The sequence below is a fragment of the Flavivirga eckloniae genome, assembly GCF_002886045.1.
Classification (GTDB): domain Bacteria; phylum Bacteroidota; class Bacteroidia; order Flavobacteriales; family Flavobacteriaceae; genus Flavivirga; species Flavivirga eckloniae.
In genome coordinates this window covers 3,662,817-3,720,487 of sequence record NZ_CP025791.1, presented here as the reverse complement: position 1 = coordinate 3,720,487, position 57,671 = coordinate 3,662,817, and the positions used below count along the sequence as shown (strand labels likewise).

The window sequence follows — 57,671 nt, the reverse complement described above, 5'->3', positions numbered from 1 at the left end:
TAACCGTAGCTGCTTTATTAGCAAACCCAACAAGATCAACACCTTGTTTAAGAAGCACAAAATTATGCCCCATGACATTAATATCCAATTTTCCTTTATGTCTTAATGTAATCTTTACTTTTTCGCCAGCCTTTACCCTAATCTCTGTTTTGTCAAACTTCATCAAATCATCACTAGAAATAACAATTTCGTTGGCGTTTTTTGTCTCTGTGTTTTTAGGCGTGTCTTTTTTATTTTCATAACTAAAACCTTCCTTCTTTTTTTCTTCTTTTCCTCCGCAAGCGATCAGGATTGAAACCGAAAAAAAGAATAAAACTAAATACTTAAATGTTCTCATACCTATTAATATATTGTTAATGAACTCATCTTGACTTTTTCTATTTCCAAAAAAATAGTTGAAACCCTACTAAATGAGTTCAGATATAAAAGTAGTAAAAATACCCCTTACAAGATATAATCGGTACTTATAAAGTTTGAGGTCTTTTTATCCAACAGCTCATTTAAAATAGCTTTGTTATAGTCGTTATCTTTTGATGCCACAAAAGTTCTTATCGAGAATGAACGTAATGCATCATGCACACTTAAAGTACTAAATGCAGAATCCTTTCTTCCTGTAAATGGATATACATCCGGTCCTCTTTGGCAAGAACTGTTTAAATTAACTCTACAAACCAGGTTTACCAAAGTATCAATTAAGGGAGCAAGTGTATTTACATCTTTACCAAATAAGCTTACCTGTTGCCCATAATTAGATTCTGCCATATCATTTAACGGCTCTTCAATATCTTTAAATGGTACAATAGGAACTAGTGGTCCGAATTGCTCTTCCTTAAATACTCGCATCGTTTTATCCACAGGATATAACGCTGCTGGAAATATAAAATTCTCGCTAATTTCTCCGCCTTTTGCATTTAATATTTCTGCTCCTTTTTCTACAGCATCATCAATTAACTCTTTAATATAAGCTGGCTTTTCTACTTCTGGAAGCGGGGTTAATTTAACTCCGGAATCCCACGGATTTCCAAACTTAAGTGCATCTACTTTTTCCGAATAGCGCTTATTGAATTCATCAACTATCGATTCGTGTACATACAATATTTTTAAAGCTGTACAACGTTGTCCGTTAAAAGACAATGTACCTGTAATACATTCGTTTACTGCTAAGTCTAAATCGGCATCTGGTAAAACTATAGCTGGATTTTTTGCCTCTAAGCCTAATACCAAACGTAATCTATTCTTTTTAGGGTGATTGTTTTGAATAGCATTTGCCGATTTACTATTTCCTATCAATGCCAATACATCTATTTTACCGGATTGCATAATTGGAGTTGCTAATACACGACCTCGACCATAAATAACGTTTACGACGCCTTTTGGAAAACTATTTTGAAAAGCTTCCAGTAGTGGTGAAATTAACAGAACCCCTAGTTTAGCAGGTTTAAAAATCACCGGATTCCCCATAATCAATGCCGGAATTAGTAATGTAAATGTTTCATTTAACGGGTAATTATATGGCCCTAAACATAAAACCACTCCTAGAGGACCTCTACGTATATGCGCATACACTCCTTCGTTCTTTTCAAACTTTGCCGAATCTCTATCAATTTGCTTGTAAGCCTCAATAGTATCGTATATATAATCTACTGTTCTATCGAATTCTTTTTCCGAATCTGGCAGATTTTTTCCTATTTCCCACATTAAAAGCTTTACGATAGTTTCGCGCTTGGTCTTCATTTGCTCTACAAACTTTTCCATACAAGCAATTCTGTCTCTCACCTTCATGGTTGGCCATAAGCCTTGCCCTTTAGCATATGCATTTGATGCCGAGTCCAATGCTTCTAAAGCCTCCTTCTCTCCTAATTGAGGGATTGTACCTAATAATGTTCGCTTATAGTCTTTAGTTGAAGAAATTGTAGAATACACTTCTGCCGTTTCTCCTTCCCATTGTTTTAGCTCACCTGAAACCAAATAGGTTGTTTGATGTAGCTGCGATTGTATTTTATAAGCCTCTGGAATTTCTAAAAAAGTATTACTCATTTACCTGGTTTTTTAATTTTTTGACAATAGCTAAGATATCTTTAAAATTTATAGGAGGGTACTAAATTGCTAGGATTGTCGAAATAAATATGATATCCTTAACAAATTAACGATATGATAATAAAACGATTACAACTAAATCGTTTTCGGTTATCAATCATTTTGGCATCGTTAATTTGCTAACTCATTATAAATCCTTACTTTTAGTGTACGTACACGAAACTAAAAACAAGCATGATACGATCTTTAAACCTTCTCTTTTCATCCCTTTTTCTTTTGTTAAGCTTTACGACTTTAAATTCGCAGAGCTCCAAAGACGGCTGGATAGACCTTTTTAACGGAACAGACTTAACCGGCTGGGAAATATTAAATGGAGATGCTCCATACAAAGTAAAAGACGGACAAATTATTGGAATTTCAAAAACAGAAACTCCAAATAGTTTTCTATGTACCAAAAAAAAATACGGTGATTTTATTTTAGAGTTTGAGGTTCTATTAGATCCTGCTCTTAATTCTGGAGTTCAGTTTAGATCTAACAGTATTAAAAGCTATAGGGAAGGTACGGTTCATGGTTATCAGTTTGAATTAGACCCATCAGCCCGCGCCTTTAGTGGTGGCATTTATGATGAAGGAAGAAGAGGCTGGCTGTACCCCATATCTTTAAATCCTAAAGCTCATAGTGCTTTTAAAAATGGGGTCTGGAACACATGCAGAGTCGAAGCTATTGGCTCTAGTATTAAAACCTGGATAAATGGTATACAGTGTTCTAATTTGGTTGATGATTTAACAGCATCTGGGTTTATAGGATTACAAGTGCATCATATTTATGGTTCTGAAAGTAAAGCTGGTAAACAAATAAAATGGAAAAATATTAGAATTAAAACTGATAATCTGGAAGAAGAACGCTGGGCTTCCAATCCTGAGGTAAAGGAGATGAGTTATTTAATCAATACCCTTTCGAAAAATGAAAAGGACAAGGGATGGCGCTTACTGTGGGATGGAGAGAGCTCCGAAGGATGGCGTGGTGCTAAACTGAATCATTTTCCTAAATCTGGCTGGGAAATTAAAGATGGTGTTTTAACTATTTTATCGACTGATGGTGCCGAATCGACTGGCCCTGGTGATATTATTACCGAAAAATTATTCAGCAGCTTTGAATTAGAGTTAGAATTTAAAATCACAAAAGGCGCAAATAGTGGTATTAAATATTTTGTAGATGCCGAACTTAATAAAGGCTCTGGATCTGCTATTGGATGTGAATTTCAAATTTTAGATGATGCCAACCATCCAGACGCAAAAAAAGGTGTTAATGGCAATAGAACTGTTGGCTCTCTTTACGATTTAATTACGGCAGAAAACTTGTCGATTCCCGGTCGCAGTAAACAATTTAAAGGAATAGGTTCTTGGAACAAAGCGCGAATTGTTGTTAAAGGCGCACATGTTGAACATTGGCTAAACAACGAAAAAGTCATTGAATACGATCGGTCTTCGCAAATGTTCAGAGCGCTTGTAGCTTATAGCAAATATAAAAACTGGCCGAAATTCGGACAATGGCCAGAGGGTCATATCCTACTTCAAGACCATGGTGACACTGTACATTACAGAAGTATAAAAATTAGAGAATTTAATTAAAACCAAAAGATGGGTTCAAATAGAAGAGATTTTATAAAAAAAGCTTCGGCAGGCGCTCTGGGTGTAACGCTTACTGGAGGTATTACAAGTGCCTCAGCAAAAAGTTATTCGCGAATAATTGGTGCCAATGATAGAATTCATGTCGCTATTCAAGGTTTAGGAAGACGATTAGGTGGGTTTGTTGAAGCCGTTTCCAATAAAAAGAATAATGTTGAACTCATGTATCTATGCGATGTTATGAAAAGTCAACGGGAAAAAGCTGCTAACAAGTTTTCTAAATTGATGGATCATTCTGCTAAATTAGAAAATGATATTAGAGTTATTTTGGACGACAAAAAAGTGGACGCTGTTTTCATGGCAACACCAGACCACTGGCATGCTCCAGGTGCCTGTATGGCTGTTCAAGCTGGTAAGCATGTATATTTGGAAAAACCCTGTAGCCATAACCCCAGAGAAGGAGAATTGCTTGTTGCTTACCAAAAAAGGTATAATAAACATATCCAAATGGGGAACCAACAACGATCTTCCTTAGAATCTACAGAAATCATTAAAAACATTCATAACGGTATTATTGGCGTAGCTTATAAAGCCATCGCGTTTTACACAAATTCTAGAGGTGAAGTCCCTATTCCTGTAAAAGCAGCTCCTCCCGAAGGATTAGATTGGGAGCTTTTTCAAGGCCCAGCTCCAAGGAAAGCGTATATGCACGACATTTGGGATTATAATTGGCATTGGTACGGATGGGATTATGGCACTGCGGAAACTGGCAACAATGCCACTCATGAACTGGATATTGCGCGTTGGGCTCTAGATGTTAAATATCCTGAATATGTAGATGTATACTCTGGAAAATTCCAATATAAAGATGATGGTTGGGAGATGTATGACACCATGTTAGCTACATTTAAATTTCCTAATAATAAAACCATTCAATGGGACGGACAGAGCAGAAACGGATATGACAAATATGGTGCAGGTAGAGGCACTTTAATTTATGGTTCTAAAGGTGTTGTATTTATAGATAGAGCAGGTTATAAACTATACGATCTTAAAGGCAAAGTCATTAAAGATCGAACTCTGAAAGGGGACGAAGATGGTGTAGCGCTTGGGGGCGGTGGAAGTCTTTCTACCAGACATTCCGAAAACTTTTTTGAAGCCATAAGAGGGAAAAAATCATTAAACTCACCAATAGAACAGGGTGTGGTAAGTCAAATGCTAACGCACTATGCAAACATTAGCTCAAGAATTAATAAACCTTTTGAAGTAGACGAAAACACAGGTAGAATATTCGACCGCGATGCCATGAAATTATGGTCTAGGGAATACGAACCGGGTTGGGAAATAAAACCAGTATAAACAGCTATCTGTTCATAAAAAAGTCAATCAATTACCATTTTGAACACAATACAAAACCTTAGTTTCCTTATCTTTATCTCTAAGGGGTTCCTAGCCAGCCAGCAGGCAAGTTTGCTTGCTTCGACTTTAGTTTATCTTGAGCGAAGCGAAGCCGAAAGGCTCAACACAAGTCGCTCTGAATGAACATTTAAAATCTCTATTAGAAATTACAATTCATGAAAAGAAGAGAATTTATTACAAAAAGCGGCATGACAACTGCTGGAATCATTGCTGGTACAGCTACTTTAGGAGCTATTACAAAAACTTTTGGTTCTAACAATACAATTAATATTGGAGTAATTGGTACAGGAGATAGGGGTGGTGGTATGATTCCCGCATTAAATGAAATTGAAGGTTTTCATGTTTCTGCTGTTTGTGACATTTTACCTTTTCGATTGGAGCAAGGTATTTCCAAAGCATCCAATAATGCAAAAGCCTATAAAAATTATAAAGAATTATTAGATAATAAAGATGTTGACGCCATACTCATAGCCACACCGTTTAGTACCCATGCACCTATAGCACTTGATGCGTTAGATGCCGGTAAACATATCTATTGCGAAAAAACTATGGCCAAAGGATTTGCCGGTATTAATAGCCTTGTAGAGAAAGTTTCCAATTCGAAATCTATTTTTCAAACAGGCCATCAATATCATAGTTCCAAACTATATAAACATGTGGTCGACTTGATAAAAAGTGGTGAAATAGGTAAAATAACTTCTTTTGAATGCCAATGGAATAGAAATGGAAACTGGAGAAGACCTGTTCCAGAACCTTCGCTAGAACGTGCTGTAAATTGGCGTATGTACCGTGAATATTCCGGAGGATTGGTTGCAGAACTTAGCTCGCATCAAATTGATTTTATACATTGGGTTTTAGGTGAAAACCCAAAAAAGATTATGGGAACTGGTGGTATAGATTTTTGGAAAGATGGCAGAGAAACCTTTGATAATATTCATTTATTATTTGAATATCCTAGTGGTGTAAAAGCACAATTTACCTGTTTAACCAATAACGCACTTGGCGATTACCAAATAAAAGTACACGGTAGTAAAGGCACTATTCTTTTAGATTACGACAAAGCCTGGATATATCATGAAAAGAGCTATAAAAAAGAATTGGCTAATGTTGACGGTGTTTCGGGTGCTACTGTTAATAGTCATTTACAAGGCAAAGCCTATCCCATTGAAGTGTCTCATTTAAATCCCAGCAGACAGGCTTTGGTTGATTTTAGGGACGCTATTTTAGATAACAAACAGCCTATTTCGAATGTGTATACTGGTGCCGATACTGCCAGAGCAGTACAACTGTCTTTAGACGCTATGTATAATGAGGATATTCGGTATTGGAAAGTATAATTGAATCTTGTCATTCTTACTTTACTGAAACAAGTTCAGCATAGTTCGTTGAAATGGCAAAAGTTATCAAACCAAAAACTGAAATAAATCAGGCTTATCATTAAGATAATCACCGTAGAAATTGTGCTCCTTCATTTTAGATATTAAAGGCTCCAGGTCGTCTGCTGTTTTTAATTGAATGCCCACTACGGCTGATCCGTTTTCTCGGTTAGTTTTTTTAGCATACTGAAAATAGGTGATGTCGTCATTCTCGCCTAAAATATCAACAACAAACTCTTTTAGCGCACCGGCACGTTGCGGAAACTTCACTATAAAATAGTGCTTTAAATTGGCGTACAGTAAAGCGCGCTCCTTTATTTCGGATGTTCTGGTAATATCGTTATTACTTCCGCTAACAACGCATACTACATTTTTGCCTTTTATTTCTTCTGTATAAAGGTCCAAAGCAGAAATGCTTAAAGCTCCGGCAGGTTCTACCACAATAGCATCCTTATTATAAAGTTCTAAAATGGTTTGACACGCTTTCCCTTCTGGAACTGTTATCATATCATGCAAATTCTCTTTGCATATTGAGAACGTTAAGTCCCCTACGCGTTTAACAGCTGCGCCGTCAACAAACTTTTCAATTTGATCTAATTCCGTGTTTCTATTGTTTTTAATGGAAACTGACATGGAAGGCGCCCCTTCCGGTTCTACGCCTATAATTTTAGTGTTAGGTGACAATTGCTTGAAGACTGTAGATAATCCAGCTGCTAAACCTCCTCCTCCAACGGCTATAAAAACATAATCGATGGGCTCTGTAGATTGTTCCAGAATTTCTAAGCCTATAGTGGCTTGTCCTTCTATAACCTTTTCATCATTAAAAGGATGAATAAAGGTTTTGTGTAATTGATCGCATTCTTGCATCGCTGCATGATTAGCATCATCAAACGTATCGCCAACAAGCTTAATTTCAATAAAATCGCCACCAAACATTTTAACTTGCTCTACCTTTTGGTTGGGTGTTGGTGCAGGCATATAAATAGTGCCTTCAATCTCTAATAGTTTACAAGATAGCGCCACGCCCTGAGCATGGTTCCCTGCGCTGGCACAAACCACTCCCTTTTTTGATTGTTCAGGAGTTAGTGAACTTATTTTATTATAGGCCCCTCTAATTTTATAGGAACGCACTTGTTGCAAGTCTTCGCGTTTTAAAAGCACATTAGCATTAAAATGGTTAGAGTATCTTAAGCTAGGGCTTAAAGGCGTAACTGCCGATACTTTTTTAATAGTATCGGCAGCTACCTTAATATTATCAATACTAGGAAAATATGTGACGTTTTCCTTGTTCATAATTTATTCATTTAATTTCCCATTTTACCTCGATCATGTTCGGCAACCATATGGGAATGAGATTTAACGAGACCTGACAGGTTTTAGCTTCCTGTTTACATAGGAATTTTATTTTCAAAGTGTAAGATGTTTATCGAGTGGATTCCTGCTTTCGCAGGAATGACAAAACTGTTTGCTTCATCGACCATACTCGGTAATGTTGTTTCCAGACACTAGTTAATCTATATTTTAAATAGGCCTCGAACAGACACTTTATTTAATTTCTTGTACATTTCAAACACATCCAACAAACACCTGAAAATGAATGATATGTTAACGAGACCTGTCAGGTTTTAAAAACCTGACAGGTCTGGAAATATAAGGAAGAAAGCTTCTTAAGATATCTTTTCTTTAAAAAGTTCTCGACTTTATCCTGCCGTGAGTGCAGTCGAAAAGCTCAAATGTACATTAGGTACTTTCAAAGCCTTATCCCTTACAATTAAACTATAGGCTTCATAGCCGTCATAGATGCTCTTAAGAAGGTTCCTATTTTTTCAACAGGGTGATTTCTTAAAGCAGCGTTAATCTCTATTAATTTAGCATTATCAACACCTGCACCGTTATCTTTAGCATAAGTCTTTCCTATAACATCTGTATCGATCGTTTTCATGAAATCTGCTAATAATGGCTTACATGCATGATCGAATAAATAACATCCGTACTCTGCAGTGTCAGAAATAACACGGTTCATTTCGAACAATTTCTTTCTCGCAATGGTATTTGCAATAAGTGGTGTTTCGTGTAATGATTCGTAGTAAGCAGATTCATCAATAATTCCAGAATCAGTCATAGCTTCAAAAGCCAACTCAACACCAGCTCTTACAAATGCTACCATTAATACACCATTATCGTAAAACTCTTGCTCAGAGATTTCTACATCTCCTGCTGGTGTTTTTTCAAAAGCTGTTTCGCCTGTAGCAGCTCTCCATCCTAATAAATTTTTATCATCATTTGCCCAATCTTCCATCATGCCTTTAGAAAAATTCCCTTCCATAATGTCATCCATATGCTTTTGGAATAATGGACGCATGATATCTTTTAATTCTTCCGATAATTCGAAAGCTTTAATTTTTGCTGGGTTCGATAAACGATCCATCATATTGGTGATTCCACCATATTTAAGACCTTCTGTAATGGTTTCCCAACCGTATTGAATAAGTTTAGATGCATATCCGGCATCGATACCTTTTTCAACCATTTTATCAAAACAAAGGATAGAACCAGTTTGTAACAATCCACAAAGAATGGTTTGCTCTCCCATTAAATCACTTTTTACTTCGGCTACGAAAGATGATGCTAAAACACCTGCTCTGTCTCCTCCTGTTCCTGCTGCATATGCTTTTGCCTGTGCCCAACCTTTTCCTTCTGGATCGTTCTCTGGGTGCACAGCAATAAGTGTTGGCACACCAAAACCACGCTTGTATTCTTCTCTTACTTCAGATCCCGGACATTTTGGAGCTACCATAATTACCGTAAGATCTTCACGTATTTGCATCCCTTCTTCAACAATATTAAAACCGTGAGAATAAGATAATGTAGCACCTTGCTTCATTAACGGCATTACAGCATTTACAACACTAGTATGCTGCTTGTCCGGAGTTAGATTCAACACAACATCTGCAGATGGAATTAACTCCTGGTAGGTACCAACTGTAAATCCATTATCTGTTGCATTAACATAAGAAGCACGCTTTTCAGCAATAGCAGCATCACGTAAAGTATAAGAAATATCTAAACCAGAATCTCTCATATTTAAACCTTGATTAAGCCCTTGCGCTCCACATCCTACGATAACTATTTTTTTGCCTTTTAAAGCGTTTACTCCATCTGAGAATTCTGAAGAATCCATAAATCTACACTTCGATAATTGATCTAATTTATCTCTTAATGAAAGTGTGTTAAAATAATTTCCCATTTTAAGTTTTATTGTAATTATTGATTATTGAATGCCGAAAGCATTTCTGTTATTTTCATCTCTTCTTTTGTTACTGATATACGTCCGGAACGCACAAATTGCATGATACCGAAAACATTTAAATCTCTACGTAGCGATTCAATTTCGTTTCTTCTACCAGATTTTTCCAGAACAAAAAATTCTTTGTTTACAGTAACTATTCTTGTTCCGCTATCTTTGATTATATTCTGAATTTGAGGCTCTTCAAATAACAAACTCGATTTTATTTTAAACATACAAGACTCTGTATATATGGTCTCTTCATCTGTATGATAATATGCTCGAATAACTTCGATTTGCTTTTCAAATTGTCCCATTATTTTTTTAGCCTGATCTTCTGTAATGTTTACAACAATAACAAACCTGTTTACGCCTTCAATTTCAGATTGCGAGGTAGTTAAACTTTCTATATTGATGTGTCTACGCTGAAAAATTGCAGATATGCGGTTTAACAAACCGATATTATTTTCGGTATATATGGATATAGTCAATGTTTTTATTTCTTGGTTCATTTTTTCTGAAATTTAGCTTAAACGTATATCTGAAACCGATGCACCTGCTGGCACCATAGGGAATACATTATCTTCCTTCTCTACACAAACTTCTAAAAAATAAGAGTTTTTCGATGCTATCATTTCTTTAACGGCATCTGCTAATTCTTCTCTTTTAGTTACTTTTTTTGCTTCAATATAATAGCCTTTTGCTATGGTTACAAAATCTGGATTTGTCATTTCGGTAGATGCATAACGCTTATCGAAAAACAACTGTTGCCATTGACGAACCATTCCTAAAAACTCATTATTTAATACCACAATCTTTACAGGTACTTTTTGCTGAAAAATAGTTCCCAACTCTTGAATATTCATTTGGTAACCACCATCTCCAATAATAGCAACTACTTCTCTATCTGGTGCAGCCATTTTAGCTCCAATAGCAGCTGGAAGGGCAAATCCCATAGTACCTAAGCCTCCAGAGGTAATATTACTTTTCGTTTTGTTAAACTCAGAATAACGACAAGCTATCATTTGATGTTGCCCTACATCCGATACGATAGCTGCATTACCTTTTGTTTCAATATTTATTTGTTTTAATACCTCTCCCATGGTTAAACCTTCTTTGGTTGGAGACAGGTCATTTTTTATAACTTTTTCGAACTCAATAGCATACAGCTCCTTAAATTCTTGTAACCATTCCGTATGCGTGTTTTCGTTTAGTTCCTCTAATAATAAACCTAAGCTTTCTTTTGAATTCCCTAAAACGGCAACATCTGTTTTTACATTTTTATCAATTTCTGCCGGATCTATATCAAAGTGAATCACTTTTGCTTGCTTGGCATAGGTTTTTAAATCACCCGTAACACGATCGTCGAAACGCATCCCGATAGCTATAAGAACATCACATTCGTTTGTTAATTTATTAGGCGCATAATTCCCGTGCATACCTACCATACCAACGTTTAACGGATGGGATGTTGGAATTGCGGATGCTCCTAAAATAGTCCACGCCGAAGGAATACCTGCCTTTTCAATAACCGCTTTTAATTCTTCCTCTGCTTTTCCTAAAATAACACCTTGCCCCCAAACGATCATTGGTTTTTTAGCTGCATTTATTAGTTCGGCAGCAGCCTTAACTGCATCTATATTTATTTTTGGTATTGGAATGTAACTTCTAACACCTGTACATTTTTCATATTTAAAATCGAGTTCTGCAACCTGAGCATCTTTGGTAATATCGATTAATACCGGCCCTGGTCTACCACTCTTGGCAATATAAAATGCTTTGGCTAAAACTTCTGGAATCTCAGAAGCTTTAGTTACTTGGTGGTTCCATTTGGTAACTGGTGTAGAAATACCAACAATGTCGGTTTCCTGAAATGCATCACTACCTAATAAATGTGAAAACACCTGACCTGTAATACACACCATTGGTGTAGAATCGATTTGTGCATCGGCTATTCCTGTAATTAAATTTGTTGCTCCGGGACCTGATGTTGCCATGGCAACACCAACTCTCCCTGAAATTCTTGCAAATCCTTGAGCTGCGTGGGCTGCACCTTGTTCATGACGTGTTAATACATGATGGATTCTATCCTTATATTTATATAACTCGTCGTAAACCGGCATAATGGCTCCTCCCGGATATCCATAAAGAATATCAACCCCTTCAGCTATTAAACACCTGATGATAGCTTCACTACCACTTATACGTTCTGTTTTTTGAGTTTCCTCTTGTGCTTTTTTTGTTGTTTCTGTATTATTCATACTCATAGTATTGAGACTTCCGCTAAAGCGAAAATGAAAAAATTGTCTATTTAAAACTCATCAGTAACACATCCTTTTGATGCCGATGATACTGATCTGGCATATTTATACAATACCCCTCGATCGAATTTTAATTTGGGGGCTACCCAATTTTGTCTTCTTTCTTGAAATTCCTCTTCTGAGACATCCACAGAAATTGTGTTAGTTTCTGCATCAATAGTAATCGTATCACCATCTTGTACAAGGGCTATATTACCACCTTCCTGAGCCTCTGGAGTAATATGTCCTACAACAAAACCATGTGTTCCTCCAGAAAAACGGCCATCGGTAATTAAGGCAACATCTTTCCCTAATCCAGCGCCCATAATGGCTGCTGTTGGTTTTAACATTTCTGGCATTCCCGGTCCTCCTTTTGGCCCTTCGTAACGAATGACGACCACATCGCCTTTTTCTACCTTTCCGTCACGTATACCATCATTAGCATCATATTCACTATCGAATACTTTTGCCCTTCCTACAAATTTCAACCCTTCTTTTCCAGTAATTTTAGCCACACTTCCATCATTGGCTAAGTTTCCATACAACATACGTAAATGGCCTGTAGCTTTAATAGGAGCTTCTAAAGGTTTTATAACATCTTGTCCTTCTGCCAAATCTTCAACATCCAACAAGTTTTCAGCTAATGTTTTTCCTGTTACGGTTAAACAATCGCCATGCAATAATCCTTTTTTCAGTAAATATTTTAACACGCCTGGCACACCTCCTACAGCATGTAAATCTTCCATTAAATATTTACCACTAGGTTTTAAATCGGCAATGTATGGCGTGCTGTCACTAATATCTTGAAAGTCCTTAAGGGTAAAATCAATTTGAGCTGCTCTGGCTATAGCCAAAAAGTGCAATACTGCATTGGTAGAACCGCCTAAGATGGTTACTACTCGTATGGCATTTTCTAACGATTTTCTGGTTATAATATCCGAAGGTTTAATATCTTTTTCCAATAGGTTACGCATAGCTTCCCCGGCTTTAACAGCTTCTAGGTTTTTAGCTTCGCTACTGGCAGGGTTAGAAGAATTATAAGGTAATGCCATACCTAAAGTCTCAATAGCCGAAGCCATTGTATTTGCTGTGTACATACCGCCACAGGCACCTTTACCCGGAATAGACTTTTTAATCACTTCTTTATATTCGCTTTCCTCCATAGTACCTGCTACTTTACTTCCCCAGGCTTCAAATGAAGACACGATATCTAATTTCTTTCCATCATGACAACCAGAATCGGTAGTACCTCCAAAAATTAGTATTGAAGGACGGTTTAAACGAATCATCGCCATTAAAGCTCCTGGCATATTTTTGTCGCAACCTACTACAGTAATTAAACCGTCGTAACTCATTCCCTGTACTACAGTTTCCATAGAATCTGCAATAATATCTCTTGAAGGTAACGAGTAACGCATCCCCGGTGTTCCCATAGAAATACCATCACTCACACCAATTGTATTAAAAATCAATCCGACCAGGTCTTCTTTTTTTGTTCCTTCTTTAGCTAATTTTGCTAAATCGTTTAAATGCATGTTACAAGGATTCCCCTCATAACCTGTACTAGCAATACCTATCAAGGGTTTAAAAAAGTCTTCATCGGAAAAACCAATAGCATACAACATGGCTTGCGCTGCTGGCTGTGTTGAGTCTTGAGTTACTGTTTTACTGTATTTATTAAGTTCCTTCATCTTTATTACAGATAATTTTATGTTTTATCGTTTTTTAACATTAATATTTCAAATATTTTAGGATTCCTTTAAAAAATCCCCAACAACATCGGAATATGATTCGAAATTAATTTATTAGGTTTTTATTTATAGTATTCTTTAGTTTTTCTGGTTAAATCCACGATCACTCAAAATAATATAAAAACCTGTATATCAATCAATTAAACTCTCATTTTTATGATGTTCAAAATTTAAAAATTTTACAATAAAAAAGCCTTCCGATTAAGGAAGGCTTTAAAATTTGTATTATTTATATATAGCGCTTCCTATCGTTGTGAAATAATCACAATGACGATAATAGAAACGATATTTAATATTTGTTTTTTCATTTTGCTTCTACAAAGATTTATAATAAAAATGTATTATCCTATTTTTTTCTAAAAAAAGGTAGAATAAACACTCATTTCCTTTTATTTTTTTACTTTTGCCAACACAAATAATCAGAGGAAAGATTTGACTGATTGCAACCTCTTTATGCTGACTAGTTTCAGCATTTTTTTGAAACGCTTTTGGAATTGAAAGATTCTGAAATAAATTCAAAATTAAAAAATGCTAAAGGCAGTGTAAACTTCCTTTGACGCTATCGTCGAATCTCGAATAAAATACAACTTATGGCTTATTTATTTACTTCGGAAAGTGTTTCTGAAGGACACCCCGACAAAGTAGCAGACCAAATTAGTGATGCTTTAATTGATAACTTTTTAGCTTTTGATACCGATTCGAAAGTTGCTTGCGAGACCCTAGTTACTACAGGACAAGTTGTACTTGCTGGAGAGGTAAAATCTAATACGTATTTAGATGTTCAGCAAATTGCCAGAGACACTATAAACAAAATTGGTTATACCAAAGGTGAATATATGTTTGATGGTAATTCTTGTGGTGTTTTTTCTGCTATTCACGAACAATCTGATGATATTAACAGAGGGGTAGACAGAGCCAGCAAAGAACAACAAGGAGCTGGCGATCAAGGTATGATGTTTGGCTATGCAACTAACGAAACCGAAAACTACATGCCTTTGGCTTTAGATTTGTCGCATAGAATTTTAATTGAACTTGCCGAACTAAGAAGAGAAAATAAAGATATTACTTATTTACGTCCAGATTCTAAGAGTCAAGTAACTATTGAATATAGCGATGATAACGTTCCACAACGCATTGATGCTATTGTAGTATCTACACAGCACGATGATTTTGGAGATGACGATACGATGCTTGCAAAAATTAGAAAGGATATTGTTGAGATTTTAATTCCACGTGTTGTCGCTAAACTACCTAAGCAAATTCAGGTATTATTTAACGACGATATTAAATACCACATAAACCCAACCGGGAAATTTGTTATTGGTGGCCCTCATGGAGATACCGGATTAACCGGAAGAAAGATTATTGTGGACACTTATGGTGGAAAAGGTGCTCACGGTGGTGGTGCATTTTCTGGAAAAGATCCTAGTAAAGTGGATAGAAGTGCCGCTTATGCTACACGTCATATTGCAAAAAATCTGGTTGCTGCCGGTGTTGCCGACGAAGTACTCGTACAGGTAAGTTACGCTATTGGTGTGGTAGAACCTATGGGTATTTTTATTGATACGCATGGTACCTGTTCTTTTAATATGACTGATGGGGAAATTGCTGAAAAAGTGTCTCAAATTTTCGATATGCGTCCGTTTGCTATTGAAGAACGTTTAAAATTACGTTCGCCAATGTATAGCGAAACTGCTGCTTATGGCCATATGGGACGAAATAATGAAACTGTTACCAAAACATTTACGCAACCTAATGGAGAAACTGCAACTGTAGATGTAGAATTGTTCACTTGGGAGAAGTTGGATTATGTTGATAAGGTGAAAGAGGCTTTTGGGTTGTAAACCAAAGACTTTATAAATATTATTAAGACCGCTTGTTATGAGCGGTCTTTTTTATTTTATACTATTTGGAATTGTATCTAAATCATTAAAAAACAGAGGGGATTGGATGCTTTTACTTAATAAATTATGGTATCCAAGAAAAAATTTTCTCAAAGATTCTGGGATCTTATAACATTCCATTGGATTTCTTGGCATCGAATGAACGTTAAAAAAAAGTTAAGTATTTTTATATAATTGATATGTCAATTATATTCGTATCAAATAAATTGAAACATGACTATAGCCCTTCCGTCGGAAACAATATTTCACGTGATTGAAAGCACTATTAAGGAATATCGAAGATTTGCTCAAAAAAACATTTCGGCAAAAATAAAGGGCATCACCATTGACCAAGGTATGGTTCTTATTTTTCTAAAAGAACATCCTGAGTTTACGCAAAAAGAAATAGCCAAATTGGTGTTTAAAGATAACGCATCAATGACACGGATAATTAATACAATGGTTCAGAAAAACTATCTGAAACGGTCTATGAATGACGAAGACCGGAGACGCTCTAAAATAGAAATCACAACTAAAGGGGAAGAAATACTAAAAACCCTACCACCAATAATTCATCATAACAGAAGCTCATCACTTCAAGGAATCACAAAAAACGAACTGAAACAATTAGAAACCATTTTAAACAAAATTAAAAACAATTGTCTAAAAACATGACCCCATGAAAATCACATTGCCCCTCACCCTCATTGCATTTATGGTATTAATTTCAACTCAAATAAATGCACAAGTAAAAGCACCTCAACTGACCTCACAAGAACAACAAATTGTTGTAGATTCTATTAGTAGTAAACTAACTGCCAACTATATTTTTCCAGACGTTGCTGAAAAAATGGCTTCAAGCATTAAATCTAAGCTCCAGAAAGGCGATTATAAATCTATTCTCGATCCTGGCCAATTTGCAAGCACTTTAACAGCAGATTTACAAGCTATTAGTAAAGACAAACATCTTCATTTATCCTTCAGCCCGGAACATAAAACTCAACGTTTGAGTACTACGGCTGAAGATAGCATTGCTCATTTGAATTGGCGAATTAAGAACATGAAGCGAAATAATTGCGGCTTTAAAGAAGTGAAAATCCTAGATGGCAATGTTGGTTATTTGAATCTTAACAGATTTTATAATGTAGAACACGCGGGAAAAACGGCAGTTTCGGCGATGAACTTTTTAAGCAATTCAGACGCTATTATTATTGACCTACGGTTTAATGGTGGAGGACATCCAGCCATGATTCAGCTTATAACCAGCTATCTATACGGAAGCAAATCGGTACATTTAAATAACTTCTATTGGCGTCCAACTGATTCAAATACTCAAACCTGGACCTTGCCCCATGTACCTGGCACAAGAAGCCCAGATACTCCTGTATATATATTAACCAGTTCCCATACATTTTCGGCTGCCGAAGAATTCTGCTATAATTTAAAAAATCTGGAACGCGCCACAATAATTGGTGAAACTACTGGTGGTGGCGCACACCCTGGACGCGACTTTATAGCAACAGACGGCTATATGATTTGGATTCCTACGGGTAGAGCCATAAATCCTATCACCAAAACAAACTGGGAAGGCACCGGTGTGAGCCCTCATATTGAAACTCCTTCTAAAAAGGCATTCGATGTTTCCTACCTCAAAGCATTAGAAACACTTAAAGAGAATAATAAGGAGGAAAGTTCAAAAGCGTTATACGAATGGGCAATCGCCAAATTGAAAGTAAAAACCAATCCGATAACCTTAGATTCAAAAACGTTAAAATCTTTTGTTGGAAGTTATGGGGCACGTAAAATTACATTTAAAGATGGCACGCTATTCTATCAATCGGATAGAGATAAAGGAACTATATATGAGTTATACCCTTACAGTGATCATGAATTTATGCTAAAAGATCTTGAGGGATTTCGAATACGCTTTTTATACGAAGGCAAAAAAGTAACCGCGCTACAAGGATTATATGGTGGTGGCGGGATGGACAAAAGTTTAAAAAACAAGTAAATCTAAATGCTCTAAAAGGATTTGTTTAGCTTCTAAATAATCTTCTTCCTGTAGGTTTCATGATTGAATATCCAATCTAAATTAAAAATCTAACGAAGATTATATTCTAATTTTCAAAAAAAGCAAGTGAAATATTCCACTTGCTTTTTGCTAATTCAATAGGATACAATAACATAAAAAACTGCCATGCTAAATGTGGTATTACAACTTGATTTTGCCAGAAAAATTGCATAAATTCGTTACACATATTCATATGTTTAAACTAATATACTTATATGCCCGAAAATTAAGCCCCTAGATAACCTTAACCCCCTATATAATGAAACCCTTTCTTAACCTATTTAGTAGTTTTACCTATGTAAAAAAAAATCAATTTATTTTATTCTTTATCTTAACTATTTTTAGTTGCATTTTGTCTTTTTCTCAAGTTGGTATTGGCACCACAGTACCTACCGAAGATCTGGATGTAAACGGTACAGTGCGTATACGTTCTCTTTCGAATGCTACTGGAGATCATCTGCAAGTCGTAGCCAAAGATGATGGCACCTTGGTAACAGCTATTTCAGACCCTAGTGCTCCTGGCAGCAGGTTTATTGGTGTTTTAAGTGCCGATTTAGCCCTAAATTCAAACGGATTCCGTAACATTATTCTTGGTTCTGAGATTTTTGACTATTTAAATGAGCACAACACAGCCAATGGAAGGTATACCCCAGCGAGTAGTGGGATTTATTCAATTTCTATGCAATTCGACCTTGCCGACTATACTAGTACCAAACACGATGTAGATGTACTTATTGGTTTATGGGATGTCACCAACGATCGATGGATAAGTAGAAGAACATATGCTCACAGATCGAGCAGTCATTTTAGTGGTCGTAATGAAGGCTATAGTAATATTAATTATGTGACTTTAACAGCAGGTAATACATATTCTTTCCGAATCTTTCCTACTTACAATAATAGTGTTTCAAAATCACTTGTATTAAAACGCACCAATGGTGGTGGCACAGGTACAAGTGTTTCAACAACATTTGCCATTTCAAAAGTAAATTAAGGTTGGTGAGTGAGTGAAAGACTATGTAAAAAATCGATACGTTAGCTACTATCTACTTGTTAGCAAATACCTAAAGCCATTAAAAATACTAAGCGATATTACACTAAAAATACTAGCTTTTTTCTCAATCTTGACCCTAATTGCTAATTAACGTGAGTCTTGGATAAGAAAATTTATGTCAGTGAGACATCCAATAAAAATTTTATCCAGTGTAAAATATTGACGTAATGTCTCCTCGAGTACTTCGGCTGTGCTCAGCATAAACTGAAGTCGAGAAGCCTTAAGGAGGTCTCGACTGCGCTCGACCGGACATATATTAATTGCTTGAATAAAAGAGACTTACAAGTGAAATCAATGGTAGTGATCCCGATTTTCTTCGGGATCGTATCGAAAACCAATAAATTTTCGTCAAAAAAAGCTTCTCGATAGCTCATTCTTCCAGAATTTCACTCGAAGTGACATCTTGAACTCTTAAACAAGATTCATGTTAATTAGTATATTTTTTCTAGATAATAATTTCACCATTCCTTAATATTTCTAATTCCATAGAGCTTTCAGATTTAAGAATTTTTGCTAATTCATTAAGTTGCGTCAAAGCATTATCTGTAAAATCGTATACAACGCCATTAAAAGAAAGAATAATATGATAGATGTTTAAATTTTAAAATGGATTCGTAGCCAGCTATAGCGCTATTTGCCTAGTTTTTTGTATCTGGAATAAGTACGGTGTCAAGTATATGTACAACACCATTTCCAGCTTGTATATCAACCGCAGTAATGCCTATACCGCCATTACCAGAACCATCGGTTATATCGCCAATATTTGTATCTGTGCCAGGCAGAGTGATGGTGATATCATCTCCTTCAAGTGTCGTAACGATGGTGTTTCCACCAGGAGTTAAGTCTCCCGAAGTCATATTAGACTCATCAATAATATGATGAAGTATGGTTTGTATCAAAACGGTTTCTTCTGGGATTTCAGATAGGTCACTAAATGCGTCATTATCTGGAGCAAAAACGGTGAATTCAGGATCAATACCATCGGCATTTGAACCTTCTATTCTGGAAAGAATGGCAGCAAAATCTATTCCAGGAGTTAAGGTCGTTAAAGCCTCTTCTAAGGTTGCGAAATTTGGATCTGCAGTCACAAATGTGGTAACGGTAGGAATTCCAATTACAGCGTTAACGGCATGGATAACTCCATTAGTTCCTACAATATCTGCAGTTGTAACTGTTGAAATACCGTTAAAGGAAATGTTAGCAGATGTATTGTAATATAAACTTAAAGCTTTCATACCCGGACCAGTAGCGCTTGTGTTCGTATAACCAGAACCGTTAGTCATCAGGTTGGCAGACGTTGTTACATTTCCAAGTACATGGTTTAAAAGTACTTTAGCCAGATGCGCTGTATTAATATCTCCTATTGGAGTACCATCTAAAAACGTTGTGAATGCAGCATTGTCTGGAGCCATAATCGTAAAGGGACCATCGCTACCTAAAAGGGTTGTTAAATCGCCATCTGCAAGATCCAAAGCAACTAACAAGCTATTAAAATTATTGTTGTTTGCCAGATGGTTCAGTATACTAGGCAAAGTAATAACCTTGTCTACAATGTGAATCGTTCCATTTGAAGCATTGATGTCTGCGCCTCCGTTAATGACTTTTGAAGTATTGTTGAATTCAATATCACCAGAAGTATTGAAATAAATGCTAATTTTGTTATCACTAACTCCACTGGCATTTGTGCTCTTATACCCGGATCCTGAAATAGAAAAATCACTTGAGGTTAAATCCTCCGAAATCACGTGATTCAATAGAAGTTCTGATAAAACATCTGAAGGAACATCATCTATAGAAGCATAGTTATTTGAGCTTAGAAAAGCCGTAAACGCTGCATTGTTAGGGGCTAATACTGTAAAAGGGCCATTGCTCGTTAATATATCTATCAAGTTACCGTCGGCTTTTTTTAAAGCATCTACAAAAAAAGTTAGTTCAGGTGTCTTGATCGCTATTTCAATAATATTATTCGTTACTATTGGAGGATTATCGTCATCATTGTTACATGATTGCATAATTAATACAGCTATTAATAATAAGGACGGTAAGATGTTGTTTACTGTTTTCATAGGTGCTCTTTTGTTTTTAATTAGACGATGTTCTCGTTATTATATGCTATCTGGTATTAAAAAATTACAATAGCGATTCAAATGTAGTTATGAAGAAATCCCTGCCGATTATCAATTAAGATCAAACACAAATTATTTAGACTTTAATGACAGAGAAATCGTAAATGGGGATAGAGAAGCTTTTTAGCCATAACCCGTATTATTTTTGTAATTGAAAAGGGTAGACGACTTTCCAATCGTTTTTCATATCGATGACTGTCCAGCCTTTTTCTCGGGCTTCATCTAAGCCTTTATCCAATCTTCCCACATGAGACTCCCTGTCGTATGCCCATTCACGTTCTGCATCGGTGTGATGTAGGTAAATCATAAAACTGGGTTTGTCATTAGAAGCTGCATATTGAAGCATTTGAAGATCACCATCGGAATTACCGGAAGCGAAAATGGGCTTTTTACTTATATGTTTATGAATTCCCACTGGCTTTCCGGCTTTGTCATTAATAAAATCAATTTCTGATAACTTTTTAATTACTGCCTTGCCATTGTTGTACTCAAAAATTGTTTTTAGACTACTCCCCACAATCTGATACTCAGGTATCCCATAGGCCTCTTCAGCCCAAACTCTCAAAAAGTCAATACCACCTCCGGAAACGATAAAGGTTTTGAAATCGTTGGTCTGGAGATAGTCTAATAGCTCCAGCATGGGTTGATAGATTAACGTGTGATAGGGACGATTAAATCGGGGATGTTTACTAGTAGCTAGCCATTCTGTTACAATATTATTAAATTCATCTGTGGTCATTCCGGTATGACTTGCCATGACCAGTTTAAGAAGACCATGCTTTCCATATGTTAGTACCTCTTTTATATTACCTTCAATAGCAGCTTTATATGGTTGTGTCGTTTTCCATTCAGGATGATCACTTGCTGTGGCATGTATTCGATCTAAAGCAAATGCCAATTGAAAATAGAATGGTTTTTCCGACCATAGGTTACCATCATTGTCAAAGGTGGCAATACGATCCTCTACCCGTACAAAATTTGGATTATCTGGATCTGTTACTTTTGTAACAAAATCAAGTATAGCTTTTTTAGTTTTTCCTTCATTCCAGGAAGGGAGAGGGTCTGTTTTATAGTTTATAGTTTTTAAAGATGTATCTGTAGATTTTTTGCAAGAGACAATAATCAATAATAAGATAACTAACAACATGATACGTTTAACTATGCTCATACTTTTTCTTTGATTTTTCTTCTTCATCTGGTTCTTGTTTTTACTATAGCTTTTTAATCTGTTCAAAGCATTCATGATAAATATATTTTGTGATGTTTATTGATTATACCATCGAGGTTAACTGGTTTATCGTTTTGATGATTAAGACTATTATTTCCAAAGGATCTTTATGCCGATGTACAACATACCATAGCCATTATAAAAATCGTATTGAGGCTCAAATAGTAAATTAATTAAAGACCAGTTAGCATCAAATATCTTACCTATACCAGCACCAAAAGGGACTTCGTATTTATCTGTTTCAAAATCGAATAGCATCCTTGGGTGGCTTCTTAAATACCAGCCATTATTATAGTTTTTGTAAATTCCCGGTTGGAACTCTATAGCAAAAATATTGCTACCACTTTGAAGTGTCGTTAAGGTTATTACCTTCCATTTATTTTTTAATTTGCTTACAGAAACAAAGTTGATACCTCCAGCCCACGCTTTCGAATCGATATAGCTTATAATGGCTCCAAAACCATATTTGTTTTTTTCATTCTTAGATGTAAATAGCCGAGATACTAAAAGGTTAGTTGCTTTAAATTCATTATCTCCATTATAATTAAATTGTTCCTCTGCAGAAAATCTCACAAACCATTTGCTAAAGGTTACATTGGCAATTAATTGTGTTTTGGAAAAGTCATTGTCGTAAAACCTATTAAATACTCCTAAAGTTGGACTGGGGTCTATAGGGTTGTTTGCATCTTGAGCATGCAAAATGCCTAAAAATATATTTAATAGTAATATAATTACGGTTTTTTTCATTTCATGTGAAATAATAAATATATCTGCCTGGCAGCATTAATATAACCAGACAGATACATTAACTTATTGTGTTATTTGGAACCGCTTCCTTCTTTTAGTTTTGCAAGTACTATTTCAAGTGAAAAACTAGCCGCTTTCTGTCTTGGCGGGTATTCTTTGAATGTTTTCAGGAAATTACCAACATAAACCTGAGCCGGCACTAAAAGGAATACACGGTCGATTAACCAATCGTAATATGTATTAGATGTAAGTTGGGCTCTTTCGTAAGGGTCTCGTCTAAGATTAAATATCAATGGAACTCGTAATGGTGTAAAAGGGTTTGCCCAGGCTTCAAGTGTTTCAGCACGACGTTGTTCCATAAAAACCAATTTCCAGTCACCATAGCGTAAGGCGGTTAGATCACCATCATCGGAAAAATAGAAAACTTCTTTTCGAGGACTTTCTACATTTTGTGGGTTTTTAAGATGTTCAATAAGGTTGTAACCATCCAGGTGAACTTTATAAGATCTACCTAAAGCTTTTGAGTTATACCCATCCAGCAAATCTTTTTTGATATCTTTTTTACCAGCTGCGGCCAAAAAGGTTGGTAGCCAGTCCATATGGTGAATAATACCGTTACTCACTGTGCCTGGTTTTACAACGCCTGGCCAACGAACAAGTGCGGGGACTCTCCAACCACCTTCCCAATTGGTGTTTTTTTCGCCTCGAAAAGGTGTTGCTGCTGCATCTGGCCAGGTATTGTAATGAGGACCGTTATCTGTTGAATAATGAACAATCGTATTGTCTGCAATACCAAGTTCATCCAACAAATCCAGAAATTGCCCAATATGCATATCGTGTTCAACCATACCATCGGAATATTCGTCTTGCCCGGAAATACCTCGATGTGCTTTTTTAACATGAGTTCTAAAATGCATACGTGTTCCATTCCACCATACAAACCATGGTTTTCCTGATGCTGTTGTGTTTCGGATAAATTGGAGTGCCGCTGTAACGGTTTCATCGTCCACAGTTTCCATTCTTTTTTTGGTTAAAGGACCAGTATCTTCAATGCTACCGTTTGCACTGGATTTGATTACACCTCTTGGTCCAAAAGTTTCTTTAAAAGAGCGCCCATCAGGCATCATGTAGTCTCCGGGATAGTCTTCATTTTCAGGTTCTTCTTCTGCATTAAGATGATATAGGTTTCCGAAGAATTGATCGAATCCATTATTGGTAGGAAGCATTTCGTCACGATCTCCCAAATGATTTTTACCAAACTGTCCAGTAGCGTAGCCTTGATCCTTGAGAAGTGCTGCTATAGTAGGATCTTCAATCCGCATGCCTTCTTTTGCGCCGGGTAACCCCACTTTAGAAAGTCCGGTTCTAAATACGTTTTGTCCCATAATAAAAGAAGATCTTCCTGCGGTACAGGACTGCTCTCCATAATAATCGGTGAAGATGATACCTTCATTGGCTACTCGATCAATATTTGGAGTTTGATATCCTATCATGCCCTTGGTGTATGCACTAATATTTGATACCCCAATATCGTCTCCCCATATAACAAGAATATTGGGTTTTTTCTGGGCATAGGTATTCATACAAATTGCTATAGAAGCTACTATTGCTAAAACTGTTTTTTTCATATTTAAATGTTATAAGTTAGACTATTCAATACATTATAAAAGTACTTGGACAATCAGGTATTTGAATTATCAATTGAGATCAGTCTTAAAGACTTTATTCTTTATTCAATTGTGTGTTTTGTATTGATATTGAGGTGTGGTGATGGTACGTTATGTTAATTAATCTGTATGGACTCTTGTAATAAGACTATTACTAAATCTTTTGCGTATTTATCGGATGTTCTATCTAAATCGGCAGGATCGGTAATTTTAAAACGTCCTACCCAAACGAGGTTTTCTTCATTATGATGTGTGAGGTTATAAAAATTACTTTCAAATGAAAAGCGTGTACCCGTTTTTATCTCATCTTGTTTCCCCCAGTAGTATGGATCGTAATAGCCGTAATATGATTCAAAACGACGATAATGATACGGGTAGTTATAGTAATTAAAGTTGTTTCCTTCTTCAACATGAAGGTATTGTTCTTTGTTTACCAAATTAGAAATTACAATACCGTCGTATCCAGCTTCAATTAACAGGTTTTTAATGGCTTTTGCTTCTTCTTCTGTGATTTGTCCTGGTAAGGTTTTTGTCAATGGGTCATCTATAGAAGCTTTTGCAATGACCCCTTGTTCTGTAAAGTGCTTTACAACGTTACTTTCGAAAGTATTGCGAGCTATTTTATTGCTAGTGTTTCCAACGACCAGAATTTTTTTGTAGTGTTTTTTTGTTTTTGATATGTTTAAAGAATTTTGAAGATAACTGCTACTGCAATGGCTTAGTAACGCTACAACAGTTAAAAGGAGGGTGTATTTTATTGTTTTCATTTTTAGGTGTTTAATAGGAACCGTTTTTCTAAAGTAGTGGAAAACCAGGGCTCATTTGTTATCATTTCAGACCAATACAGATACTCTGCTTCTGTTGCTTTAAAGTTTAAACACAAGGCCACCACTAAAACCACCAATGATTATGGTAGACCTAAGGTTTATGGCTCTTGTAGTTCCATTAGAACCTCCTGCGATATAGATAGATCCCCATTCTAAAGGCATATACATATTGCCTTGAAAGTTAAGTTCGATTCGATGACTAAGGTTAATGTTGATACCACCTTTAATGGAAAACGCATATCTTATAGAAGTATCAATATTCTGGTTCGTAATATTTGGATTTTCATTATATGGGGAGAAAATAACCACCCCAAAACCACCACCAGCAAAGGGTCTTATATTTTTAATGGAAAAATAACTATAACCTCCTGCCATGATCCAATCGATATTCAGGTTGGATAGTTTTGATTCTACCGGACTAATATCGATATCTCGGATGCGTAGCATGGTATTTTGATGTGTATAGCTAAGTTCTATAACAAAGTTTTCTATGGTTTTTAGTCCCAAGGTCATTCCATATTGATTGCTTTCGTCAATTTCTATGTGCCCAAAACCGTAATTCATGGTTTTTCCAAATTGATACCCATACGAGGGTGTGATTTCGAAATCTTGAGAACTCAGTTTTTGTGAAAAAACTAATAAGATAAATCCAAGGCATACATATTGGGAAATATGGGATAGTTTCATCGTTATCAGGATTTATTTAAAGTGTTTTTAACTTCGTTTTGTATATCTTCAAGTTTTTTCTTCAATGTTTTGGGGATTACATCTTTATGCAATTTTTTGAGCTTTATAGACAAATAGATACTAAAAACACCTGTGAAGATTAAGGCTAAACCTGTCCAGATAGTCAAAGCTACACCAGTAAAAAAGGGGTGCCATAACAGGAAGAATGAAAATAACATACCCAATACGCCTAATACCATGAGGTAGCCCCAATCCAGTACTCTATAGCTTTTTAAATCCATAGCTGTTCCCATGGCCCATAACGATCTAAAGAGTAGGACAAAACTAACGTAGAAGGGTAAGGTAAGTATGGTTATATCTTGATTAATGAGGAGGAAAACCCCAATGATAAGCGCTAATATGCCAATACCAAGAGTCCACCCCCAACCATCCAGTGTATTACGACTGGAAATGGAAAATATAATATCGCTTATTCCTGAAAGTATAAAGGCAATAGAGAATAAGAGTGCCAGAGCCTGGTAGGATTCCAAAGGAGAAATAAGTGTCCAGAAACCAACACTAATTAAAATAATACCAGAGATTAATACTAAGTACCAGTATTTTATGGCTCGTTTTGTGGTTTTTAAAAATTCTATGTTCTTCATAATGGGTTATTTTAATATTTAATAGTATCGGCATGCACGATTCAAAGTGTCTTAAAACCGTATGCTTAGGTTGCCAATTTTTATGATTTTTTAAAGATACTTTTGGTAGCACCCTAGTGTATTAGCAATTGAGGTCAGTACTTAATTTGTTTTCGAAATGCTTTTTGAAACAGTGTACTTGTTGAGTTACTAATTAGTTATGATCTGCTGTTTAGACTTTGGATAAGCAAGAGGTGAGAAAAGGAAATTTTTGTAAAATGTTAGAAGTAATTTCCGAGCCTCCTAAGATGAAATTGAAAACCCGGAAAAATACTAATCACTAACCAAATCAAAATTTTATGAAAAATTTTACTACTTGTTTACTTCAAAAGTAGTTACCTACCATTGCTCTTTCATTATCATAAAGGGTCAGAAACCTCAAATTAATTAAACTGTTAAGGTTAATTTTAATTTTATGCATTTTGTCTGTTTTTATAAGCGTTTATGCATAGCCTTTGTGATTATCGTTTTTCCTGTTTTAGCATACTGTTTCTATATATACCTGGTGTAGTTCCTGACCACTTTTTGAAAGAACGAATAAAATTGGGACTATCTGAGTATCCGAGATGTTCACCTATTAGATATATATTGAGATTGGAGTTTGATAGCAGGTTGGCAGCCTTTTTAAAAAGTATACGTTCGAGTATATTAGAGAATTTAGCCTTTTCAGATTTTAAACAACGTTTTATACTACTTTCTGAAGTATTAAAATGATTTGATAGATCTTTAAGAGAAGGAATATAACCCGGTTTATAGCTATTTAATACTTTTTCAATTGTTGTTACAAAACTTCTGTTGGTATGTCCCAATATGGAAGGCTTTTTTAACTCAGATGGTGTGGTATGTCGATTTTTAAAAAGAAGTGGTTGCGAAAAAAGTATTGCAAACTTTTTTTGATTCAAACGTATAATGTACTCCCCTTTTGGAAGCATGGGCTGTATGTCTGAAATAAGACGATATGGAACGTGAAGTTCTAAGGGTATCCAATTTTGTCCTCCAAACAATTGGAACGTTTGGAGGATAATTGCCAGATACATATTTTCTGCAATCTTTCTGCCAGCCGAGTATTTATCGAGAAAAGTAAAAGAGAATTGGGCTATACCATTTTCTATTCTAAGGTCGTTTTGAGTGTTGGTTTGAAACATAGATTTATGAACAATAAACTGCTGCAAAACCTGGTATAGGATTGGGAGTTTAGATATATAGTCGCCATGATCGCCTAATTCTGAAACCTTAAAATAATTATAGCATGGGGCTATTAAGTTAGTTGTTTTACTATGAGATCTTGCCAATAACAAAAAATCATAAAGTACTTCTGATGGTATGTACTTTTGGGAATCTGATAAATCAAAATGATGGAGTTTACTTATTTTGATTAGTTTTTCGACACTAATGTCTGAATTTTTTAAGGCTTTTAATAAAGGGTTAACATACGTTAGCTGATAAACAAAATATTTCTGCTTCATGTAGAGTGATTTGAGTTGTTAAAAATTTTGGTGTGCACTCAAAAAACTATCAGAGCCTACTTATTTATTAATAATAGCGTTTACAGCCTACTCCCTATATACTATGGGATAGGCTTCTTATTAAGAGGTGATGCTTTTTTAATGTTGAGAAGTAATGTCAGCACCTGACATGAAAGATTAATCCGTTATCCGGAGTGAGTGTTTAGGGTTATCTTTGGTGCTTTTTTTTTGTATTCATTGTTGCTTTCATGGTTGTTAGTATCATTGAGGTTAAAAAAAGAATTGCTAGTTGATATCTCGAATATACTACCTCATTAACAAAGTCTAATTATCAATTTAGCTCATGTAATCCTAATTAACACTTGCTAAATAAATGGAGCAGATAAAGCCTTTATATAGTTAATGTTTAGCAAGTAATAGTTTTTTTAGGTAGTTAATGAGGGAAACGTTTAGGGTATGCGCTGTCTCCATTTTAATTCCAAAACTTGGTTGTAGTTTACATAAGTAGTAGAATAGTTTCGCTATTAAGGCCATTTACATGGTTAATTTATCTAACAGATTACTCAATAAGGGTAGCACATCAATAAGAAAAACTCGATTTGTAATGTATATCTCAGAAATAATGAACTTTATTTTTAGCCTTATATTTAATATTCAAAACGCTTTTTCAAAACCAACAGCAAAAGACAGACTATTGTATTTTTGCTTAATATCAAAGCTCATACCAAGAGATACACCCCAGTTTTTTCTAATGGGTATTTTATAGCTTGTTCCCAGACGCATAACCTGAAAAGATTCATTTTTCTCTATTTCTATGCCGTATCCTCCCTCTATATCCCATCTGTTATTAAACTTATAAATGCCTGCAAAAATAGCCACTATGGCATTTTCTCTTTTTAATTGTGTTTGATTATTGGTTTCAATAAAATAGGAAGACAGTTCTATATCTGTAATTAACCCTAAAGAAAATTTCTTAGAAAGTGTTCTGGAATAATCCAGTCCAATAGTTGGCACAAGTTGCCCTTTGTTTTCGTTGGCAATGCCAATACCCCTTTTTATAAAGGCATAACCCATTAACACAGATATTTCATTCTTTTTTTCATTTTCCAAAAGACCTTGTTCTTCTTGAGCGCTAGTTTCGTTTACAAAACCTATCAACACCATTATAAAGAGTAATGTTCTCATGAAATTTTAATTAATAAGATTAGGTTTAATGGCTTTAAACTATGCATAATTGATGAAAAGGAAATATTTTTACTAAAAAAGACCTTTGGGTTCGTCCTCTGTTTGTTCATTGTAAATTTTAGTGCGACCTTTTAAACGTCTTTAGGTTATTGGTTTTCAAGATTATTATCCTTCCATCTAAGTGTTTTTAAACTCAGAGACATTAATAAAATACTGGTAGGCAGAGCTAAAAACTCCCAGGTAATTAACCCATCTTTTTTTATAAAAGCAGAAATCAAGAACACAAACAAAGTCGCAATGATAGTTTCCATCAGTAAAAATTTTAATTCACTGAAACTTTTAACTCGCATCCACTTTGGAATACTTCTAATAAATTGCTCATCGGAGTGTTTTACAAATAATAAATTGATACCTACTGAAAAAACTAGAAATACTAATGAAATGAGTAAAGCATCGAGAGATTCTAAAAAATAAACTCCGGGACTATGGTCTCCGTTATTTTTTATGAAGAAGTTTACCAATGTTACCAAAGCTCTAAAGGTGTTATATGCTGCTAATGCCACGATACCAACTGTATTGATGCCAACAAAAATGTTGATGATTATGGCCAGGATTCGGACTAAAAAAATGTTCTTTATCATAGACTTGAATGGTGCGTATTGTTTCTTCCAAAATTGACTAAATTTTGATGAAATGAATTATCAACTCAGGCCAAAAAGGAAGGAAGTTTTTAGTTTATAAAGCTATTTTTTCTTTTTCCGAAATGGATTATGGTTCAGCTTGTGCTTTATTTTTAGTTGAAAAATGTAATCGGACACACTTAATGGATCTTCCTGTTCAATTTTTGAACTTTGCCAGTGAAACAAAAATTCAAACTGAAGGTTTTTTTTATAGAAATAGTCCAAACCTACGCCAAATCGCCCTTGATTGTTATAGATCTCGCTAATATTGCTTAACGATAAAAAAAGTTCCATGTAAAAGGGAATGGCAAATTTTGGATTTATACAGTCGATGCAAAGATCTAGTTTACCTGATAGTTTATAGCGTGCCCTAACATCTAAACTTGTTTTCCAGTTATCCTGGGTAAAAAAAGAAAAACGTTCTTCTACTCTAAACCATTGGTTAACTTGCCATCTGTTTAAATTAAGTTTTTTTAAATTTGGCCAGTTAATGCGTATTCCTTGCCAGGGTCGTATTTCAAATCGATCACTTGAGTTTTTGTTAAATTCGTACCACATGCCCAAACCACCATTAATCTCAAAGGTTTCATCGTATAAATAATTTATTGAGGGGCGTATGTACAGCAAACGGTATGAATCGTCCTCAAGGATGGTTCTATATCCCACTTCTCCTGTTACCTGTATTTTTTCCTTTAGGTAAAATGAGGGATAGTAGTTAATCCATAATTGGCTGTTTATAGTAGGTTCTTCCTGTGATTGTACATCATTAACAAATAATAAAAGCAGAAAGATACATGTCTTGAATAGTGATTGCATGGGTCATTTTTATCTTATCTACTTTAGAGTCATTCTTTGATTCTATATGGGATACCTGCCTTTCCAGCAGATATCCAAGTACTCATTGAGAAAACTAAAAGTTCCAATAAGTGTATAGAGGTTGTTTATTATGTTTACAATTAGTCTGTTAATGTAATTGTGACACGATCGAGTTCTCCTGTGAATTTAAAAGGGTCGCCTTCATAATTCGGATCAACCTGTGTACCGTAATCGGCACCCACATCAAAAGTTTCTGCTAAAGAATATGTTGAAATATGCATGGCATCAAAATATTTGCTATCTACTTTTTCGTTATTTACAAATAGTTCACCATCCCCGGACCAGGGTTTTAGTGTACCATCAATAGCCGATTTATCCAGAGTAAAATTAAATTTTAAATGTGTTTTGCCTTTTGGTAATTTACCTGAGGTAAGATGATGATGAACACCATCTAAAAAGTTATAATCAAAATGCAAGGTATCATCTTTTATATACATAGAGTATCCTCCGGTCATGCCTCCACATGCCACGATAACCCCTTCTTCACCACCTTTAAGGTTTATAGTCGTTTCAATTTTATGTGAACGTCCTTTTACCGGTGCGGAGGCCTTTTCGGCAATACGTATGGCGCCGGGAGCATAATATGTGAATTCTTTTTGATCTCCAAAGAGCACATAATTTACTGCATTTAACCTTGCCAGCATATCATCGTACATGGGGTATACATTGTTATCCCAGGCGACTTTTTCAAATAATTTTTTTAATTCTTCCAATTTTTCAGGGTAAGCGGTAGCCAGATTTTCATTTTCCGAAAAGTCTTCGGCAACGTGATATAACTCCCAATCGTCTTTTTCAAAATCACCCCTAACATTGATATCCCAAGGCATTCGTTTAGCATGGAGTGTTACTGCTTTCCAGCCATCTGCCCAGATGGCACGATTTCCAAACATTTCATAGTATTGGTTCTTTTTGGCATTTGGAGCATTGGTATTGTTAAATGAATAATTCATTGAAACACCAGTAAATGGTTGCTGGGGGATGCCATGATATTCTTTGGGAAGTTTTAAACTAGCGGCCTCCATAATGGTAGGGGCAATATCGCTAATATGGTGGTATTGGTTTCTAATTTCTCCTTTAGCATTAATACCAGCTGGCCAGTGTACTACCAAGTGATCTGCCTGCCCGCCTCGATGTTCGGATTGTTTAAAATATTTAAAAGGAGTATTACCAGCCATGGCCCATCCTGCGTGGTAGTGCGGATAACTATCGGCTTGTCCCCAATTGTCATAATTTCTCATATTGGCTTCGAAAGGTGTTTGTAAACCGTTAAGCACATATGTTTCATTAAATGTTCCGGAGAGTCCTCCTTCTCCTGAAGCACCGTTATCTGCTGTTACAAAAATGAGTGTATTATCAAGCTCTCCAATTCTTTCCAATGTTTTTACAATTCTCCCAATTTGGTAATCTACATGTTCCATTTGAGCTGCAAATACCTCCATTTGACGCGCATACATTTTCCTTTCGTCGGCAGAGCAATCTTCCCACGCTTTTATATTATCAATTCTTTCTGTGAGTACCGTGTTTTTCGGGACAATACCTAATTTCTTTTGGCGTGCTAGTATCTGTTCTCTTGCAACATCCCAACCCATATCAAATTTTCCTTTGTATTTTGCAATATAGTCATCGGGTGCGTGATGCGGCGAGTGCATGGATCCTGATGCCCAGAGCATCATGAATGGCAGGTCACTATCTAATGATTTATGACCAGTAATCCAATCTATAGCCCTGTCTGCCAGATCGGCATCTAAATGTTTAGATTTACGATAGGGTTCAGGGGTATGGTCATTCCACATAACTGGAACGAACTGGTGCACATCGGCAGCCATGAAATTGTACCCATGATCGAACCCTTCATCTGATGGCCACCTGTTAAAAGGCCCTATTTGTGAGACTTCATAAAGTGGTGTGTGATCCCATTTACCAAGGGCATAATTTACGTAGCCTTCTTCTTTTAAATAATTAGCTACCGATTTTGCTGATGAAGGTACTATGGCGTTATAACCAGGAAATCCCATGGCTGTAAGTGCGTGGCTTCCCAGTCCAATCATATGAGGGTTACGTCCAGCCATTAAAGTAGCTCTTGAAGGCGAACATAGCGCTGTAGTGTGAAAGTTATTATAACGTAATCCATCACCAGCTAATTTGTCAATATTTGGAGTATCTATCAAGCCCCCAAAACAACCTACTTGAGCAAATCCTACATCATCTAATAATAATATGAGTACATTAGGAGATCCTTTTTTTGGACGTTTTTTCTTTGGCCACCATTCTTTGGACTCTTCATAGGTCTTAGAGATTTTTCCTTTGAATTCCTGACCGTATTTTTTAAAGCTTTTTGATACTTCGCCGGTGGTTTTAGAATTAGATTCTGTTTTAGATTGCTGACAGCTTGTTGTAAAAAATACCAGAATCAATATTGGAATGGAATATATTATATGTTTCATAATCAGGGTTGATTTAATTAAAATTGCATGTTTAAAGCACCGTATACCTGAAACCGTGGTTGTCCTACACCATCGAGAAGAATACTTGGTTGGGGCTCGATAAAGAAGTTAAATATTGAATTATTTATCTTAATTACTTTACCAATACCTAAACCCAGTGGCATATGGTAATCGCCATTTTTTAGATTAAATGGCATAATGGGGGCACTTCTGAAGTAAAGCCCTTTTCCTAGTTGCCACATAAAAAATGGTTGAAGTGCTAAAATTTCTACTTCTTCGCGGCTTGAATCACCTCCAATATCGGTTCTCCAGATAGCCAAACCTCCAATTTGAATTTCGGGTACAGGGGATGCAAAAGCAACTGCAGCGGCACCTAAGCTATTTCTTCCGGTTCCTAAAGCGTCATCTGATGCTGTGTTGAAAGCAGCAGCAGGACCAAGTCCAAAGGTGAATTTTGGTTTTAATACCGCTAAGTATGCAGCAAAAATATCGATATCACCAAGACCGGATTTACTATAATTAGTGGTGGCATTGTTTACATGTCTAACCTCCAGAGGTACCGATAGTCGCCATAAAACACGCCCGGTTGGTACTGCAGCTCTAAACCAGGTAGTATGTGCTTCTCCTCCTTCGACTTCATTTAGGCCTGGTCTGTAATAGTACTGTATGTTAAATGCTTTAGTGTTGGCTAAAGGGTTGTTGGCTCTTGCTTTTTCCTCGTCGGTTAGCTGATTACTTTGTGGGGTGCTACCTTCCTGAGCTTCGATCGTATTAAGAGGTATTAAGGAAGCTATCATTATTTGTATAATAATTAGATGAGAACATTGAAGTTTCATAATATTAGTTTTATATGGATAAATGGAATATGTTTATGTTCTAATACTGTTATGCGTTCTAATAATTTTCCAGTAAAGGCAGGTTTTTCATGATTTCGTTTCTAATTTCTATTTGAAGTGCTGATTCGAACTGATAAAAACGAAGTGAAAATTGAGGTGTAAGGGCTTTGGCAAATTTCTTATAGTACTTTTTGTTTAAGTCCATTTCCTGCTGTTGCATTTTAAAAACTTCTTTAACCCAAAATTGAGCTTGATCGCTGGTTAAATCTTCATAGTAGTTTACATATTGTTGTAGTAGTTTTATACGATTATCTGAAATTTGACTATGCTCTCTTTCATATTCTTTATATATGGGCCAAAATAATTCACCTTCCTCTTCTGTAAACCCCATAAAATAGGATATCAGATCTACCTTTTCAGCGTTAAACCGGGCTCTTAAAATTTCAATTTCAGTTTTGTTCTGAGCATTTAAAGAAGCGGTTATACCAAGTAAAATGATGATGGTTCTAATTAATAGTGCTTTCATATGTATGGTTTTATTAAGGTTGTTTTTAGTTTGGATATTTAAAATTTTCAAAAGCGCGTTTCATGGTCATTGTTCTTTACAACCAGGTCACTTTTAAAGATTGTTTTAATTGAAAGGAGCCTTCTGTTCCCGCTGGAAAATAGATGGCTTCTCCTGGTTTTAATAAGCCTGTTGCTGCTCCAATAGCAGCGCCTCTGCCCGCACCAGTACCACCATCGAAAGCCGCACCAATACCAGCTCCAATAGCCGCTTTTTTTATGGTTTGTCCAGCTTGATCTTCGGTGATAACAGCTTTTGTTTCGGTTTTTACAAGTTGCAGGTAGTTGTCTATAATAAATCCACCAACAGTTACGGCAAATGAACTTGTTCTCCGTTTTTTATTTTCTGAAACCAAAACTTCCATTTGTACTATGGTGCCTTTAGAAATGAGTACTTTTCCTTTTTGTGTAATGTCTTTGGAAAGCTCTGCAAAAAAATGATCTCCAGCTTTAAAATTTTGAGCATGAATAGCCTTTGTTGTTTTTATAAACAAAATGGTTCCAACAGGAAGTATTGGTGGCTCTTGAAGCGTCGTTTTTTCATTTGCCTGACTTGTTGGCATGGAAAAAACAAAGGCAACTGTAAATAACATCAAGAATAAGATGAGCGGGTGATCGACGATAAGTTTTGAATCATTTTTCATAGTATGCCTTTATTACTTATTTTAAATTTGATTCTATCATGTCGTAAAACTGATCCAATTTTGGTAATACAACGATTCGGGTTCGCCTGTTTTTTGCTCTGTTTTCTTTACTATTGTTATTGGTAAGTGGGAAGAAATGACTTCTCCCGGCGGCTGTCATACGCTTTGGATTTACCTGATACTTTTTATGCAGTAGTCTTACTACGGCAGTGGCTCGTTTTACGCTTAAGTCCCAGTTATCCAATAAGATATTATTGCTATAAGGAACGTTGTCGGTATGCCCTTCAACCATAAATTCTAAATTAGGTTTGCTGTTTACAACTTTGGCGACTTTACCTAATACTTCCTGAGCTTTTTTGGAAACATAGTAGCTACCACTTTTAAATAGAAGTTTGTCTGAAATGGATACAAAAACGACGCCTTTCTCAACATTTATTTGAATGTCTGTATCGTCCATATTATGCAATGCCCCTTTTAAACTTGTTACTAAGGCCAGTGTAACAGAGTCTTTTTTGTTTAGAGCATCTTGCATCTTTCTTATTCGTAAGTCTTTTTCTTTGATGCTTTCTAAAGATTTTTCTAAGATTTCGGATTCTTTTTTAGATAGTGTTGCCAGGCTTCCTACACTATTTATTAATGCAGCGTTTGTGTTGTTTAAATTGTTAACTTGACCTTCAAGACTTTGTATTTTGGTATTGGCTCTTGACTTATCTTCTAGGCAAGTGTTTATTTTAACGGTAGCGCTGTTAAGTAAATCTCGGGTTTCTCTTTGTTTTGATTCGAGTTCTGCATACTTCTTCTTTGATACACAGGAACAAAGCAAAATGACAAAGAATAAACTTATTACGATTGTGTTTTTCATGTACTTAATATTTAGTCTTTTTATTTTATTGTAGTTGGTTTGATATATGATTTTATACCATATCAATTGGTGGCAGTATTACCTGAAAAATTCCCAATATCGGTACAGTGTGCCGTGGCAATCCGACTCTTTCAGGTACCTGCCAAAAAGTAGTTTGATATAATTTGTATTAACGTTTGAAGGTTAAATTTCACTTATAACCTATGTTGTAGTTTGTGTAGTTACAGAAGTTGTTTAGTAATCAAAAATTCCAGTGATACCTATATTAATTGAAAAATATGAGTAGGTAAAACTGTCGCTGGTTTCAAAAGCAACATTGTATTTAGCTCCTATGGATAGTCCTCCATCCGAAGAAAAGGGAATTAAGACTCCTACTTCTGGGTATAGACCGAAATGCCAGTTATTGTTTTCTAAAGCCACCGAACCAACCTCAGTTCTTTGAAGGCTTCGAACTGCCCCCATTCCACCACCAAGGTAAGGTTGTATATTTTCACTTTCGTTTAAATAATAATGAGCATTAAGCATGAAAGGGAAATAATTTACATAAAAGAGTTTCAACCCGCTAACATCAGCATTTTCAAGGTTACTGATTTCTCTTGAAGATCCGTTGAAAAAGTCCCACGCAAAATAGGTACCTACAGAAACATTTTCCTTAACAAAGTATCTGTAATCAAAGCTTAATCCGGCAAGGCTGACATCTTCATTATGAAGAAAGTCGTTTAGATCTGAATTTGGAAAATTAATATCCCAATTAGCGGTAAGCAAATTTCTTCCTTGCGCACTGGTTATATTATTTATGAATAGTACGGCAATACAGGAAAGTATAATTAGTTTTTTCATCGTTACATTGTTTTTATTAAGGTTGAATTTACTTGGTTAGATAAGGAGACTGTTCAAATGCTTGATCAATGCCTTTAAGCGTTCTGGATTCTATATTGGAAGCACTGCCTTCTAAAACACCATTAACGGCTCCTAGCCAAGCCATTTCTATAAGTTTATTGCTTTCGTCGACCTTTTCCGGATCAAAAATATTGACGAGTAATGTCCCAGATTGATATGATCCAACAACCATCGGGTATGGGTAATACCACCCATATCCTGGGCCATATCCATACCCTGGGTACCAAGGATACCATCCCCAATAATCCCAGAAGAAATATGGATCGGTTACTATATAGTTTTCAACTTCTAAGGCTTGAATAGCAATGACGAGATCTACAGGGTTATTTTCAGGATCAGGTTCTTCAACATACCCAAGTGCTTGCATGTTTTCGCGCACTCTCTTAATAATTTTTTCATCGGAAACATTGAGTTCACCAGTTATTTTTTTGTCCTTATCGGTTATTTTTATAATGCTGTCTGGTAATACAAATGTTTTTGCTTTGGCAAAATCAAACGCTTCATCATATGAAGTGACTACAATATCTAAATCCTCAACGGTAAGATTATCTTCATTGCTGTCATAACAGGCATAAAACAGACTTGATATTAAAATTGCGATACATGGTTTTAAAATTTTCATACGTTTAAGTTTTTCTGAGTTTTTGTAAATGGAACTGAGGTTATAGCTAGCTGCTTACTAATGGAAATTCAGATATTGATTCTTTTATAACTCGCAGTCGACATTTTTCATAATACTTTCTTTTAGATAGACCAAAGCTACTTATGGTGGGACCCTTTTATGTTATCATTGTAGCTCATGTTTTAAATTAGTTAGATGAAGTATGGAAATGGTGTCGCGTATGTGCAGAACCAGTTGGAAAACAAACAAAGAAGGGCTTGGCAGGAGTCATCGATTTCTGGGATTATAAGTCTAGATAGCTAACATTTTTATTCCAGCTATTTCTTTTTTTCTAAACCCATCCAACCTAGATAAAATTTAATATCATTTGTATAGGAATGTTGTTTTGTAAAACATATATAGTTCACAATTCGTCAACACGATTTGTGGTATTTAGTTAATAACTTGATATATATGGTATTATAATATAAGGTTCGGATTCTATCCAGACCGCAAAATTGCAAGAAGAAAGCTCTGAGAAATTAGGGCTTTTTTTATTTATTATAGTTTGAATTCACACACAACTTTTGCGCATGATCCGCAATTTGTCATGATCCAAATAAATTTCGTAAACACCCTAAAACAAAAAAAGTTTGCATTTTCGTGCAAACTTTTCTAGTTTAAGTGGGGAGAGCAGGATTCGAACCTGCGAAGACATAGTCAGCAGATTTACAGTCTGCCCTCGTTGGCCGCTTGAGTATCTCCCCCAAACTGAGCGCAAAGATATTACTGTTCTTTAATTCTACAAACAAAAACTTATATTTTTTCACAACTCGTAGCGTAACCTAAACGATAAAAACAGTGGCTGTATGTAATATTCTGTAGCACTTACAGATACATTACTTGCACTGCTATTGTTTTGAGACTTTGTATCGAATAGATTTGTTGCTTTTATCTCATATTCAAACTTAGCATCCTTATTTTTTCGGTATGATAACGACGCATTTAAAAACTCATAACTGTTTATAGTACCCGATGCATCACTAAAATTATTATAGGAATAGTCTGCTCTAAATGTAAAAGACTTTAGGATAAGCGCATCAATCTCTACGGAAGGAGTTTTTGTAAAGAATTTGGTATTATTGGCGCCTTGATTGTTATCTTGGATGCTATAACGATATCTAACATCAATATTTGGTGCTTTTCTAAAATTAGTTCGTAGCCCTACTCGGTAGGTTTGTGAAAAACTTTCGTTTATGGATCGTTCATTTTGTACAAACTGATTGTATTTTGAATAGTTTAAATTACTTCTCAAGTTTGCCTTTATCTTCCCAAAAGTACGTTCAAACCTTCCATTAACACTTAAGCTTTCATCTGAAAAACCCGAATTGAATGGTGAGCTAACCCGGATAACACTTCCTGGTTCAAATATGGATGTATTTCTTATATTATCAACGCTTTTATTATAATTAATATTGGCAAACACGTTGGTGTAATTAAACATATTGAAACTATAATAGGACAGGTTAATATTATGCGACAAAGCACTTTCTAAGTGCGGGTTACCAGAAAACAATGCATTATAGTTATTAAGCACTAATCCAGATGCAAATTTCGAAACATCTGTAAACTGTGTTCGCATACCATAGTTTAAAATGATTTGTTCGCTCTTTTTTAGTTGCATTCTCACATTAAAGTCGGGTAGCAACCTGAAAAAATTATCGGTTACCCGATTATTGAACTGCGTATTTTTTGCACTGTATGCATGAGCGGAAAAACCTGGTGTGAATGTAAAAATCCCCGATTTTAATCTGTAATGCACCCCCAAATACACATCGCTAAAATTGTACGTAATATCGTTTGTATCTATGCCATCATTAATTGTTGGTGTTGGATTAAACCGGGAACCATCGTTTAAAAACTGAAAAATATTAGAGTTGAATTGTTGACTGCTCATTATGGTTCCTAAAGTAAAGTTGATATCACTTTTACTACTTAAGACATTCCAATAATCCAGTTTCGCATCTATTTGATTCGATTTAACTCGTTTATCTTGTGCTATATTGTAATCCAACTGTGCTCCATCTAAACCCAAATTACTTGCGGTATCGTCGTAATTAGATTTATCTTCTAAAATGGCATTGTAAAAAGGATCTTCATCTTGTAATAGATGCTGAACTTCCAGAGCAAAAATGTTAGTTTCGTTTAAGGTATAGTAATAGTTTAAGTTCTGATTAATACTATAGGGGCTTGTTTTTTCTAACTGGTCGACATCTCCAATAACGGATGAGAAAAACCCCTGATCTTGAGATTCTTTCGATACCCGCCCCAAAATATCATAATCTAATTGGTTGTTGGTGTTTGGCTTATACTTGGCTGACAGTTTTAACATACCTAAATCGCTACGTTGCATGGTATTACTTTCTGTGCTCTCGTCTGGAACCCCAAGATCGGGGTTTGTGTATTGTACTTCCCTGCTTTCTTGTAATTCTGTTCTGTTGTTTGAAAAAATTGCAAAGCCACTTAAATCCAAAGCTTTATTGGGTGACCAACTAAAATTTGCCGCACCAAACTTGGTCGTAATATCTTTTGCTCTATTATTCTGTACGGTTAAAAACCCAAGATTGTTGCTCCCCAAATTAATATTGGTTCCGCTTTGGCGACTGGGGTTTCTAAAACCCCCTGTAAAATTAAAATAGTCACGTCGCGTAAAGGCTATTTCGCCTAAATTGTTTAAATCGGTAATAACATTAATGCTGTACTCCGGACTATAATAAAACAGTTTGGGTTGAAACAAGTACAATTCATTTTTATCCGAAGCGCCCCCTCCTCCGGTAATGTTACCAAACCAAAAGTTCTTTTTACCTTCCTTTAGTTTAATATTTAAAGCAATATTATCCTGATTATTCGTTACACCACTCAACTGACCAACATCGGCATAATTCTTAAGTACTTCTACCTTATCTACGGCATTAGACGGAATATTTTTTGTTGCTAATTTTGAATCACCATCGAAAAAATCTTTGCCCTCAACCATAACTTTAGAAACGACCTTGCCTTCTACCTCTACTTCGCCATCATCATTAATTTCTACACCTGGTAAATTCTCAAGTACGTCTTCCAGCTTTCTTTCTGTTCCGCGGTTAAAAGAATCTGCATTATAAACAATAGTATCACCCTTTATTGTAACTGGCATTTCGTAAACCAATTCTACTTCGTCTAAAGTATTATCATATTGCAACGTAATATTTTTGGTAATAGCTTCGTCTTTTGTTTCTACCAGCACTTCTCCTGTTTTCATACCGATATAACTCACTTGAATTTTGTATGCTGTATTCTTTTTCAAACTAAGTTTATACCGCCCGTCACTGTTTGTAATACCATAAGAATCCAAAGCTTTTGTTTCTTGATTAACAGCAACAACATTAGCTAATTCCAAAGGCTTTCCAATACTATCTCTTACAACACCTTCCAGCTTGATTTGTGCAAAAAGCGAACTTGTTGCTAACAAGAGCAACAGGGTTATTTTAAGTTTCATTAATTTTCTTTGATTGATTATAAACTATGCGAACTATCGTCTTCTTCGTCCTCCCGGAGGACCGCCACCTCGCCTAAAGTTTTCCCGCATTTCTTCTGTTTTCTTTTTTACAATTTTGTTATAAGCTTCTCTTGTTACTTCTTTTCCTTTTGATGGTGCAACAATCTTATCTTTCGCATCAGGATTCATAACAATCTTGGAGCACAAAATGGTCGTTCTGCCGGTATTAACTTCTAAAATTAAACCGGGGAGCCCCCAATATTCTCCCGGTCCTTGATTTATTGGAATTTGAGGCGTATACCATACCTCCACTTCAACTGTACGATGTTCTTCATTTTCTTCAGAGCGTTTTTCCGTTTTTTCTGGTTCTTCCTCTGTACCCTTCTCTCTATCCGGTGGTCTTCTAAAACTATTAAAATCGAAATCGGGATTAACCTTAGTTGCCGTTGCCTTAAAACAAGTGTATGTCCCTATTTGTTTCGTTTCGCTGCCTAGTATCCATTTTAATTGTAGCAAGGAATCTTTAATTAAAAATTGCTTTCCAAAAAACTCCTGATCTTGCAATAGCAACTGTTCTTTCACATTTTTGTATAAATCCCCAGCGGTAAAACTGCTCATCATAGCTCTCCACCGTCCGCCTCCCGTTCCTGGAGCTTCCAGTTTTTCTTCTTCTTTATAGATAGACTCTGTTTGGTTAAACGTTAAAGTATATGTTTTTTCAAACATGCTTTTCATACGAGTAACTATACGCTTTTTTTGGTCTTCGCTTATTTGTCGCCCGTTAAACCTACTCATATCTAAAGCTGTCTTAGTTTGATAATATGCTTTTCCTTGAAAGTCTTTTTGAGCAAATAGCCTAGGGGTTATTAAAAGTAAAAAAGTAGTAATTGTTAATTTTAGTAAATGGGTTTGCATCGATATGGCGTATTTTAGTTAGTTATTAAAACATTGTTTTAATTTGACTAAAACCACCTTATTTAGTTTAATCTGCAGACTGTTAAATAATTCCTAATAAAAATTAACCCCCGATTCTAATTTCTATTCTTTCACCATCACCATGATCCCTGTCTGGGTTGTAACGTTCTCTTTCTTCCTCCATTCTCTTTTGTACAACCTCTTCAAACTTTTTCTGGGTGATTACTTTGCCTTTTGTTGGCTCATTTATAGTAACTTTATTTTTAGGGTTTAGTACAATCTTACTGCATACTATGGTTTCCTGACCATCATGTACTTCTAAAATTAGCCCCGGCAACCCATAATATCTGGATGGACCACTATTTACCGGTATTTGCGGTGTATACCATGCTGTAATGGTTCTTTCTTCCATTTTAGACTCCTCGTCCTCATCAGCTTCTAAATCCTTATCGCCATTAACACTAATGTTACTTTCTACAACTTCCACCATACGTTTTTTAGTAGCCTTATAACATGTATAATCGCCAATGTTTTTCGTTTCATTTCCTAATACCCAATTGTCTTTTTCAAGGGTATCTTTAATTAGAAATATTTTTCCAAATGCTTCGTTCTGGGATGTAAATCGGTTTTCCTTAGTATTTCTATACAAAATATCCGAACCGTCCGTAGACACAAATATCATTTGCATTCCTCCTGCTACTGCTTGTGGCGATTCGAGTTTCTCATCCTCTTTATATACAGAGGCTTCCTTATTGAATTTTAAGATGTGGGTTTTTTCAAATTGCTTTTTTAACATGGCAATCATACGCTCGTGCATTTCGGAATTCATTTGGGTACTATCGAGCTTAACATCTAATTTTCTTTTTGTTTTATACGTAGCAATTCCCTGAAAATCCTGGGCAACAAAACTGTTAGAAAATAAAAACACTAATAACACAACTAATAACTGTTTCATTTTAATTCGATTTAATGATTAATGATGCTACAAATGTGGTATTTCATTTAAAATATAATAGTTAACTAGTGTTAACGTGTGTTAACCGATTGGTTTTATACGGTTTTAACATTTACTTTTGGAATTATGAACGACTTAAGATATAGATGGATTTTATATATCATAGTTTTTGTAATACTAAGTACGATAAGTGTTCAGGTATATTGGAACTATAAAAACTATCTTGCCAGTAAGCAGCAATTAATTAATAGCGTACAGGCCAGTTTAGATAATGCCGTAGAGACTTATTTTGCCAATCTTGCAGAAACGAATACATTGGCATTAGCTTTTAGCAGTGATGTTAACAGGGAGGCTCACTTTAGCAAATCATTATTAGACAGCATTATAAACGATATTGAAATAGCTTCGAACTGTACTTCTAATTTAGACACTCTTAAAATTGAACTGGATAATGACATTGATTTGTTAAACGTCCCGAAATCTGATACTTTGATTGAATATGTTTTAAAAAACATATCAAAAAAGGGGAAGCAAACGAATAGAATAGTGATAAAAAAAACTATTGATTCGACTATTAATATTTCTAACATAAATAGCTTTAAGAAGCTTACTTCTAAAGTTTTAATTTCTATGGCTCATGATTCTTTGCAATTACATAAAATAGATAGTTTATTACGTAAGGACTTTAATAGAAAAAACCTGAAAATTAATTATAAATTATCTTATAAAAACCACATGACTCATACCGAGCAATTTGTTAAAGATGCTATGAGCAAAGCCTCTTTAGTACTATCGTCTAAATCTACATATTTGCACGATCATAGTGATTTAAGAATTCATTTTTCCAATGAAACCAAAATTATTTTAAAACGAATTTTAACCAGTATTCTTATTTCCACACTACTTGTTTTAGCTGTTATAAGCTGTTTATTTTATCTTTTAAAGGTTATTAAACATCAAAAGCAATTGGCTGAAATAAAAAACGATTTAATAAGCAATATTACACACGAGTTTAAAACACCTATTTCTACTATTGGGGTGGCTTTAGAAAGTATTAAAAACTTCAATGTTATTGACGATAAGGACAAAACCAAAACATATCTGGATATATCTGGAAATCAATTATCCAAACTCAATACCATGGTTGAAAAATTACTTGAAACTGCAACTTTAGATAGTGAAAGTTTGGAATTACAAAAGGAAACATATAATGTAACAGACATATTACTTTCTATTGTTGAAAAGCATAAAATGAAAACCGATACAAAAACGATAACTTACCATCCTTTATCTAAACCAATAATGGCTCATTTGGATGTGTTTCATTTTGAAAATGCTATCAATAATATTTTAGATAATGCTATTAAATATGGTGGTGATGCCATTTATGTTGATGCCACTCAAAACCCGTCTGAGTTTACAGTTTCCATTTCCGATTCTGGAAGCTCCTTAACAAAGGCAATCAAAGACAAAATTTTCGAGAAGTTTTACCGCATTCCCAAAGGAAACACTCACGATGTAAAGGGCTTTGGAATTGGATTATATTATACTAAAAAAATTATAGAAAAACATGGGGGTACGATTCAATTGGATTTGGACAAGAACCTTACAACCTTTAAAATAACGCTTCCTAATGAATAAGCTTACAACCATACTTTTGGCGGAAGATGAGCCCGCTTTAGGACAAATTATAAAAGAAAGTTTAGAAACACGACAATTCAAGGTTTTGTTATGCAACAATGGTGAAATGGCTTTTGAGGTTTATAAAAATTCGAATCCGGAATTATTGGTTCTAGATGTGATGATGCCAAAAAAAGATGGTTTTACTTTAGCTAAAGACATTAGGGCGACAGACGATAGTATTCCTATAATCTTTTTAACTGCCAAATCGCAAACGCAAGATGTTGTTGAAGGTTTTTCTATAGGTGGAAACGACTATTTAAAGAAGCCTTTTAGTATGGAAGAATTAATTGTTAGAATTAACAATTTACTTAATAGAGTTAGGCTTCAAAAAACATCAGAAGTACTACAAATTGGAAATTATACATTCAATTTCACTAAACAAATCCTGCAGTTTAAAGATCAAGAGGCCATTCAGCTAACCCATCGCGAGGCACACTTGTTGTTTCATTTAATTAAAAACAAAAACCAGGTTTTAGATCGTTCTTTAATTTTAAATAAACTTTGGGGAAGTGACGATTTTTTTAATGCCCGAAGTATGGATGTGTTTATTACCAAGCTTAGAAAAAAATTAAACCTAGACGATACAATACAGATTATAAATGTTCGCGGGTTTGGCTACAAATTAATTTGTTAAAAAGTGGCTAGGTTTTTGTACTTTTCGTGTCGGTATGAAATATACGATATATCTCTTTTTACTTGTATCTTGTTCAATACGTGCTCAAAACGCTATTGAGACTTCTTTTTTAAATAAAGTAGATTTTAAAACGGACCTGTTAGTCGCTATTGACAACTTTGACACAAAATACTTTATAAACGATAATGTTTTTAATAAAAAAAGCACTGATAAAACTATTACCTATAACAATTTACAACTTGGCAACATAACTACTGCAAATGCTTTTAACACTTTAAAGATTAATCTCTTTTACAAAGATTTTAACAGTGTTATCATTCTTGACAACCGATTGGCGGAAATATTTAAAATTGATTTTAATGCGCTCGTGAAATATAAAAACATATCTCACGTTTCTACAGGACATGATAATACGATATGGGTATTTAATCAGGATAATCAGAAACTAGAACTTTTCGATTATAAAACACGAACAACGCGTGCCCAAACAGTTCCCATTCAGAGTGTTATTTTGGACTTAAAAAGTAACTATAATTTTTGTTATTTGCTTACCGAAAACTACTTATATATTTATAATTATTTTGGCAGCTTGGCAAAAAAGCTAGAAAACAAGGGATACACGGAACTTATTGAGAGTGACGGAAATATCATTTTAAAAAAGAATAATTCTCTGGTTTATTTGAAAAAAAACAGTGACATTCCAATTCCAATTTCCATCCCAAATTTTTTAATAGATGCGTTTTTTGTAACCAATGAAACCTTGTATATTTACGCAAACGAAGTCCTCCATAAATTTAAAATAAAAATCGACTAAAAATTATGCATATTGCTATTGCTGGAAACATAGGCGCAGGAAAAACCACTCTCTCAAAACTATTAGCAAAACATTATAAATGGGAAGTTCAACTGGAAGATGTTGTAGACAATCCTTATTTAGATGATTTTTATAACCAAATGGAACGTTGGAGTTTCAATTTGCAAGTATACTTTTTAAATAGTAGGTTTCGTCAGGTATTACAAATTCGTCAAAGTGGAAAAGACATCATTCAAGATAGAACCATATATGAAGATGCTCATATTTTCGCACCAAATCTACACGCTATGGGCTTAATGACGAATCGCGATTATGAAAACTACAAATCGCTTTTCGAGTTAATGGAATCTTTAGTTAAAGGGCCTGATGTATTGATTTATTTACGAAGTTCTATTCCTAATTTAGTATCGCAAATACACAAACGTGGTCGTGATTACGAAAACACAATTAGTATTGATTACTTAAGTCGATTAAATGAGCGTTATGAAGCCTGGATTCATGGTTACGATAAGGGAAAGCTTTTAATTATAGATGTAGATAACCTCAACTTTGTAGATAACCCTGAAGATTTAGGAAGTGTTATAAATACTATTGATGCCGAAATTAACGGGTTGTTCTAACTTATCTCTGATTTAAAATTAAATACAATCATAGTAAAAGAAGGTGTCTAAAAAGTTCTTGAATTGTCATTTTGAGTACTTCGGCTATGCTCAGCATAAACTAAAGTCGAAAAATCTCAACACTTTAATAAACAGATGTTTAATTTTTATGAGATTCCCTGCCTGCCGGCAGCTACGATGTACCCACATGTTTTTAATCAAGACACGAATTACACGGATTTACACGAATAAAACCTCAATATAACGGATAGCTCTCGATGCTATTCATAATCACGAATCAGACTTTCAGTCTGTTTTTACAATTCAAGCCCGATTTATTTCTATTATATTTCTGTATTTTAATTTACTAATAAGTAAACACAAATTACTTATTAGTAAATAATTTATATTTAGAACCATTTGTGATAATTCGTGAAATTAGTGTCTATCTTTATAAAACTATTATTTAATATGCAGCCATATTTGTGGGTATACCGTAGCTTCCGGCAGGCGGGTGTTTTTGAATGAATTTTTTAGTAATATCTCTCTATACTATTTTAGTTAATATTAAATACTAAATCGACTTCTTTGGGCGGTAGGCACATGGTATCATTACAAACCATAAATTCAACAGTCCCTTTAATTTCAAAGGTTTTATTATCAGTTTTTAGCTTTATACGTTGTTTAAACGCTGCTTTTGTATCAAAATATTTTATAAGCATTTCAAAAATGGGATCATTTACCTCATGTCCTTTCCCTTCTTTGGTATTTCCTTTTTTTAAAAAATTGGGGCTAGATTCAAAAGTAAAAACAGTGGGTCTTGGTCCATCCTCAGGAACAGACTGTGAATATAAATGCCAGCCTTCTTCTATAGTAGCAGTCGCTGTTAACTCATATTCAGTATCAGATATTTTGTTTACGGAAGTTTTCCATGTTACCGGATCATGAATTTGTGCATTCAATAAAAAGCCAAAAAGGACAAAAGTAATTAGCGCTATTTTTTTCATTCTATTTATATTGTTTTACCTAAAAATATAATTAATCTTTAATATTAGATAAATATTCATCCATCCCTAGCTTAATACTTTCATGATAATTATCTTTATCACTTAGTGACTTTGCTATAGCTTTATCATAATATTCCTGAGCTTTAGCCCTATCATTAAGTTTGGCATAATAAACTGAGACACTTGCTATATTTATGGAATTATCATCTATTTCTAAGGCTCTTTTTGCCCAAGTTAATAAGGTTTTAATATGGTCTGGGTTTTTAAACTTAACAGCTCCTCCTACTATATAAGAAATTTTTAGCTGGTCTTCTTCTTTAGAATGTCTATCAAACAATACTTTAGCCGTCTCCATATATTTATCCTCATTTTGCTTTTTATAATAGTAATTATTGTCAAGATTCACACTTAAAAAATCATCAATTTCAACCTTTTTAGCTAATTCTTTTTTAGCAGCAAAATAATCGGCCTCGGTTTCTGGTATCTTAGCGTACATGAATTCGTCTAAATAATAATTACGAATAATTTCGTCGACCTTTTCCTTATTTTTAAATTGATAAAACTTTTCTTTGTTTTCAATAAGATATTGGAAAGGAACATCTTCAGAAGATCTTATGTATTGAAAAATTTGTTCAAACATATCTAATGTAACACCACTTTTTACTTCTGCTAAGAAATACTGCTCAAAAGCTTTTTCTGCTCTATCATACAATCCTTTTCCCTTTAGAGCCGTCATGTAATGAAATAGCTCTTCTTGCGAAATGGATTTTTGATTATATTTCAATTCTAATTCTTCAAAGTTACTATCACCTTGAAGTACGCTTTCTCCTATACGTTGCATCTCTTCTATACCTAGATAGCTAGTCATTTTATTAATGGTTTTACCTTCACTATCTACATATATTAAAGTAGGGTATCCGCCAACATTATAATCTTTAGCAATTTTAATACCCTCTCCTTTTTCTGCATCTATTTTTATAGATATAAAATGTGCATTATAATACGCCCCTAATGCTTTATCTGGAAAGACTTCTTTTGTCATTTTTTTACAAGGAGCACACCATGTGGTATAAACATCTACAAATATTTTTTTATTTTCTGCTTTTGCCAATGTCTTTGCTTCTTCAAAAGATCCTTTAAAGAAATGAATTCCCGTAGCTTTTTCTTGCGCACAAGAGCATATGGAGGTTAGCAAAAACAGGATTAGGATATTTATATTTATTTTTTTCATTTTCTTAAACTTTCTTTTTTATTATTATATGAATTTGAAAAGGATTGCCTTATTATATAATGTTATAAGACAATCCTTCGTAGAGAGACTAACTCAAATTGTTAAGGATTTTGTTTTAATAAGTTATTACTTGCCAATGCCGATTGCGGAATAGGATAAATAAACTTATTTTGGGATGTTAATGTAGGTTTTAGGGTAGATGCATCTAGATCTCCTAAAATATCATAGCGTACTAAATCAAACCATGGTTCAGCATTTTCTATATATAATTCTAATCGTTTTTCATTTCGAATATCTGCCAGTAAAGTTGCTTTATCGGTAAGTGTTTTTAATTCAATGCCTGTAGCTCTTGTACGTAGTTCATTAAGTCTAGCTAGGGCAGCATTTAAATCGCCTCCATCTCGTCTGGCTTCTGCTTCAGCAAAAATCAGGTACACTTCTGCAAGACGTAATAAATAGGTCGTGTTACCATTAGGAGCACTAATGTCGTATGGATATTTCACATTTCCAGGCACGCCTACTACACTTGGATTATTTTGATTATTTGGATTGTTAAAGTTATAACCAAATGAAAACCTAGTATCTAATCCACTAGAAAATGTAAAAAGTTCTGCATCTCCTATAACCCCGTCTTGCGCATCTGCCAATGTTAAAAATGACTCAGATGGTGGTAAAAAGAAAGGGGAATATATTGCAGGAAGAAATGCAGTTGGAGCGGCCTCTGTTGTTCTACCATCTCCTGAGAACAAAGCAAATAACACTTCTGATGAGTCCCATCTGTTAAAGAATATATCATCATAGGTTTGCTCAAGCGTGTAACCATCACTATTATTTATTACGGCAGTTGCTGTATTGGCTGCATTAGTATAGTCTCCGATGTATAATTGCACTTTTGCCAAATAAGCTTGTGCAGTTACAGCACTCACTCTGTAATGGGGTATTCCAGAAGGCCCATTTGCTGCTGCAAACTCAAGGTCTCCTACGATGGCATCGTAAGTTTCCTGCACTGTATTCCTTGCAGAAAAAACAGCACCTCTTGCCGGTTCTGTTCTTACTACAATCCCGTAGATTGAATTGAGATCATAAAACTGACCAAAAATACGTAGTAATTTAAAATGAGCTATCGCTCTTATTGTTCTGGCTTCTGCTATCATAGCATTGGTTTCATCGTCGTTAAGATCCGATGCTTTTCCTGCTTCTAATGCTTCGATTAAAAAATTAACGGTATTAATTACTTTGTATTGATTGATATAGATCGCTTTTAAATCGGGATCATCGGCTTCAACCGTATTGGTGATAAAATCTTCTACAAACCCTACAGGGAAAGCACTAAATTGCTCGCCTGCTACATTAAGGGCATAAATAATTTCTTGATTTATTTCCAGAGCTCCAGCAGAATCGCCGTTTGTTCTAAATAATACATAGGCACTATTTAATAATAAGCTAGCCGATTCTCCATCTCGAACGACATTGTCTTCTACTAATAAATTATTAGGCTCTATCTTGTCTATACTACAATTGCTAAGAAAAACGCTCAAGCAAATTGCTACTAATATATTTTTAATTTTCATGTTTTACGTTTTTAAAAGTTCATGTTTAATCCAACAGACCATGTCTTTGCAATGGGATAAAAGTTCTGTCCACGCGTACTACTCGTTCCAGCTATCGGACCAACAGATTCTGGATCTATCCCAGGGAAATCTGTAGATGTCCATAAGTTAGAGGCAGATACAAATATATTTGCTCCAGAAAACCCGATGTGACTTAATATACTTTGCGGGAAAGCATAGTTTAACTGTAGGGTTTTTAGCCTAACAAAAGACGTCTTGTAAACATTTCTATCTGACAATCTTGTGTTATCGTTAGGGTCGCTTAAAATAGCTCTTGGGTATTGAGCATCTGTATTGGTAGGCGTCCAAACATCTGCGTAATCAGATAATATATTGTTTAAAGGACCTAGATTTATGTTACTTGCATTTAGCTGTCCTAAATCCCAGGCTTCTCCACCTACTGAGTAGTTAAAAAATGCTGATAATTGAAATCCCTTGTATTCAAATGAGGTATTGAAACCACCAAAAAAGTCTGGTTGAGAACTTCCCAGAATTTTCCTATCATCTAGCGTTATCTCTCCGTCACCATTTATATCTCTGTACTTGTAATCGCCAACACCTGTACCTGGTTCTTGATAAAAACCGTCGTCTGCTGTGGCATTTAAGCCGTCTATTTCTGTTTGGTCTTGAAAGATATATTCAACTTCATAACCTCTTATTAAGTTAACTTCCCTACCTACTTCGTAACTATCAATCTGTCCTTCATCGATAAATTCGGAAACAAACTTATCTAACGTATTCTTATTTTTAGAGATATTAAAATTAGCAGTCCATTTAAAATTTGAGGAATTAATAATATCACCCCCCAAATCTATTTCAAAACCTTTATTTGTTAAATCTGCAAAATTGGCTATGAAATCTGAAGCACCAGTTTCTAAAGGAAAAAAGCCAGGAATAAGTGCCCCAGTAGTTTTTCTATTGTAAACATCTATACTACCTCTTAATCGGTTGTTAAACAACTCATAATTTAAACCAATATTTGTTTCATCTGTTATTTCCCATTTAACATCCGGGTTTGGTAGTGTTCCAAGCAACTCTACTGAAGGGATACCCCCATATAAACCATCGAGACCCTCACCACTATTAAAGAATTGTAAATAGCGAAAATTTCCAATGTTATTTGATCCTGTTCTACCTATACCGAACCGTAAGCGAAGGTTGTTTATAATATCGTTATTTATTAAGAATTTTTCGTTGGCAATATCCCAACTCGCTGAAACCGAAGGAAAATAGGCGCGTTGATTGTTAGGTCCAAACCTACTGGATTTATCTGTTCTAAAATTAGCAGTTACATAATACTTATTATTGTAGTTGTATGCTAAACGAGAAAATATAGAGTTTAAACCAGAATCAATAGTTTGGTCTTGAGTAGACAGTCTGTTTTTGGCATTACTAGCACTAATTAACACAGAAGTGTCTGGAAAACCAGAAAAACTAGATGCCAATATTTCGGTTTTACTTCTGTCCCATGAAAAACCTAGAATCGCAGATATTTTGTGAGCATTAAAAACCCTATCATAGCTCGAAGTAATATTAGAAATAATATTTGTGTTTGTTGATTCAGATAAGTTTAAATTGGCATTTTCAAGCGCAAAAAACGATGATATGGGCGTTCCTCTAACTACAGCAACAGGCTCAAAAAGTCTATTTTTAGTATTGAATCTAGAAATGTTTATATCGTATCTTAACTTAAACCCTTTAAAAAGTTTGGCTTCCGCATACATATTACCTATTAAGGTAAAAGACTGCCCTTCATTACTAAATCCTGTGGTCTTTGCTAAAGGATTTGCATGATTTACAAGTTCACTAGTTTGTTCGTTTATGGCATCTGTATATTGTAAGAACTCGCCATTTTCATCAAATACAGAAACGTCAGGTCTTGTATTAAGTATTCTATTTAAGTCCTCTCGTTGAAAGCCACTATTACTATCAGTATACCCAATATTTGACGTTAACCCTAATTTTAAAGTTTTGCTAATATCACTATCTATACTAGTTCTTACATTGTATCGTTTAAATTTATCACCTTTTACTAAGCCTTCTTGATTTGAATGTAATAAAGAAATATAATATGTTGTATTTTGATTACCTCCAGACAAGGATAAATCATATTGTTGTGTATGTGCAGGGTCTCTATAAATAACATCTGCCCAATTTGTATTGGTATTACCGAAAAATGAATCCACTAAACCATTATAACCTATAGGATCTAATGAAAAAGTATCTGGGTCTCCAGATATATTAGCAGCATATTGAGAAGCAAATAAACTGCCTCGAGATACGCCACTATTTGCAGGATCTGTATTATAGGCAGCAACCGAATTACTAAAAAAATTATCAACAAAAACCCTCCAATCTTCCGTACCTAAATAGCTCCGTTCTGCTATAGGTCTTGCAAAAGTAGTTGTAGTGGATAACCTAATTTTATTTTTTTGGTTCTTTTTGCCTGTTTTAGTTTTTACTAAAATAACCCCATTAGCGCCGCGAGATCCATAAATGGCAGTTGCAGCAGCATCTTTTAAAACGTCGATACTTTCAATATCATTAGGGTTTATGGCTAATAAAGGATTCTGGGATTGTCCGAAATTAGCAAGATTGTTTGCTGGATTGGTTTGAAAGGGCACACCATCAATTACAAAAAGCGGATTATTGTCTGATCCAGATGCAAAAGGAGAAGTAATACCTCTAACATTAATATCGACACCTGCTCCAGGCCTACCATTATTTTGAACAATGTTTACACCTTTTAAAAGACCGCTTAAGGCTCTATCAAAACTCTGATTACCAATGCTGTTTTTGCTAATATCCTCAGCTCTTACAGATGATATGGCTCCTGTAACTTCTTTTCTGGTTTGTTGACCATAACCAATTAATACGACCTCTTCTAACTCGCTTATTTCTTCTTCAAGAGTTACATCGTAGGTTTCTGTTTGCACCATTATCTGGTCCATATAAAACTTAAAACCAATACCTGTTATAGCAATAAAATCTCCTGGTTTTAAACGAATAGAATAACTACCATCAAAATCGGTACTAGTTCCTCTAATTACAAAGTCTCCAGAGTTTACTCCTGGTGTTCCAACTGTTAATGGGTTTTGTTCTGTGATGTAAACAGTAATACCAGGTAAAGGATTTCCTGATTTATCTATAATCTTCCCAGACATAGTAAATTCTTCTTGCTGGGGCTTTTTTATGGCTTTATTCTTTTTTACCAAAATAATTGTTTTATCATTGGTAAAATCATATGTATAAGCCGTTTTTTCAAGACATCTGTTTAAAAGCTTGCTGGCCCTAATCACTCCTTTTTTTAGAGTAATTTTATTATCTGCTTCAAATAAATCCTTTGCATAAATAAAGTTATAGTCTGTTTGATTAATAATCAATTCAAAAATTTCTGTTATTGCATAGGTTTTATCTTGATCAATAAGTATTTTCTCATTCTGTGTAAACCCATTTTTAGGGGTAAAAGCGAATGCCGTAAAACAGAATAAAAAAATGAAAGATCTAATCATAATTTTCAAGAGATCTATTTTCCTCGGAAATAGAAATTGGGTTAGTTTTAATTTCATAAATTTGTTGAGTTAGTTATTGATTAATAATTAATGTACTTAGGGACAAAGTTTTAGTTTTGGACGACCGAGGCTTTGTACCCTTTTTTTTATTTTAGATAAACCTTTTTATTTTCTTTTATTTCATATTGAATATCCTTTAAATTATATAGTGACATGAGGATGTTTTCTATATTTTGATTTTTTCTAACTGAACCCGAAAGTTCAATATTTTTAATTTCTGAGTTAGAAATTTCAAAATCAACATCGTACCATCTCGACATTATTTTACATACTTCTTCGAGTGATTTGTCTTCGAACGTGAAATACCCATCTTTCCAAGACACGTACCTCTTAACATCTACTACCTTTTTATTTATAGATTTATTCGTGGTGTTAAAAGTTAATTGCTCTGCTGGATTCAGGATGTTCTTAAATGTACTTACATCAAGTGTTATCTTACCTTCTACCAAAGTAGTTTGTATAATATCTTCATCTTTATAAGATTTCACATTAAACTCGGTGCCTAGCACATTTATTTCTTGTTGCTGGCTATACACTTTAAATACTGAACCATTATGATTTTCGCTAGGTGACACATCAAAATAAGCTTCGCCGTATAACAGTTCAACCTCTCTATCTGCATTTGCAACAAAATTCACAGGGTATTTAAGTTTAGATTCAGAATTTAACCATACTTGTGTGCCATCTGATAGTTTAACCATGTACTGACCGCCTCGCGGAACAGTTAAGTAATTATAAACGATCTCTGTTTTTGAATTAGCATTAGAATTGTATACTAGTTCTTCGCCATTACTAATTACATTATTGGCAACATAATCCTGTCCTTTTTCTAAGATTATATCCGTTCCATCTTCTAATGTTAATGTTGCCTTGTCTGTACCTTGAGTAATATTATTAACAACACTAGAATCGTTAATTACTGTGTTATTGTCCTTATTAAAAATAATGGTTAAAGAAATTAGAAGTACTAAAGATGCTGCAACAGCATATGCGAAGTAAGCCGATATTCTTTTCTTCTTTTTTGAGGTCTTATAAATTTGTAAAGTGTTTTTATAAGCCTTTGCAGAATCAAACTTTTTAAAGCTCTTGTTTAAATAGTGGCTTACAGCTATATTCTCTTTAAATGCTTTTTCATTTTTAGGGTCTTCTAACCAAACTAAAAGCTCTTCTATCTCAGCTTCTGAAGCTTCATGGTTAATATATTTTGAGATAATATTCTCTATTTTTTCTTTTGACATTATTAACTATATTATAACTTTATGACAACAGTTTTTTTAAATCCCCTAGTCTTAATTTATTTTTTTTCATTTTTGTAACCTAACTATTAACCATTTGGGCACAAAAAAACATTGGACAACACGTATACTAACGACATTGATCTTCTACTAAAGCTTTCTAAAAGTGACAAAAAAGCTTATAGATTTATATACACAAATTACTACGATAATTTGTGCGTGTATCTGTACAGTTTTACCAATAATGATCAATTGGCTGAAGATATAGCTCAAGATATATTGTTGAAACTCTGGGAAAAAAGGGAACAATTAAAAATTCACTCTTCACTAAAGAGCTATCTTTATAAATCGGCGTATAATGCTTTTATTAATAATTATAAATCCCGTAAGCGTATTAATGAAAAATTAGAAGCGATAAAGTTTACGAAACTTAATCAAATGGAGAACAAAATAGAGGATATTAAAATAATGGAACAGCGCTTGTTATATTTAAAATCTGCTATAGATGAGCTCCCTCCCAAGTGTAAAGAGGCCTTATTACTAAGTAAAATTGAGGGCTATAAATATAAAGAAATAGCCGAGGTGATGAATATTTCTGTTAAAACAGTAGAAAACCATATTGCACATGCTTTTAAGCTACTAAGAGGAAAAATGACATCTAAAAAGTTTTTACTTTTCTTCGTTAATTTTTTCAAGACTAAACTTCTCTGGGAATCTTGAATACGTAAACATGTTTCTGATTTTGAAAACCCAATCGGTATTGGTTATTTAGTCTGTTCGCTTTTTACTTTAAAGTACCTTTTTGAATTTACATATACTCCATTTAAAGTATAACCTTCAAATAAAACCTCAAATACGCCTTCCAAATCTGACGTATAAAATTCGATTGATTTGGATTCGGACTTTAAAGCAATATCAGGCTTCCATAATAACTGACTTCTATAATCTGGGATTCTCTTTAACTTCTCTACATCATCGTTATAATTGGGTTGGTAATATATTCTTCTTTCTTTAGGAATGGTAAGATTTAAACGACTTACATCATCAACCCCTGATGGCACATTAAAGTCTCCTCTTTTTGTTCTTATGTCAATAATTCCTTTAAATATACTTGGTCCATAAAAATAAATTTCTTTTAATAAACTCACCGATTCTATTTTATAAGGATTGTAATTTAATACATACTCGCTATCCTGAATTAACAAGCCATCTAAAAGCACTAGTGTTTCCCGATCGTCAAAAGGGTTAAATGTAGATGTATTATTTCTTCGAACCCCTAGCTTATCTAAACCTTTATGCTTTCTTATAAATGCCCCTTCAACTACCTCAACAAAGGTCTCTCTTGTTGTTGGAAAACGTTTATAATCATCTAACACATAAGTAATACTTGGTTTACTATAAAACGGTTTTGTAAAATCAGGAGACATTATACTGTCTAATTTAGAAGTACTATATGCGTTCTCAATTTGGTTATAAATACTTTGATTTTGCACCCAATCGTGAATACTTGAGTTTAGTTGAACGTTTTGAAATTTTAAAACATCATAATATTTAAATGAAGTATCGTTTAAAACTATTTTGTAGGCCGCTCTATCTGAATCTAAAATTTGTAAAACACATTCAGATTTGGCGTAGTTTTCTTCTAAATGGAAATAAAACTCACCAAATTTATTAGTTAAGACATTTTTGTATATATAGTTTTTACCAGCAATAGATAGTGCTACTATTTTATTTGGTATAACCGAATCATGGTCTTTAGATACCACATATCCGGATATAATTTCTCCTCTAAGTTCTGGTAAATAAAATGTGCTATCGGTTTTAACAATCTCTTTTATTTCAATATTACTGTCTGTTTTAATCTCCAATGAATCCGTTTTCCTAACCGATAGAGTATAGTTACCATACATTGACGCACCAAGCATATTAATCAGCTTTAACGAAACTTTACTTCTGGGTTTATACACACCAAAATCTGTTTCTAATTGTACCTTTACATCATGAGTCGTCCCCGATTGAGTATGCCCAGTTTTATTAATTTGAATCTTA

General features: G+C 34.7%; 46 protein-coding genes and 1 tRNA gene (2 of these 47 cut by a window edge). 12 read left to right on the top strand and 35 right to left on the bottom strand.

The features are described from left to right. Together azu and C1H87_RS15420 are read right to left on the bottom strand one after the other, a co-directional pair. Positions 1-337, bottom strand: partial view of an azurin gene (gene azu / locus C1H87_RS15425; protein ID WP_102756669.1) — the 5' portion only. The gene continues 176 nt to the left of window position 1, outside the view; only the first 337 of its 513 coding nucleotides appear in the window; it begins with the start codon at positions 335-337; its stop codon lies beyond the left edge, outside the window. A 107-nt stretch (positions 338-444) separates the two neighbouring features. Continuing rightward, the gene (locus C1H87_RS15420) at positions 445-2,037 is read right to left on the bottom strand and encodes an NADP-dependent glyceraldehyde-3-phosphate dehydrogenase (protein WP_102756668.1); all 1,593 of its coding nucleotides are present in this window, start codon (positions 2,035-2,037) and stop codon (positions 445-447) included. Positions 2,038-2,271: 234 nt separating this feature from the next. On the opposite strand from C1H87_RS15420, the gene C1H87_RS15415 reads away from it, so the two are divergent. From C1H87_RS15415 to C1H87_RS15405, 3 genes are all read left to right on the top strand, one after another. Further along, positions 2,272-3,669: a 3-keto-disaccharide hydrolase gene (locus C1H87_RS15415; protein WP_102756667.1), complete on the top strand. Its 1,398-nt coding sequence runs from the start codon at positions 2,272-2,274 to the stop codon at positions 3,667-3,669. A 9-nt stretch (positions 3,670-3,678) separates the two neighbouring features. Further along, positions 3,679-5,025, top strand: a complete 1,347-nt coding sequence (locus C1H87_RS15410) for a Gfo/Idh/MocA family protein (protein ID WP_102756666.1) — start codon at positions 3,679-3,681, stop codon at positions 5,023-5,025. Positions 5,026-5,240: 215 nt separating this feature from the next. Beyond that, positions 5,241-6,422: a Gfo/Idh/MocA family protein gene (locus C1H87_RS15405; RefSeq protein ID WP_102756665.1), complete on the top strand. Its 1,182-nt coding sequence runs from the start codon at positions 5,241-5,243 to the stop codon at positions 6,420-6,422. Between the two features lie 66 nt (positions 6,423-6,488). Here C1H87_RS15405 and ilvA read toward each other — a convergent pair whose 3' ends face one another. The 5 genes from ilvA to ilvD form a co-directional block, all read right to left on the bottom strand. Continuing rightward, positions 6,489-7,754 carry a threonine ammonia-lyase IlvA gene (gene ilvA, locus C1H87_RS15400; RefSeq protein WP_102756664.1) on the bottom strand — a complete coding sequence of 422 codons (1,266 nt, stop codon included), beginning with the start codon at positions 7,752-7,754 and terminating at the stop codon, positions 6,489-6,491. Positions 7,755-8,232: 478 nt separating this feature from the next. Then, a complete protein-coding gene (gene ilvC / locus C1H87_RS15395; protein ID WP_102756663.1) occupies positions 8,233-9,708 on the bottom strand; it encodes a ketol-acid reductoisomerase in 1,476 nt (491 codons plus the stop codon). Between the two features lie 17 nt (positions 9,709-9,725). Next, on the bottom strand, positions 9,726-10,259 hold the full coding sequence (gene ilvN / locus C1H87_RS15390) for an acetolactate synthase small subunit (RefSeq protein WP_102756662.1): 534 nt from the start codon (positions 10,257-10,259) through the stop codon (positions 9,726-9,728). A gap of 12 nt (positions 10,260-10,271) precedes the next feature. Then, positions 10,272-12,008 carry a biosynthetic-type acetolactate synthase large subunit gene (ilvB, locus tag C1H87_RS15385; protein WP_102756661.1) on the bottom strand — a complete coding sequence of 579 codons (1,737 nt, stop codon included), beginning with the start codon at positions 12,006-12,008 and terminating at the stop codon, positions 10,272-10,274. Positions 12,009-12,058: 50 nt separating this feature from the next. After that, positions 12,059-13,738 (bottom strand): dihydroxy-acid dehydratase, encoded by a 1,680-nt coding sequence (gene ilvD / locus C1H87_RS15380; protein WP_102756660.1) that lies wholly within the window; start codon positions 13,736-13,738, stop codon positions 12,059-12,061. A 650-nt stretch (positions 13,739-14,388) separates the two neighbouring features. Between ilvD and metK the strand changes: the two genes are divergently transcribed. The 4 genes from metK (at position 14,389) to C1H87_RS15355 (ending at position 18,746) form a co-directional block, all read left to right on the top strand. Next, positions 14,389-15,642 carry a methionine adenosyltransferase gene (gene metK / locus C1H87_RS15370; RefSeq protein ID WP_102756658.1) on the top strand — a complete coding sequence of 418 codons (1,254 nt, stop codon included), beginning with the start codon at positions 14,389-14,391 and terminating at the stop codon, positions 15,640-15,642. 273 nt (positions 15,643-15,915) lie between these two features. Further along, a complete protein-coding gene (locus C1H87_RS15365) occupies positions 15,916-16,356 on the top strand; it encodes a MarR family winged helix-turn-helix transcriptional regulator (RefSeq protein ID WP_102756657.1) in 441 nt (146 codons plus the stop codon). A gap of 4 nt (positions 16,357-16,360) precedes the next feature. Then, entirely contained in the window at positions 16,361-17,692 is a 1,332-nt protein-coding gene (locus C1H87_RS15360; RefSeq protein WP_102756656.1) for a S41 family peptidase, read from the top strand. Positions 17,693-18,011: 319 nt separating this feature from the next. Then, positions 18,012-18,746, top strand: coding sequence for a hypothetical protein (locus C1H87_RS15355; RefSeq protein WP_102756655.1), 735 nt, complete (start codon positions 18,012-18,014; stop codon positions 18,744-18,746). 698 nt (positions 18,747-19,444) lie between these two features. On the opposite strand, the gene C1H87_RS15350 is transcribed toward C1H87_RS15355, so the two are convergent. The 22 genes from C1H87_RS15350 to C1H87_RS15245 all read right to left on the bottom strand — a co-directional run bounded on the left by C1H87_RS15350 (position 19,445) and on the right by C1H87_RS15245 (position 43,237). Next, positions 19,445-20,872: a fasciclin domain-containing protein gene (locus C1H87_RS15350; protein WP_102756654.1), complete on the bottom strand. Its 1,428-nt coding sequence runs from the start codon at positions 20,870-20,872 to the stop codon at positions 19,445-19,447. 199 nt (positions 20,873-21,071) lie between these two features. Then, complete coding sequence (locus C1H87_RS15345; RefSeq protein WP_233783165.1) at positions 21,072-22,127, bottom strand: HAD family hydrolase; 1,056 nt, start codon at positions 22,125-22,127, stop codon at positions 21,072-21,074. A 123-nt stretch (positions 22,128-22,250) separates the two neighbouring features. Further along, positions 22,251-22,907 carry a hypothetical protein gene (locus C1H87_RS15340; RefSeq protein WP_102756653.1) on the bottom strand — a complete coding sequence of 219 codons (657 nt, stop codon included), beginning with the start codon at positions 22,905-22,907 and terminating at the stop codon, positions 22,251-22,253. Positions 22,908-22,978: 71 nt separating this feature from the next. Continuing rightward, a complete protein-coding gene (locus C1H87_RS15335; protein WP_102756652.1) occupies positions 22,979-24,535 on the bottom strand; it encodes an arylsulfatase in 1,557 nt (518 codons plus the stop codon). 155 nt (positions 24,536-24,690) lie between these two features. Then, a complete protein-coding gene (locus C1H87_RS15330; protein ID WP_102756651.1) occupies positions 24,691-25,341 on the bottom strand; it encodes a hypothetical protein in 651 nt (216 codons plus the stop codon). A gap of 99 nt (positions 25,342-25,440) precedes the next feature. Continuing rightward, a complete protein-coding gene (locus C1H87_RS15325) occupies positions 25,441-26,088 on the bottom strand; it encodes a hypothetical protein (RefSeq protein WP_102756650.1) in 648 nt (215 codons plus the stop codon). Between the two features lie 5 nt (positions 26,089-26,093). After that, the gene (locus tag C1H87_RS15320) at positions 26,094-26,732 is read right to left on the bottom strand and encodes an HdeD family acid-resistance protein (protein ID WP_102756649.1); all 639 of its coding nucleotides are present in this window, start codon (positions 26,730-26,732) and stop codon (positions 26,094-26,096) included. Positions 26,733-27,232: 500 nt separating this feature from the next. Next, a complete protein-coding gene (locus tag C1H87_RS15315; RefSeq protein ID WP_102756648.1) occupies positions 27,233-28,237 on the bottom strand; it encodes a helix-turn-helix transcriptional regulator in 1,005 nt (334 codons plus the stop codon). A gap of 654 nt (positions 28,238-28,891) precedes the next feature. Continuing rightward, positions 28,892-29,422: a DUF6268 family outer membrane beta-barrel protein gene (locus C1H87_RS15310; protein WP_102756647.1), complete on the bottom strand. Its 531-nt coding sequence runs from the start codon at positions 29,420-29,422 to the stop codon at positions 28,892-28,894. Positions 29,423-29,568: 146 nt separating this feature from the next. After that, the gene (locus tag C1H87_RS15305; RefSeq protein WP_102756646.1) at positions 29,569-30,063 is read right to left on the bottom strand and encodes a YqhA family protein; all 495 of its coding nucleotides are present in this window, start codon (positions 30,061-30,063) and stop codon (positions 29,569-29,571) included. Between the two features lie 102 nt (positions 30,064-30,165). Next, positions 30,166-30,918: a DUF2490 domain-containing protein gene (locus tag C1H87_RS15300; RefSeq protein WP_102756645.1), complete on the bottom strand. Its 753-nt coding sequence runs from the start codon at positions 30,916-30,918 to the stop codon at positions 30,166-30,168. 140 nt (positions 30,919-31,058) lie between these two features. Further along, on the bottom strand, positions 31,059-33,422 hold the full coding sequence (locus tag C1H87_RS15295; RefSeq protein ID WP_102756644.1) for an arylsulfatase: 2,364 nt from the start codon (positions 33,420-33,422) through the stop codon (positions 31,059-31,061). A 17-nt stretch (positions 33,423-33,439) separates the two neighbouring features. Continuing rightward, complete coding sequence (locus C1H87_RS15290; RefSeq protein ID WP_158655243.1) at positions 33,440-34,258, bottom strand: hypothetical protein; 819 nt, start codon at positions 34,256-34,258, stop codon at positions 33,440-33,442. Between the two features lie 58 nt (positions 34,259-34,316). Next, positions 34,317-34,784, bottom strand: a complete 468-nt coding sequence (locus C1H87_RS15285) for a hypothetical protein (RefSeq protein WP_158655242.1) — start codon at positions 34,782-34,784, stop codon at positions 34,317-34,319. A 76-nt stretch (positions 34,785-34,860) separates the two neighbouring features. Continuing rightward, positions 34,861-35,466 carry a hypothetical protein gene (locus tag C1H87_RS15280; protein WP_102756641.1) on the bottom strand — a complete coding sequence of 202 codons (606 nt, stop codon included), beginning with the start codon at positions 35,464-35,466 and terminating at the stop codon, positions 34,861-34,863. Positions 35,467-35,482: 16 nt separating this feature from the next. Then, positions 35,483-36,328 (bottom strand): OmpA/MotB family protein, encoded by an 846-nt coding sequence (locus C1H87_RS15275; protein ID WP_102756640.1) that lies wholly within the window; start codon positions 36,326-36,328, stop codon positions 35,483-35,485. A 234-nt stretch (positions 36,329-36,562) separates the two neighbouring features. Then, positions 36,563-37,168 carry an outer membrane beta-barrel protein gene (locus C1H87_RS15270; RefSeq protein ID WP_102756639.1) on the bottom strand — a complete coding sequence of 202 codons (606 nt, stop codon included), beginning with the start codon at positions 37,166-37,168 and terminating at the stop codon, positions 36,563-36,565. A gap of 28 nt (positions 37,169-37,196) precedes the next feature. Next, a complete protein-coding gene (locus C1H87_RS15265) occupies positions 37,197-37,850 on the bottom strand; it encodes a DUF4136 domain-containing protein (protein WP_102756638.1) in 654 nt (217 codons plus the stop codon). Between the two features lie 664 nt (positions 37,851-38,514). Next, positions 38,515-38,596: transfer RNA gene (locus tag C1H87_RS15260), tRNA-Tyr, on the bottom strand. 59 nt (positions 38,597-38,655) lie between these two features. Continuing rightward, positions 38,656-41,367 carry a TonB-dependent receptor gene (locus C1H87_RS15255; protein WP_102756637.1) on the bottom strand — a complete coding sequence of 904 codons (2,712 nt, stop codon included), beginning with the start codon at positions 41,365-41,367 and terminating at the stop codon, positions 38,656-38,658. 33 nt (positions 41,368-41,400) lie between these two features. Beyond that, on the bottom strand, positions 41,401-42,282 hold the full coding sequence (locus tag C1H87_RS15250) for a GLPGLI family protein (protein ID WP_102756636.1): 882 nt from the start codon (positions 42,280-42,282) through the stop codon (positions 41,401-41,403). A 103-nt stretch (positions 42,283-42,385) separates the two neighbouring features. Next, complete coding sequence (locus tag C1H87_RS15245; RefSeq protein ID WP_102756635.1) at positions 42,386-43,237, bottom strand: GLPGLI family protein; 852 nt, start codon at positions 43,235-43,237, stop codon at positions 42,386-42,388. 126 nt (positions 43,238-43,363) lie between these two features. Here C1H87_RS15245 and C1H87_RS15240 point away from each other — a divergent pair, with 126 nt between their 5' ends. From C1H87_RS15240 to C1H87_RS15225, 4 genes are read left to right on the top strand one after another with little or no spacing between them, the layout of a single operon-like run. Further along, on the top strand, positions 43,364-44,878 hold the full coding sequence (locus C1H87_RS15240) for a sensor histidine kinase (protein ID WP_102758293.1): 1,515 nt from the start codon (positions 43,364-43,366) through the stop codon (positions 44,876-44,878). Then, entirely contained in the window at positions 44,871-45,554 is a 684-nt protein-coding gene (locus C1H87_RS15235; protein WP_102756634.1) for a response regulator transcription factor, read from the top strand. The genes C1H87_RS15240 and C1H87_RS15235 overlap by 8 nt, the downstream gene beginning before the upstream one ends. Before the next feature lie 34 nt (positions 45,555-45,588). After that, on the top strand, positions 45,589-46,368 hold the full coding sequence (locus C1H87_RS15230) for a hypothetical protein (RefSeq protein WP_102756633.1): 780 nt from the start codon (positions 45,589-45,591) through the stop codon (positions 46,366-46,368). A gap of 5 nt (positions 46,369-46,373) precedes the next feature. Beyond that, on the top strand, positions 46,374-46,988 hold the full coding sequence (locus tag C1H87_RS15225) for a deoxynucleoside kinase (RefSeq protein WP_102756632.1): 615 nt from the start codon (positions 46,374-46,376) through the stop codon (positions 46,986-46,988). A gap of 536 nt (positions 46,989-47,524) precedes the next feature. Here C1H87_RS15225 and C1H87_RS15220 read toward each other — a convergent pair. From C1H87_RS15220 to C1H87_RS15200, 5 genes are all read right to left on the bottom strand, one after another. Continuing rightward, positions 47,525-47,974, bottom strand: coding sequence for a protein-disulfide reductase DsbD domain-containing protein (locus C1H87_RS15220; RefSeq protein WP_102756631.1), 450 nt, complete (start codon positions 47,972-47,974; stop codon positions 47,525-47,527). 31 nt (positions 47,975-48,005) lie between these two features. Continuing rightward, positions 48,006-49,205, bottom strand: a complete 1,200-nt coding sequence (locus tag C1H87_RS15215) for a thioredoxin family protein (RefSeq protein WP_102756630.1) — start codon at positions 49,203-49,205, stop codon at positions 48,006-48,008. A 101-nt stretch (positions 49,206-49,306) separates the two neighbouring features. Beyond that, a complete protein-coding gene (locus C1H87_RS15210) occupies positions 49,307-50,776 on the bottom strand; it encodes a RagB/SusD family nutrient uptake outer membrane protein (protein WP_102756629.1) in 1,470 nt (489 codons plus the stop codon). Between the two features lie 11 nt (positions 50,777-50,787). Continuing rightward, positions 50,788-54,327 (bottom strand): SusC/RagA family TonB-linked outer membrane protein, encoded by a 3,540-nt coding sequence (locus tag C1H87_RS15205; protein ID WP_158655241.1) that lies wholly within the window; start codon positions 54,325-54,327, stop codon positions 50,788-50,790. Positions 54,328-54,473: 146 nt separating this feature from the next. Continuing rightward, a complete protein-coding gene (locus C1H87_RS15200; protein ID WP_102756627.1) occupies positions 54,474-55,625 on the bottom strand; it encodes a FecR family protein in 1,152 nt (383 codons plus the stop codon). A 111-nt stretch (positions 55,626-55,736) separates the two neighbouring features. Between C1H87_RS15200 and C1H87_RS15195 the strand changes: the two genes are divergently transcribed. After that, complete coding sequence (locus C1H87_RS15195) at positions 55,737-56,342, top strand: RNA polymerase sigma factor (protein WP_102756626.1); 606 nt, start codon at positions 55,737-55,739, stop codon at positions 56,340-56,342. A gap of 44 nt (positions 56,343-56,386) precedes the next feature. On the opposite strand, the gene C1H87_RS15190 is transcribed toward C1H87_RS15195, so the two are convergent. Continuing rightward, positions 56,387-57,671 carry the 3' portion of a hypothetical protein gene (locus C1H87_RS15190; RefSeq protein ID WP_158655240.1) on the bottom strand. Its footprint extends 491 nt past the window's final position, so only the last 1,285 of its 1,776 coding nucleotides appear in the window; its start codon lies off the right edge, out of view; the stop codon is at positions 56,387-56,389.

Excerpts from the sequence above, each read along its gene's own strand:
- C1H87_RS15205 (WP_158655241.1), bottom strand. The coding sequence starts at position 54,327 with ATGATTAGATCTTTCATTTTTTTATTCTGTTTTACGGCATTCGCTTTT.
- C1H87_RS15355 (WP_102756655.1), top strand. The coding sequence starts at position 18,012 with ATGAAACCCTTTCTTAACCTATTTAGTAGTTTTACCTATGTAAAAAAA.
- C1H87_RS15360 (WP_102756656.1), top strand. The coding sequence starts at position 16,361 with ATGAAAATCACATTGCCCCTCACCCTCATTGCATTTATGGTATTAATT.
- C1H87_RS15275 (WP_102756640.1), bottom strand. The coding sequence starts at position 36,328 with ATGAAAAACACAATCGTAATAAGTTTATTCTTTGTCATTTTGCTTTGT.
- C1H87_RS15350 (WP_102756654.1), bottom strand. The coding sequence starts at position 20,872 with ATGAAAACAGTAAACAACATCTTACCGTCCTTATTATTAATAGCTGTA.
- C1H87_RS15295 (WP_102756644.1), bottom strand. The coding sequence starts at position 33,422 with ATGAAACATATAATATATTCCATTCCAATATTGATTCTGGTATTTTTT.
- C1H87_RS15270 (WP_102756639.1), bottom strand. The coding sequence starts at position 37,168 with ATGAAAAAACTAATTATACTTTCCTGTATTGCCGTACTATTCATAAAT.
- C1H87_RS15335 (WP_102756652.1), bottom strand. The coding sequence starts at position 24,535 with ATGAAAAAAACAGTTTTAGCAATAGTAGCTTCTATAGCAATTTGTATG.
- C1H87_RS15285 (WP_158655242.1), bottom strand. The coding sequence starts at position 34,784 with ATGAAAGCACTATTAATTAGAACCATCATCATTTTACTTGGTATAACC.
- ilvN (WP_102756662.1), bottom strand. The coding sequence starts at position 10,259 with ATGAACCAAGAAATAAAAACATTGACTATATCCATATATACCGAAAAT.
- C1H87_RS15410 (WP_102756666.1), top strand. The coding sequence starts at position 3,679 with ATGGGTTCAAATAGAAGAGATTTTATAAAAAAAGCTTCGGCAGGCGCT.
- C1H87_RS15415 (WP_102756667.1), top strand. The coding sequence starts at position 2,272 with ATGATACGATCTTTAAACCTTCTCTTTTCATCCCTTTTTCTTTTGTTA.
- ilvB (WP_102756661.1), bottom strand. The coding sequence starts at position 12,008 with ATGAATAATACAGAAACAACAAAAAAAGCACAAGAGGAAACTCAAAAA.
- C1H87_RS15305 (WP_102756646.1), bottom strand. The coding sequence starts at position 30,063 with ATGATAAAGAACATTTTTTTAGTCCGAATCCTGGCCATAATCATCAAC.
- C1H87_RS15225 (WP_102756632.1), top strand. The coding sequence starts at position 46,374 with ATGCATATTGCTATTGCTGGAAACATAGGCGCAGGAAAAACCACTCTC.
- C1H87_RS15420 (WP_102756668.1), bottom strand. The coding sequence starts at position 2,037 with ATGAGTAATACTTTTTTAGAAATTCCAGAGGCTTATAAAATACAATCG.
- C1H87_RS15320 (WP_102756649.1), bottom strand. The coding sequence starts at position 26,732 with ATGAAGAACATAGAATTTTTAAAAACCACAAAACGAGCCATAAAATAC.
- ilvC (WP_102756663.1), bottom strand. The coding sequence starts at position 9,708 with ATGGGAAATTATTTTAACACACTTTCATTAAGAGATAAATTAGATCAA.
- C1H87_RS15235 (WP_102756634.1), top strand. The coding sequence starts at position 44,871 with ATGAATAAGCTTACAACCATACTTTTGGCGGAAGATGAGCCCGCTTTA.
- C1H87_RS15250 (WP_102756636.1), bottom strand. The coding sequence starts at position 42,282 with ATGCAAACCCATTTACTAAAATTAACAATTACTACTTTTTTACTTTTA.
- C1H87_RS15345 (WP_233783165.1), bottom strand. The coding sequence starts at position 22,127 with ATGAAGAAGAAAAATCAAAGAAAAAGTATGAGCATAGTTAAACGTATC.
- ilvA (WP_102756664.1), bottom strand. The coding sequence starts at position 7,754 with ATGAACAAGGAAAACGTCACATATTTTCCTAGTATTGATAATATTAAG.
- C1H87_RS15240 (WP_102758293.1), top strand. The coding sequence starts at position 43,364 with ATGAACGACTTAAGATATAGATGGATTTTATATATCATAGTTTTTGTA.
- C1H87_RS15405 (WP_102756665.1), top strand. The coding sequence starts at position 5,241 with ATGAAAAGAAGAGAATTTATTACAAAAAGCGGCATGACAACTGCTGGA.
- C1H87_RS15255 (WP_102756637.1), bottom strand. The coding sequence starts at position 41,367 with ATGAAACTTAAAATAACCCTGTTGCTCTTGTTAGCAACAAGTTCGCTT.
- C1H87_RS15230 (WP_102756633.1), top strand. The coding sequence starts at position 45,589 with ATGAAATATACGATATATCTCTTTTTACTTGTATCTTGTTCAATACGT.
- C1H87_RS15215 (WP_102756630.1), bottom strand. The coding sequence starts at position 49,205 with ATGAAAAAAATAAATATAAATATCCTAATCCTGTTTTTGCTAACCTCC.
- C1H87_RS15280 (WP_102756641.1), bottom strand. The coding sequence starts at position 35,466 with ATGAAAAATGATTCAAAACTTATCGTCGATCACCCGCTCATCTTATTC.
- C1H87_RS15330 (WP_102756651.1), bottom strand. The coding sequence starts at position 25,341 with ATGAAAACAATAAAATACACCCTCCTTTTAACTGTTGTAGCGTTACTA.
- C1H87_RS15210 (WP_102756629.1), bottom strand. The coding sequence starts at position 50,776 with ATGAAAATTAAAAATATATTAGTAGCAATTTGCTTGAGCGTTTTTCTT.
- C1H87_RS15220 (WP_102756631.1), bottom strand. The coding sequence starts at position 47,974 with ATGAAAAAAATAGCGCTAATTACTTTTGTCCTTTTTGGCTTTTTATTG.
- C1H87_RS15365 (WP_102756657.1), top strand. The coding sequence starts at position 15,916 with ATGACTATAGCCCTTCCGTCGGAAACAATATTTCACGTGATTGAAAGC.
- C1H87_RS15245 (WP_102756635.1), bottom strand. The coding sequence starts at position 43,237 with ATGAAACAGTTATTAGTTGTGTTATTAGTGTTTTTATTTTCTAACAGT.
- C1H87_RS15315 (WP_102756648.1), bottom strand. The coding sequence starts at position 28,237 with ATGAAGCAGAAATATTTTGTTTATCAGCTAACGTATGTTAACCCTTTA.
- C1H87_RS15265 (WP_102756638.1), bottom strand. The coding sequence starts at position 37,850 with ATGAAAATTTTAAAACCATGTATCGCAATTTTAATATCAAGTCTGTTT.
- C1H87_RS15340 (WP_102756653.1), bottom strand. The coding sequence starts at position 22,907 with ATGAAAAAAACCGTAATTATATTACTATTAAATATATTTTTAGGCATT.
- metK (WP_102756658.1), top strand. The coding sequence starts at position 14,389 with ATGGCTTATTTATTTACTTCGGAAAGTGTTTCTGAAGGACACCCCGAC.
- C1H87_RS15325 (WP_102756650.1), bottom strand. The coding sequence starts at position 26,088 with ATGAAACTATCCCATATTTCCCAATATGTATGCCTTGGATTTATCTTA.
- C1H87_RS15290 (WP_158655243.1), bottom strand. The coding sequence starts at position 34,258 with ATGAAACTTCAATGTTCTCATCTAATTATTATACAAATAATGATAGCT.
- C1H87_RS15300 (WP_102756645.1), bottom strand. The coding sequence starts at position 30,918 with ATGCAATCACTATTCAAGACATGTATCTTTCTGCTTTTATTATTTGTT.
- C1H87_RS15200 (WP_102756627.1), bottom strand. The coding sequence starts at position 55,625 with ATGTCAAAAGAAAAAATAGAGAATATTATCTCAAAATATATTAACCAT.
- ilvD (WP_102756660.1), bottom strand. The coding sequence starts at position 13,738 with ATGAAGGAACTTAATAAATACAGTAAAACAGTAACTCAAGACTCAACA.
- C1H87_RS15310 (WP_102756647.1), bottom strand. The coding sequence starts at position 29,422 with ATGAGAACATTACTCTTTATAATGGTGTTGATAGGTTTTGTAAACGAA.